We start from the raw sequence: 57,298 nt of genomic DNA, 5'->3' as shown, positions 1-57,298 counted from the left end.
AGTTAAATTGATATTAACTTAGTTTTAATTAATCGCACTCATTTTTTTGCATAATTCATTTATTCAAAAAAAGGGGAATGTGATGTTCAGTTATATGATGAGTGGTTTTGCTGTGGGAATGAGCCTGATTGTCAGTATCGGTGCACAGAATGCTTTTGTATTAAAGCAAGGTTTAAAACAGCAGCATGTGTTCTGGGTCTGTGTGATTTGTGCCTTGTCTGATTCCATTTTAATTCTGCTTGGCGTACTGGGCTTTGCGCGTGTCATTGAACATTATCCGGATATTATTATATTTTCTAAATATATTGGCGCAGGATTCCTGTTTTATTATGGTTTGCACCATGCGATCAGTGCCTTTAAATCAACAGAGGTTTTGGCACCAAGTGATCAGCTAACAGAGCATTTTCTACAAGTACTGATGATCTGCCTGGCTTTTACCTGGCTAAATCCGCATGTTTACTTAGACACAGTCATATTGATTGGATCAATTTCAACTCAATACGCCTTAGGAAAATGGTGGTTTGCTTTAGGCGCTGTCTGTGCTTCCTGGTTTTTCTTCTTTAGTTTGGGATATGGGGCAAAGATACTGACGCCTTGGTTCCAACATCCAAAAGCATGGAAAATACTGGATGCTATTATTGCCTGTACCATGTGGGGCGTCGCAGTGTCATTAATTCTCAGTATTTGATTCAGGCTACGAAAGCTGATAGATCGGTTAAGAGTTGTCTAAGCGTGTCATTTTAGATAGTGATCGTGAATAGGCAGCGTAGAAAACAACTCTTTTCAGTGCTGCAAGCACATGGATATTTCCAATATAAATTGAACTTAAAATAAAGGATCTGGTTTGTATAAAAAATTTATAAAATCAAAATTTTATAAGAGGAAACCAGTCTCCTGCTAGGCTAGCAGGGCCACTTATTAGAGAAAAATCAAAGCAAGTATTTTGTCCGTTAGTCATGAATGATTTTACAAAAACTTCAATAAACTGGTATAAAAATAACGAAAACCTGTTCGCTCAAAAACAAGAAAGTTTAGTTTCAGATTAAGCGGTGTACTTAAATCCGATCAATAAGAAATTAAACAAGGTGGATTTAAAATTGAAAACAATAATAAAAACTGGGCTCCTTAGCCTAGCGATCTGTTTAGCTTTGACCAGTCAGTCTTTTGCAAGATCATGGACCTTAACTCCCAAAAGTGATGTCGGTTTTGAGATTAAGTCGATGGGTCTTACTGTAGTTAAAGCCAAGTTCAATCAGGTTCAATCCACGATGCAGTTTGACGTTAAAGCACCGCACAATGCCTCAACTCATCTGGTCATGGATGTGGAAAGTTTAAGCTTTAGTAAGCCGCTATTTAAACATATGATTTTGGGCGAAGACCTGTTTTATGTAGAAAAATATAAGACTGTAATTTTTAAAAGTATCCAGTTTAAAGACTTGGGCAATGGCAAATACAATGTTTTAGGTCATTTAACCCTGCGTGGTGTGACCAAGCCTGTGATTTTCGAAACAACGTTTAAACCCAGTATGTCAAATGCCAACCTGCTTGATGTTCAGGCATCAGCCGTGATTAACCGTAGGGATTTTGGTATGAAAAAAGGAATTGCCGGGGTAGGGGATAAAGTTAATCTTCATCTATCAGGCCAGTGTGAAATGAACTAGGGTAGATATAAAATACTTGATGATATGAACGTTATTGTAAAAAAAGCTCGAATATTTCGAGCTTTTGTCTATACGGTAAGCATGCAATTAAGCAGCTTGCAAAGCTTTTAAATCTTCCAGAACTTGTTCTGCGTGACCTGCTGCTTTGACCTTACGGTATTCTTTGACCAGTTGGCTATTATGGAAAATAAAAGTTGAACGCTCAATGCCCATTACTTGTTTGCCATACATGTTCTTTTCTTTAATCACATCAAAGTGATTGCACAACACTTCTTCTTTATCGCTGATCAGATTGATACTCAAATTTTGCTTTTCAGTAAAGTTCTGATGCGCTTTTACCGAATCACGTGATACGCCAAGAATTGTGGTGTTTAAAGCATCAAACTGATCTTTTAAACAGGAAAAGCCAACTGCCTGAGTTGTGCAGCCCGGTGTAGAGTCTTTAGGATAAAAATAAATCACCAGCCATTCTGTATTCAACTGGGTTAAATTGATTTCGCCTGTCGTCGCAGGAAAATTCTGGTCAAGCAAACTCATTTCAGACATAAAAACTCCTGTTTTCTTTAAATTTTTTTAAAAAAATAAGCCACACTATAGTGGCTTATTTTATCAAAGAATAAGCAGATCTTATTTCTTTGGTGCCGCTTGAGCTGATTTCATTGCTTCTTCAGTCAAAGTTTTCAGTTTGCCTGTTAACTGTGGACCAAAGCATGCTTGAAGATCTTTATTCTGCTTCTGTACAAAAGCTAAAGTGCCTGGGCTTTTCTTCTGGTTAATAGTGCTTTGAATTTCCCATTTTTGTGCATTGGTTAATTTGCCATCTGCTTCAATAGCACAACCACAATATTTGCTGACTTCAGCAGATGTCAATTTTTTGCTTTTGCCAGTTTCATTTTTACAAACATTGATCAATGCAGATTTTACATTGGTGCTTTTATAAGCTTGTTGTAATTTGTCATCAGCCGCTTGAGCCGTAGTTGCGAACATAGCAGCAGCTGAAACAATTGCTGAAAGCACGATGTTTGATTTTAAATTCTTCATAAACTCTACCTTGTTATTACGGTATATAACGTGTCGGGTCTTCAACACCTGCGTCCGCAAAACCCTGTTTACGTAAACGACAACTGTCGCATTTGCCACAGGCACGTCCTTGGTCATCTGCTTGATAGCATGACACCGTTTGACTGTAGTCTACGCCATGTTCAATACCTAAGCGAATGATATTTGCTTTGGATAAATGTAACAAAGGTGTTTCAAATTTGAGCGCCTGACCCTCTACGCCAACCTTGGTCGCAAGGCGTGCCATGTTGGCAAATGCGTCAATAAATTCCGGACGGCAATCCGGATAACCGGAGTAATCAACCGCATTAATTCCGATCACAATCGCTTCAGCTTCGAATACTTCTGCCGCGGCCAGAGCGTAAGACAGGAAGATAGTATTACGTGCTGGAACATAGGTAATTGGAATGCCAGCCTGTTCATGGTCAGGTACCTCAATACTATGATCGGTAAGGGCTGAACCACCCAGATTACCCAGATCAATATTGATCACTCGATGTTCCACACCCGCACGTTGTGTTAAAGCTTTTGCTGCATCCAGCTCGGTCGTTGAACGCTGACCATATCGAAAACTGAGTGCGATACATTCATAGCGTGCCTGCGCCCAAGCCAGACATGTTGTTGAGTCTAATCCGCCAGATAACAGGACAATGGCACGAGGGCGCATAAGCTGATTCTCCAAAAAAATACTTTACAAAAAATTAACGACCAGTTTCATCATTCCATAACAACTTGTGTAGCTGTAACTGGAAACGAACAGGGAGATGGTCTTCTAAAATCCACTGAGCCAAATCACGTGCCAGTGGTGGTAAACGAACCGCACCTTTTTCAACCGCAAATGCAGGCGAAAACCAAACTGTACTCACTTTGTCTTGAAGTTGGTACAGCTCTAACTGCTGCTTTGACCATTCATAGTCTTCACGATTGCATATCACAAACTTGATTTGATCATGTGCAGTTAAATGAGCGAGATTAGAAAGCAAATTTCGTGCAACTTCACCTGAAGTTGGCGTTTTTAAATCTAAAACTTTGGAAACACGTGAATCCACTTTGGACACATCTAAAGCCCCACTGGTTTCAAGTGAAACCTGACATCCTAAATCTGCCAGTCGCTGCATCAGGGGTAGGGCATTGGGCTGCGCCAGTGGTTCACCGCCGGTCACACAGACATAAGGGGTTTTAAAATCAAGCGTGGTCTGGATAATATCGTCCAGAGACTGACGCTCACCGCCTTCAAAGGAATAGGTGGTATCACAATAGCTACAACGCAATGGGCAACCGGTTAAACGGATAAATACTGTTGGCAGTCCTGCAGCATTGGCTTCACCTTGCAATGAATAGAAAATCTCCGTAATGCGTAAACCCGCAGACGGATCAGAGACAGGAATTGCAGAAGATCGAAGCGTATTCATAACAAAACTAACCAATGAGAAATAAATAACCGGGTATAAAAATAAAAATCCCTACGATTATTACTAATCGTAGAGACGAGGAGCGGTTGAAGCTCCGAGGAACACGAATGTATCCTCTAAGTTAAGACATCTTAGTCTTCGCGTAATAGATCGTTCAGGCTTGTTTTAGAACGAGTTTGTGCATCAACTTTTTTCACGATGATGGCAGCATACAAGCTGTAAGTACCACACTTAGAAGGGAGGCTACCAGCAACAACGACTGAACCTGCTGGTACGCGACCATAATGAATTTCGCCAGTGGCACGGTCATAAATCTTGGTCGATTGACCAATGAATACACCCATTGAAATTACAGAACCTTCTTCAACGATTACGCCTTCAACGATTTCAGAACGTGCACCGATAAAGCAGTTATCTTCAATAATGGTTGGATTCGCTTGAAGCGGTTCAAGCACACCACCAATACCTACACCACCTGACAAGTGAACATTTTTACCGATTTGCGCACATGAACCTACAGTTGCCCAAGTATCAACCATCGTGCCTTCATCTACATAAGCACCGATGTTGACATAAGAAGGCATCAAGATTACGCCTTTGGCCTGAAAAGAACCTTTACGTGCGACAGCAGGTGGTACGACACGTACACCAGCAGCCTTGAATTGTTCTTCAGTCCAACCAGAGAATTTCGTCTCTACTTTGTCATAGAAACGAAGATCACAAGCTTCCATTGGTTTGTTGTCGTTTAATTTAAATGATAACAATACCGCTTTTTTAATCCATTGATGAACAACCCATTCACCATCGATTTTTTCAGCAACACGTAAAGTACCATTGTCTAGACCAGCAATTACTTCCTCAACTGCTTGACGGATTTCAGCAGAGCAATCTGCAGCTGTAAAATTCGCACGGTCTTCAAACGCTTGTTCAATGATTGTTGAAAGCTGCGACATGATCTTCCTTCCAGAAAAAAATTTTCTAGATTTTACACTATATTGCAGGAAAAATAGTTGAAAGCATTAAAAATAGATGAAAAATAACCAGAAGTGTAGAAAGCGTGAAATTATTAAAGTGATAAGTGTACTTTTTCATTATGTTGAAATGTAGGAGAAGTGTTAGAAAACGCTTGGTTCTGAACAAGAAAAATTAATTTGTATCAAAAAATAACAAAAGATGAGCAAAATGTGAATAAAAAATATTTTTTAAGTCCTTTATATTGAGCTCATCACGAATAACTAATGATGAAAAAAAAGTTCTTTTGAGGAGAGAAATAATGAAAGCTTTATATCAACTTTTAGCAGTATCCGTTCTAGCTGCCACAGCTGGATCTGTCATGGCTGCTGATGAAACAATCGTAACAGATGAAGGTGTGGCATCTTTTTCTTTCTTTAAACCCGCAGCTGTTCGTGCTGAAGTCGGTACTACCGGTTATGGTGGGGCAATTTCCTGGAGTGCTAACCCATATGTAGGCGTCACTTTAGGTTATAACGGCGGTGATATTTCCTGGTCGGATGATTTATCAATCAATGGTTCTGATTATGACCTGGATATGGACAATAACCTGACTTACCTAAATGCTGAAATCCGTCCTTGGGCAAACTGGTTCTATATGGCGGCTGGTGTAGCTTATGTAGATAATCAATATGATATCGATCGTCGAGTTCGTTCGGGTGAAACCTTCTCCGTAAATGATGTTGAATTCAAGGCAGTAGGAGATGCACGTATTAGTGGTGACCTATCTTATAAAAATAATATTGCACCCTACCTAGGTATTGGTTTCTCTCCAGCGATTACTAATCGTTGGGGTGTGTTTGGTGAAATTGGTGCTTACTACAATGGAAATCCAACAGTTAACTTAACTTCAAGTGGAGTTGCTACTCCTACAAATCCTGGAGTTATTGCTGACTTTAACCAACAAGTTCAGTTGGAAGAAGATGATATTCGTAACGACAATGAGTACGAATGGCTACCAGTCGCTAAACTTGGTGTAAGCTTCCGCTTCTAAGATTTAACCTCATAAAAAAACGGGCTTCGGCTCGTTTTTTTGTTTTTTTAGAACAATTTTAAAAGTGGTAACCCAGTTTCAAACCTGCGATCCAGGCACTATTGTCAGAAACAGCGGATAAACCCGCTATTTGAGGAGTAAGCGAATCAGATATTGCAACCTCAGGTTTCTGAAATTTTAAATAATAGAGTCCTGTAGCAATATCCCAGGTCTCTTGGATCTTATAAAGATGGCCTAGTCCGATGCCCCAATATCCATCACTCGGATTTAATGTTGAAGCCGGATTTCCTGTACCGGAATCCCATAAAAGTTCGATCGAATTTATGCCAAAAGATGGCCATTGATGGGCAAGTCCAATTTTGCCAGACCATTGATCCTCACGATAATCAATCATTCTAAAAGGTTTTACTTCAGGGAACTGTAAGGCCGCATAGTCAATTACAGCGCCAAATTTAGGTGGCTGGATCACGAAATTTTGCCAGTTTGACCAACGCAGCGTGCCGTAGAGCGCATTTTGATCAGTTAAAGCTGTCTGAAAATCCAAGTTCACAGACTGTGGAGTTTGAATTTCTGTATAAGGTGCTGGATTCGTACCGACAACAATCGATTCAGTGGTTTTATTGTGATGAGTGATTGCAGAACGATAGGTCAGTGCGGTTCTAAAAAAATATTCTGGAATCTGATAACTGATTCCAGCAAGCCAACCCCAAGCGGGATCTTGTTCAAATGTGGCCCGATAACCATTGAATATATAAAATGTCTGCCCGGCTAAATATAAATTTCCCTCTAAGCTTTGATAACTTAGCCCTGTATAAAAATTCCAGTCAGCGTCTGGTTGAAAGCCAATTAATGAGGTCAAATTATGGCTCTCAAACTGAATGGTAGCAGCCTCAATTGGAAGTGCTACACCTGCAAAAACAGGATCATAATGATAAGCGATATCTATAGAATAAGGCTGATCATAAATCAGTCCCCACGACACTTGAGGATTCAACTGGAATTTTAATGCGGCATTGGAAATCCATTGGCTATGGGCAAGATTTCCTGTTGAAAAATCGGTGATGCCTAATTGTTGCAGCTCTTCGGTATGTTGTACCTGACCGCTGATATCAGGGCGAACCCAAGCTAGAGAAACTTCAGCATAATGATTTTTTTCAAAAAAAGACTGAATGGACTGACCAGATTGTTCAAACGCTGCTGCATAACCTGACCCGGAGAAAAACAAGCCCACGGAGAAAAGAGCAAATTTATTATTGATCATCTTGGTATAATTCAATTTATTATGCACGTGATTATGCTTGATATTTGTATTCTTTATCTACTCAAAAAATAAAAAAGAGGCGGTGTAGCCTCTTTGATTAAAAACTTAAAATATTGCACTTTATTCGTCTGGATAAGCCACTTTTTTCAATGCCTTAATATCCGCATCTGGTGAGCAGAGTGAAATAAACTCGTAGCCATAACCTCGCAGTAAATGACCTTTACGCACTGCAATCCAAGTGGTATTTACGCCGAAAATATCGGTTTTAATCTGCTTTAAGCGGTAATCACGCTCCGGGTCATAGGCCACATCGTTGACAATGCCGACACCCATATTCATTTCTACATAGGTCTTGATTACATCGGCATCAAGCGCGGACATCACAATATCCACATCAAAACCAGCTTCTTCAAAAGCAGTATCAATCTTGGAGCGACCGGTAAAACCGCCGTGATAAGTGATAATCGGGTAATGCGCCAGATCTTCAATACGCACGTGCTCTTTGCTTGCCAATGGATGATTCTGTGGGGTAATAATACTATGCTGCCAGTTATAATAAGGTACGCTGGCCAGATTATCTTCAGTGGTGAGTGCTTCGGTCGCAATACCGATATCGGCTTGACCTTGCAGCAGCATTTCCGTGATTTCAACCGGGCTGGCCTGTTGCAAAATCAAATGTACTTTAGGGAATTCTTTTTTGAATTGGCTGACAATTGGTGGCAACACATAACGCGCCTGGGTATGCGTCGTGGCAATCGTCAATGTGCCTTCATCGACTTTATTGAAATCATCGGCCAGACGTTTGATATTGTCGGCATCGACCAGCATGCGTTCCACAATGCCTAAAAGTGCCTGACCTGGTTCGGTTAAGCCCAGTAGGCGTTTACCTTTACGGATAAATAGCTGTACTCCCAGTTCATCTTCCAGATCTTTAATATGCTTACTTACCCCGGACTGTGAAGTATAAAGCGCAGCCGAAGCTTCAGTTAAATTAAAGTTTTGTCTAACCGTTTCTCGTATAATTCTTAATTGTTGGAAATTCATAATTCTCTTACCCTAGAAGAGGATGGGGCATTTTAAAGCCCCATCTTTTGATCTTAAGCGACCTGGTTTTCAAATAAATGCAAGTTAACCGCACTTAACCAAACAGTTTGATTTGGGCGGAATTGATGCGCTCTCGCTTCATCAGGTGTGAGTAAAATTTCGATCAGATTGCCTTGACGGTCATTTAGCTCTGCAACGACTTTACCCGCGATCCATAATTCACGAATGAAAGTCGCTTGAATGGCATTGTCGTGTGGCTGTGCATGAATGCGGAGCTCATCTGGACGTGCGAATAAAATCACTTCACCTTGAGCGGCATTTTTTGCACCCTCAAATTGAATGCGGTCTTCGCCGAGCTGGATGATGCCTGCATTGTTGTGACCTTCAAAACGGTTCGCCTGACCCAAAAAGTCGAATACAAATGGAGTTTTTGGTGTTTCATAGACTTCACGTGGAGATCCGATCTGCTCTACATTACCTTTGTTCATTACTACGATCTGATCCGCAACTTCGAGTGCTTCTTCCTGATCATGAGTTACAAAGATCGAGGTGATATGCAATTCGTCATGCAGGGTACGTAACCAGCGACGCAGTTCCTTACGGACTTTGGCATCCAGTGCACCGAAAGGTTCATCCAGTAATAATACACGTGGTTCAACTGCCAAAGCACGTGCCAAGGCAATACGCTGGCGCTGACCACCAGAAAGTTGAGCTGGATATCGGTCAGCCAAGAAACCGAGCTGAACCAAGTCGAGTAAACGTGTCACACGTTTTTTAATTTCCGCTTCGGATGGACGAGTTTTACGTGGACGCACACGCAGGCCAAAGGCGATGTTGTCAAATACCGTCATATGACGGAACAGGGCATAGTGCTGGAATACGAAGCCAACTTCACGCTCACGCACATGTACATTGGTGGCATCCTGACCTTCTAAAATCACCTGACCGCCATCCGCAGATTCCAGACCGGCAATAATCCGTAGCAAAGTGGTTTTACCACAGCCGGATGGACCAAGAAGTGCGACCAGTTGACCATCTGGGAAATCCAGCGAAATGTTTTTCAGTGCATGGAATGCACCAAAGTGTTTTTCAATATTTTGTACTTGAATACTCATGTGGGCATTCCTTAAGAAACTGTTGAATCTTCATTACGTTTGTCTTGTTTTTCCTGGCGCAGTTCCACCCATGTTTTTAAAATCAGGGTCACAATTGCGAGGAGAGCCAGAAGCGAAGACACGGCAAACGCAGCACTAAAGGTATATTCGTTATAAAGAATTTCGACGTGTAGCGGTAAGGTGTTGGTTTCACCACGGATATGGCCGGAAACCACCGACACCGCACCAAATTCACCCATGGCCCGCGCATTACACAGAATCACGCCATAGATCAGACCCCATTTGATATTGGGCAGGGTCACTTTCCAGAAAGTCTGCCAGCCAGATGCACCGAGTACAATCGCAGCTTCTTCTTCTTCGGTTCCTTGTGCTTCCATTAACGGAATTAGCTCACGCGCAACAAAAGGTACCGTAATAAAGATAGTCGCTAGGACAATCGCAGGCACCGCATAAAGGATCTTGATATCGTGATCCATCAGCCAAGAACCCATCCAGCCTTGGGTACCGAAAATCAGCACCAGCATCATACCCGCGATCACAGGTGAAACCGAGAAAGGGAGATCAATAATGGTGGTCAGGAATGATTTCCCCGGAAAGTTGAACTTCGCTACAGACCAGGCTGCCGCAACACCAAATACGACGTTGAGCGGTACTGCGATTGCAGCCGTCAGCAAGGTAAGTTTTACTGCCGACAGAGTATCCGGATGCACCAGCGCTTGGGTATAAACGCCAACCCCTTGTTTAAAGGCTTCAACAAAAACCAGAATCAAGGGCAGAATCAGGCAGCTTAAAAAGAAGATTAAGGCAATAGTGAGCAGCGTATAACGTACCCAAGTTGGCTCACGGGTTGCATCACGGGATTGCAACTTTTCAGCCAGCGCATTGCTGTTGGTATTTAAACTCATCGCGCAGTTCTCCCGGTACGACGGCTGGCCCATGCTTGTAATAAGTTAATCAGGAATAGCATCACGAACGAAATCAGTAGCATGACGACAGCAATCGTTGTTGCACCAGCATAATCATATTCTTCTAAACGAGAAATAATCATTAACGGTGCAATTTCCGTTTCAAAAGGCTGGTTACCGGCAATAAAGATGACTGAACCATATTCACCGACACCACGGGCAAAGGCCAAAGCGAAGCCAGTGATCAGTGCAGGCAGCAGAATTGGAAAAATCACTTTGGTCACGATCTGAAAACGGTTGGCACCCAGTGCAGAAGCCGCTTCTTCCAGTTCAGTTTCCAGATCACTCAGTACCGGTTGGACGGTACGCACCACAAAAGGCAGGCCAATAAAGATCAATGCCAGTGTAATACCAATCGGGGTATAAGCGACTTGAATGCCAATCGGTTCTAAATATTGACCAATCCAGCCGGTCGGTGCATATAAAGAGGTCAGGGCAATACCCGCAACCGCAGTGGGCAAGGCAAAAGGCAAATCTACCAGGGCATCGACAATACGTTTGCCCGGAAAGCTGTAACGTACCAGACACCACGCCAGTAACAGGCCAAATACTACATTGACCAGTGCAGCGACAATGGCTGCGGTGAAGCTTAACTGCAATGATTTCAAGATACGTTCAGAGCTCAGGATTTCCCATAAGCCATCCCAGCCAATGCCCAGTGATTTAATAAAAACAGCTGACAGCGGGATCAAAACGATTAATGACAAATACGCTAGGGTAAAGCCTAGAGAAAGACCAAATCCTGGCAGCACTCGGGATCGCTGCGACATGATTACTCCTCAAAAGAGAGAATACTGATTAAAAATAACCAGCGAAATTAGAAAATAAATTTGGCACAAGCATAGTTTGCAGCGACTAAAATGCAAATTTAAAATAATACTTGCTCTCATCAACTTTGCTGATATGGCGCATAGTGTTTTCTGAAATCAGATATTGTTCAATTTCAGGAAAAGGGCCAAAACCAGAAGCGACATTGACATGACCGACTACACCTAGACTGATGGGTTTGATTTTCCAGGCTTGGGCCAGTATGTGCGCATCTTCAAAACTTAACCAGGGATCATTTTCACTGATCAATAACGTGGTGGGCACTTGAAGCTTGAGCTGTTGAAAATAGGCGCTGTAGTCTGTTTGACTATCACGCACAAAACCATTTTCCCCAAATCGTGCCGGATTAGCCGGTGCAACCAATAGCAGATTTTTTACTTTTGCATTGAGTTCCGGATGTCGGGCAAGGGCCGCAATACTGGTCAGACAGCCAAAGCTATGCGCAACAATCTGAACCTTTGCTGGAATAGCTTGCAGGGTTTTGACAAATTCTGCCACCCAGATATCCAGTACCGGATGATTCCAGTCCTTTTGCTGCACACGGGAGCATCGCATCAGTCGGTGCTGCAAGTAGGTTTGCCAGTGGTTATATTCACTGCCACCTACACCAGGGACGATAAGCGTATGAATCATGTCGATGCTCCTATATCAATCAGCTTAGAAAATTATTTCGCGCTGTTGGCTTTAACGATCTGGTCAAATACACCACCATTTTCAAAGTGAGCCTTTTGTACTTTGTTCCAGCCGCCAAATTCTTGATCAATCGTCACCAGTGTTAGTGGTCTGAACACATGCTTATATTTTTTTAAAGCGGCTTCATTACGTGGACGATAATAATGTTTACCTGCTAAGTCTTGACCCAATGGTGAATACAGGAAGTTCAAATAACCTTGAGCCAAGTACTGGTTGCCTTTTTTCTTGGCATTTTTTTCTACAATCGCCACCGGTGGTTCAGCCAGAATCGACAGAGAAGGAGTCACAATTTCAAACTTGCCTGGTTGTTCTCGAAGGGCTAAATGCGCTTCGTTTTCCCATGCGAGTAAAACATCCCCAATGCCACGTTCAGCAAAGGTCGTGGTTGAACCACGTGCCCCGGAATCCAGAACTTTGGTATTTTTATAAATTTTACGAACAAATTCTTGCGCAGTCTTATCGTTGCCGCCCGCCTGATGTTTGGCCCAAGCCCAAGCCGCCAGATAATTCCAGCGTGCACCGCCTGAAGTTTTCGGGTTTGGGGTAATGATTGCTACGCCCGGTTTGACCAGATCACCCCAGTCCTTAATCTCTTTCGGATTGCCTTTACGCACCAGGAACACGATGGTTGAAGTATAAGGCGTCGAGTTTTGCGGCAATTTCTTTTGCCAGTCCGCAGGTAACAGTTTAGCTTTTTCTGCCAGCACATCAATATCGGCAGCCAATGCTAACGTTACGATATCTGCATCCAGACCATCAATCACGGCACGTGCCTGTTTGCCTGAACCGCCATGCGATTGCTTGAAATTGATTTTTTGACCGGTACGGCTTTCCCAATATTTGCCAAAATTCTTATTTACATCTTCATACAGTTCACGGGTCGGATCATAGGATACATTGAGAAAATCACGTGCTGTTGCACCAAAAGAGGTTGCCGAGATAACAGCGGCTAAAACCCCAAATTTTAATGTGTTTGAAATGCTCATATGAACCCCAATCTCTGATATGTTCTGTAACATAAGCGCAGAATAAACCTATTCTTTATGCATAAAAAATAATTAAAAATGAATTTAATATGAAGAAAAGAGATAAATAAACTCTTAAGTGCTTGAAATAAGAATAGCCTTATGAATAAAGGCCATAATGAATTGCATTTAGAGCATTATTTTGCATGATTGGCTTTGACAATCTGGTCAAAGATACCGCCGTTATCAAAATGCTGTTTCTGAACCTTGGTCCAGCCACCGAACTCTTTATCGATGGTCACCAGTTTTAATGATTTGAACACACTGCTGTACTGTTTCAAGACATTCGCATTACGTGGACGATAAAAGTTTTTTGCAGCCACAGTCTGTCCAGCAGGTGAATACAGATAATTCAAATAGGCTTTGGCCAGATTTTCATTGCCATCTTTCTTGGCATTCTTTTCTACAATCGCGACCGGTGGTTCAGCCAGAATAGACAAAGAAGGGGTAATAATTTCAAATTTGCCTGGCTGTTCGCGGACAGCTAAATGCGCTTCATTTTCCCAAGCCAGTAATACATCCCCAATCCCGCGCTCAGCAAAAGTCGTCGTGGCACCACGTGCACCCGAATCCAGTACTTTGGTCTGTTTGTAGATTTGACGGACAAAGTCTTGTGCTTTGGCATCATTGCCCCCTTTCTGGTGTTTGGCCCAAGCCCAGGCGGCTAAATAATTCCAGCGCGCACCACCTGAGGTTTTCGGGTTCGGAGTAATAATGTCTACGCTGGGTTTAACCAGATCACCCCAGTCTTTAATTCCTTTCGGATTGCCTTTACGTACCAGAAAGACAATCGTCGAGGTATAAGGTGTCGAGTTTTGCGGGAATTTCTTTTGCCAGTCTTTCGGCAGCAAACCGCATTCTGCAATTTCGTCAATATCTGCTGCCAGTGCCAGTGTTACAACATCGGCATCCAGTCCGTCAATCACGGCACGTGCCTGTTTGCCTGAACCGCCATGTGACTGTTTATAGTTAATATCCTGACCGGTGGTTTTTTTCCAGTATGCGCTGAATTCCTTATTGAAATTGTCATATAATTCACGAGTCGGGTCATATGAAACGTTTAGGAAATCTTTTGCAGAGACACTAAAAGCGCTTGCTGATACCAGTGCTGCCAATACCCCAATTTTTAATTTACGAATGCTCATTTTTTCCTCAAGTTTTTTAGCTTTTGTTAGATGAGGCAAGAATAGCTTGAGTTTTTTTGCATAAAAAATAATTAAAAAAGAATTGGATGTGAGTAAAAGAGATATATAGGTGAAGCCTGGATATTACTGCTCAATTTATATTTTAGAGACCGTAAAAATATGCTGTATTTAAAAAATGCCCAACGTGTCAGTCATATAGAGGTGCTGGATCGTGGCTTTCATTATGGTGATGGTTGTTTTACTACGGCCCGGATTCGACATAACCGGATTGAATTGTATGATCGTCATTTGACACGTTTGCAAAACAGCAATCAGAGCTTAAGCCTGAATGCCAATCTCGATCTGATCACGGAAAGTTTACAGCTTCTCGGGGAATCAGAGGGTAAGCTGAACGGGACATTAAAGATTGTGCTCAGTCGTGGAGTGGGTCAGCGCGGTTATAGTTTGCCGGATCATCCCGCAGATCTCTGGCTGTTTTATTATCCTCAAAACATACAGGATTTTAAGTTTGAACAGATTCAAAGTGGCGTATTGCAGCAGGCAGTGGGATTGACTATGCCCAGTCTGGTTGGACTGAAAACCCTGAACCGCCTGGAGCAGGTTTTACTGAAACAGGAAGCAGATCAACGCGGCTGGCCTGAGGCAATAGTGACAGATATACAAGGTGGCATTGTCGAAGGGGTGAGCAGTAATTGTTTCATTCTTATAAAGAATACATGGATTACGCCAGAACTCCGTTATAATGGCGTCTTCGGTGTCATGCGTGCAGAAATTCTACAACGTATGCAAGATCAGGGAATTAACTGTCAGCAGCGCTGTATCGATATGGATGAAATCAACCATATTCAGAGCCTGTTTTTCTGCAATGCACTCAGCCCGATGAAAATTGTCACGCAATTTGAGCAGCGCGCCTTGGATGGCGATGCTTGTATTGAACTTTTTAACCGTCTTCGATTAAATCAGATGTCTTAATATGTCAGCTTCCAAACCTAAAGCCAAAAAGAAAAATAAAGCGAGATTCTCCTCATCTTTCAAAGGAATTGCCTTAGTCCTGATTGGTATTGCCTTGATCTTGGCGTTGACCCTGAAAAGCAGTTTGTGGAAGGATTATCCTGTAGAAGGAAAAAAACAGCTGCTCGCGATCGAATCTGGTCAAACCTATTCCGGTTTTATTGATCGCCTGGCTAAAGAAAATCAGGTGAGTTTCCCGATCATTCTCAAGCTGTATCAGCGCATCATGATTCATGACACCATGAAAGCGGGCGTGTATGAAGTACGCCAAGGCATGAGCATCCGTCAGGTTTTGGAGATGATTTCCGATGCAGACAATGCCCAGATGAGCCGGATTCTGGTAATTGAGGGAACGACCTTTAAGCAATTGATTGATGCTCTGAAGAAAAATGATCTGGTTACTAAAGAAGTGCTGCATCTGCCTACTGCGCAATTACTGAAAGAGCTCAATATTCCGTTTTCACATCCTGAAGGGCTGTTTGCACCGGATACTTATTTCTTTGCCAAAGGTGAAACTGACCGTAAAATTCTGACCAATCTGTATCAGCGCCAGATGAAAGCACTGGATGAGGCGTGGGCGAAACGTGCAACTGATCTGCCGTATCAGAATAAATATGACGCGCTGATCATGGCCTCAATCATTGAAAAAGAGACCAGTGTGGATCGTGAATTGGAACAGGTTTCTGGGGTATTTGTACGCCGTTTAAAAATTGGCATGCGTTTACAGACCGATCCAACAGTGATTTATGGCATGGGTGACAGCTATAACGGCAATATTACTCGCAAGGATTTACGCACACCGACGCCGTATAACACCTATACCATTTCAGGTTTGCCGCCAACACCGATTGCCTTGCCAAGCAAGAAAGCCATTGAAGCAGCCATGCATCCGGATAATTCTGACAACCTGTATTTTGTCGCTACCGGTAATGGTGGGCATAAATTCACGAGCAATCTGAATGACCACAATAAAGCCGTACAGGAATATCTGACGATTTTACGCTCGAAAAATAAGGAATGAGTATGTTTATTAGCTTTGAAGGCACAGAAGGTGTAGGTAAAACCACGCTCATTCGTTCGATTTATGAAGATTTCATCGCACAGGGTAAAGATGTCATTTTGACTCGTGAACCCGGTGGAACCCCGATGGCCGAGCAGATTCGTTCGCTATTGTTGACAGTGAATCATGAAGAAACCATGGCGCATGATACCGAGCTGTTATTAATGTATGCGGCGCGTGCCCAGCATCTGGCACAAGTGATTCTGCCCGCATTAGCAGCCGGGAAAATTGTCCTGTGTGACCGTTTTAGCGATGCCAGCTTTGCCTATCAATGTGCAGGTCGGGGTCTGAGCGAAACCAAGTTGCAATTACTCAATGACCACTTTGTCGCACGTATGCCGGACATTACTTTCTGGTTGGAAGCGCCTATTGAACTGGGGATGAACCGAGCACGTGAACGCGGTGCACTGGATCGCTTTGAACAGGAGAAAGTCACTTTCTTTGAGAAAGTGAGAGCGGGGTATGAAAGCTTGTGGCAACGTCATCCTGAACGGATCAAACGTCTGGATGCAACTCAAACGCCTGAGCAGGTATTTGAGCAGGCCTTAAGTTATTTAAAATAAGCTTGGAATTAAAATACTTTTTATTTAATTTTTCTCTAGGTTTATCTGTGAAGAATCTTCTATATTAAGACTGATATAGAAGATTTTTTTAATAAGATGAAAACGACCAAAACAGAGATAGAACAATTTTTACAACAAGAATTTCCACAAAGCCTGGAGAAGTGCCGGATTGAAGCCGTTTCTCCGCGTGGAGCCACTCTACTTTATCAGGTGAGATCAGAGGAGTTGCGTCCAGGCGGTACCGTTTCTGGTCCAACCATGATGACCTTGGCGGATTTTGCTCTTTATGTCGCCATTCTGGGTGAAATTGGATTGGTCGGTTTGGCCGTGACCACTAACTTGAATATCAATTTTTTACGTAAACCTTCTGGTGGAACGGATATACGGGGAGAATGTAAGCTGATCAAGGTCGGCAAGGCACTGATCGTGGGAGAAGTCTGGATTTATTCGATAGATAATGAAGAACCTGTGGCGCATGTGACTGGAACATATTCAATTCCACCACGACGTTAATTAGCTGAAAAATAGAAGACTGATTGTAAATAGCCTAAGCTAAATTTGAGCAGATAAAAATTTAAAAAGAAAAGGAGATATCACCCAAGAATGTTATCTCCATCCACTTTTAACAATTCACCAAAGGTGTTTCCACTTTAAAATTTGGTGGGACGAGGACCGTTTTGCGTAGTTCTGGTAGCAGCTCGGGATAATCCAAGGTGAAATGCAGACCGCGAGATTCTTTGCGGTGCATGGCACAGCACACGATCATCTCGGAGACTAGCACCAGATTACGTAGCTCGATCAGGTTTTTGCTGACCTGGTAATCCTGATAATACTCGGTAATTTCTTTTTTCAGCATTTCAATACGATGTAGCGCACGTTCCAGACGTTTGGTGGTGCGAACAATGCCAACATAGTTCCACATGGTCTGACGTAACTCATCCCAGTTTTGCAGAATCACCACATCCTCATCGGGGTTGGTCACCTGAGAATCATCCCAAGCTGGGACTGCAGGAGCTGGCTGATCGGCCTTGAAATTTTCCTGAATGTGCTTGGCTGCACTCATTCCATAGACAAAACATTCTAAAAGTGAGTTACTGGCCATACGGTTAGCACCATGCAGGCCAGTATAAGAGGTTTCCCCAATTGCATAGAGTCCAGCAATATCAGTCTGACTGTTTTCATCGACCACGACGCCACCGCAAGTGTAATGGGCTGCCGGAACGACTGGAATCATGTCTTTGGTAATATCGATCCCTAGTTCAAGCAAACGGGCATACAGAGTCGGGAAATGCTCTTTGACAAAGCTTTCATCTTTATGGGTAATGTCCAGCCAGACATGACGAATACCGAGACGCTTGATTTCATAGTCGATGGCACGTGCCACAATATCACGCGGTGCGAGTTCGGCGCGTTCGTCAAAACGCAGCATAAAGCGTTCACCATCAGGCAGGCGCAGATAAGCGCCTTCGCCACGCATTGCTTCAGTAATTAGGAAAGAACGTGCTTGTGGATGATAAAGGCAGGTCGGGTGAAACTGGTTAAATTCCATGTTGGCGACCCGGCAGCCGGCACGATAAGCCATGGCAATACCATCACCCGTGGCAATGTCGGGATTTGAGGTGTAAAGATAAGCTTTCATAGCACCGCCACAGGCAAGGGCGGTAAATGGGGCCAAGAAGGTATGCACTTTTTCAGTTTGTTCATCCAGGGCATATAAACCCAGAGCACGATTATTACCGTCTAAACCGAGCTTTTGTGAACAAATCAGGTCAATCGCAATATAATTTTCAAAAATTTTAATATTCTGTTTTTCTTGAGCGCGTTGTACCAGAGTAGTGGAAATGGCACGACCCGTGGCATCGGCCGCATGAATAATTCGGCGCTGTGAATGACCACCTTCACGGGTGAGATGTAACTGTTCCTGTTCATCCAGGGTAAATTGCACACCGTGTTTCAGCAGGAAATCAACCGAGGGTTTGCCACCTTCTACCGTTTGTTTAACCGCACCCATTTCACACAGTTGTGCGCCTGCAATCATGGTGTCATCAATATGCTGTTCAATCGAATCCATTTCATCCAGGACTGCGGCCACGCCGCCTTGAGCATAAAAAGTACTGGCATCTGTCAGGGTGGATTTCGCCAAGACTGCAATATTAAAATGATCTGGGAGCGATAAGGCTAAACTCAAACCAGCACCGCCACTGCCCACAATAATGACGTCAAATTGATGGGTAAGGGATAAATTAGACATGTCCATCAGCTAATTTTAAAAAAGTTTGGTAATAACAGCGCTTTTTTGTACAAAAGGCAAGCGTTGAAGTGCTCATTTATTGATGAAAAAAATTAATCAAAGCCTTAACTTAGGGTTTTGATAATGAGATATTGTCCAGAGCGACGTTTTGAAACATATTATTACTTAAACTTTAAAGTGTTTGTGATAAAACCTATTTACATAAATTTATCAACAATTTGAGTGAATAATTTATATGAAAATTCTAGACTTAAAAAAAGGATTATTTGCAGCGACCCTCACCATGAGTGCTGCACAGTTGCAGGCGGTCACGCCGGTTGATTTTTCAAATCTGGTCGAGCAGGTCAGTCCTGCGGTGGTCAGTGTCAATGTCGTTAAAAAAATGAGCGAAGAAGAGCTCTTACAACAACAAGTACCGGAAATTCTTCGTCGCTTTTTCGGCAATCAGGTGATTATTCCGCAGCAGCGTATGCCACAGGAAAAGACGGGTTATGGCAGTGCATTCTTTATCAGCAAAGATGGTTATCTGCTGACCAATCATCATGTGGTTGAGGATGCTTCCAAAGTTACAATTACCTTGAATGACCGCCGTGAAATTGATGCCACTGTCGTTGGTAGTGATGCACGTACCGACGTAGCTTTGCTGAAGGTAAATGGTTCAAATTTCCCAGAATTACGGACGGGTGATGTGGGGCGCTTACGTGTTGGTGAGCCTGTACTCGCCATTGGTTCGCCATTTGGTTTTGATTATTCCGCTTCTGCCGGAATCGTCAGTGCCAAAATGCGGAATATGATGGGTGAAACTGCAGTACCTTTCATCCAGACCGATGTGGCTCTAAACCCAGGTAATTCCGGTGGTCCTCTGTTTAACCAGCGTGGTGAAGTAGTCGGTGTCAATTCACGGATCTTTAGTGGAACCGGTGGGTATATGGGTTTGTCCTTCTCGATTCCGATTGATGTCGCGATGGAAGTTGCTGATCAGCTGAAGAAAAATGGTAAAGTGACTCGCTCTTATCTGGGCGTAAGTTTGCAAGATATCGACCGTAATCTGGCAGAGTCTTATAATCTGCCTAAACCTGAAGGTTCCCTGGTAACTCAAGTTGCACCAAACTCACCGGCTGCACGTGCAGGTCTGCGTGCCAGTGACGTCATCTTAAAATACAACGGTACCCCAATTTCACGTACCAGCGAGTTGTTGAACTATCTGAACCGTACTGCACCCCAGCAGCAGGTACAGCTTGAAATCTTGCGTGATGATAAACGTCGTAGTATTGCAGCGACTTTAAGTGCGGCACCAGATGATACGCCAGCAAAAGCAGGCACACAGGCACAGCCGAACAAAGGGCCGGTAATCGGGGTTTCAATTCGTGATCTTAGTCCGGCAGAGCTGGCGCGGTTAGAAATTAAAGGCGGTGTGGTGATTCAGGATGTACGTCCAGGTGGTATTGCTGCACAGGCACGAATCATGCCGAATGACGTGATCACCCAAATTAATAACCAGACAGTACTGAATTCAAATCAGTTTGTGCAAGAGGTGTCTGAACTGAAAAAGGGTAGCATCGCGCGCGTGACCTTGATTCGTCAGGGTCAACTTGCTGTGGTCGGAATGCGTATCTCATAAGATTGCTGGATTTTCGTGAAAGACCGCTTCTAGAAGCGGTTTTTTATTTTTTGCAATTTACCCCAGCGATAAATTCGGTAGACTCTATAACCTTAAAATCATGGGAAGGATAACAGCACAGTGAGCGGTATTTTTGATCTTGCTTTAAAGGTTCAAGCCAACCATATTGATGGATTAGGTCATGTGAACAATGTGATCTATGTGCAATGGATGCAGGATGTCGCATCAGCTCATATTGAAAAACTGGGCTTGGGACTCAAGCAATATGTAGAGCTGAAACATGCCATGGTTGCTGTTGAGCATCAGGTGCAATACCGTAAGGCAGCTTTTGAGGGAGACGAGATTATTCTGCGCACCTGGCTTAATGATATCAATGCCTTGTATTCATTTAGACAATACGCATTTTATCGACCACAGGATCAGATTCTGTTGTTTACTGGAAGTACCCAATGGGCCTGTATCGAAATGGCCACCGGACGTCCCAAACGCATGTCACCGACATTTACCCAAGCATATCAGCCACTTTCAGAACATATAAATCCTTTTGATTTTTCCACTTTATATCTGGATTGAAAAGATTATGCTCTCTAGCCTGATCAGGATATCGGTCTAGCATTGAGGAGTAAATGGAGATAACAGTTATCTTCTACGTGTGGTGTTGATTGAGATTTCGCTTGACTGTGGCGTACATAAGGTGAGGGATAAAGGAAAAAATATAATTCTTTTTCTAGATCACCATTCTGCTATAATCCTTCGCAATTTCTATTCGGCTTTTGTTATGTAATATTTTTAAATTACATAGCGCGTTTTTTCTCAAGGTAACCCATGGCGCAAGCTAAAAAATCTGTTGATATTAAAAACATTCGTAACTTCTCGATTATTGCGCACATTGACCACGGTAAATCGACCCTAGCGGATCGCTTTATTCAAACTTGTGGCGGCTTGCAAGATCGTGAAATGCAGGCTCAAGTCCTTGACTCAATGGAGCTTGAGCGCGAACGTGGGATTACCATTAAAGCCACTTCGGTAACCTTGTACTATACGCATCCCAACGGTCAAGAGTATCAGTTGAACTTTATTGATACACCGGGACACGTCGACTTCTCGTATGAAGTCTCACGCTCCCTTGCTGCCTGTGAAGGTGCCTTGCTGGTTGTAGATGCTGCGCAGGGCGTAGAAGCACAGTCTGTTGCTAACTGCTATACCGCAATTGAACAAGGTCTGGAAGTACTTCCGGTACTGAACAAGATCGACTTGCCGCAAGCTGAACCTGAACGTGTCATTCAGGAAATTGAAGACATTATCGGGATTGAAGCCACAGAAGCGCCGACCTGTTCTGCAAAAACAGGTTTAGGTATTGAAGGTGTGCTTGAAACACTGGTCAATGTAATTCCTGCACCTGAGGGTGATCGCGAAGCGCCATTACAAGCGCTGATTGTGGATTCATGGTTTGATAACTACCTTGGTGTAGTTTCTCTGGTTCGGGTCAAGCAGGGTCGAGTACGTAAAGGCGACAAGATGTTGATCAAATCAACTGGTCAAACGCATATTATTACTTCTGTAGGTATCTTTAACCCGAAACATACTGAAACCGGTATGCTGGAAGCGGGTGAAGTTGGTTTTGTCATTGCCGGTATCAAAGATATTTTCGGTGCGCCAGTCGGTGATACGATTACCTTGGCAACCACACCTGAAGTGGCAACATTGCCGGGCTTTAAAAAGGTGAAACCACAGGTTTATGCTGGTCTATTCCCGATTGATGCCAGCGATTTTGAACCTTTCCGTGAAGCATTGCACAAGCTGCAAATCAATGACTCGGCTTTGTTCTTTGAACCTGAAAGTTCAGATGCGCTCGGTTTTGGTTTCCGCTGTGGTTTCTTGGGCATGCTGCACATGGAAATCGTACAGGAGCGTCTGGAACGCGAGTATGATCTTGACCTGATTTCTTCTGCGCCAACCGTAATTTATGAAGCGGTGATGAAGAATGGTCAGACGATTTATATCGACAGTCCATCCAAAATGCCGGATGGTTCAACGGTTGAAGATTTACGTGAACCGATTGCTGAGTGTCATATTCTGGTACCGCAAGAATACTTGGGTAACGTCATGACGTTATGTGTTGAGCGCCGTGGTGTGCAAAAAGACATGAAGTTTATGGCGAATCAGGTTTCCATTACTTTCGAAATTCCAATGGCCGAAGTGGTCATGGACTTCTTTGATAAATTGAAGTCTTGTTCACGTGGTTTTGCCTCACTGGACTATAACTTTGTCCGTTTTGAAAGCTCATCTTTAGTCAAAGTAGATGTCTTGATCAATGGTGAAAAAGTCGATGCCTTGGCGATGATCTGTCACCGTAATGATGCACGTCATCGTGGTATTGCACTGGTTGAAAAAATGAAAGACCTGATTCCGCGTCAAATGTTTGATGTCGCGATTCAGGCAGCGATTGGTGCACAAATCATTGCCCGTTCGACTGTAAAAGCGATGCGTAAAAACGTATTGGCGAAGTGTTATGGTGGTGACGTTTCACGTAAGAAAAAACTTCTGTCTAAACAGAAAGAAGGTAAGAAACGCATGAAACAGGTGGGTAGCGTAGAAATCCCGCAAGAAGCGTTCTTAGCCGTATTAAAAGTCGAACGCTAAAATAATAAGGATATAAGCCCATGGATTTTGATTTTAATTTGATTCTTGTGCCTGCGACCCTGTTTTTTGTCACAGTGTGGTTGCTAGACAAGTTTGTTTTGAAGCAAAGACAAACCCGAGGCAAAGGCCATGAGAATTTCATTATCACTTGGGCTTATGACTTTTGGCCGGTACTGACCATTGTGCTGGTACTGCGTTCGTTTTTATATGAACCTTTTAATATTCCATCCGATTCGATGGTGCCGACGCTGGAAACCGGTGATTTTATTCTGGTGAATAAATTTGACTATGGCATCAAACTGCCTATGGTCAATACCAAAATTATTGATACTGGCAGTCCGGAACGTGGCGATGTGGCGGTATTCCGTTATCCACCGCAACCGACCATCAGTTATATCAAGCGTATTGTCGGCTTGCCAGGCGATCATATTGTTTATGATCATGGCCAGTTGAGCATTAATGGTGAAAAAGTAGCGAAAGTTCCAGTAGAATTTAGCCGCGAAAAAGACCGTTTAGATACTCCAAATGCCATTTATCATAAAGAAACCCTGGGTGAGCATACCTTTACCATGCGTGAGCTGGAAGGCGTAAATGTCGCTCGTCAGGCACCTTTTATTAACTATCTGGAAAATGGTAAATATTCAGGTGAAAATGGTTTATATTGGGAAGTGAAAGTGCCAGAAGGTCATTACTTTGCGATGGGGGATAATCGCGATCAGAGTGCTGACAGTCGTTTCTGGGGGCTTGTTCCGGAAGAAAACTTAACAGGTCGTGCCTTCTATATCTGGATGCATAAAGAGCCTGGCTTTAAATTGCCATCGTTTGGTCGAAACGGAACAATCGATTAATTGTTTCAAGCAGGAAAATAAAAAATGAGACATCAACAAGGTGCTTCTTATATTGGGGTTTTATTTGCAATCGTGGGCTTTGCATTTCTTGCAAAAGTGGCGATTGCGGTGTGGGGACCATACTTCGATGATCGTATGGTAGATGGTGAGATTGAGGCGCTGTTAAAAAGCGCTCCAGCCAATATAACGCCTGAAAAATTCCGTCAACAGATGAGTCAGCGTTTAGACATGAATAATATTCGTGATCTGAAGTTTGATGAAATTGCCAAAGTCACCAATACCGATGGTTTACAGGTGCACAAGAATTATGAAATTCGTAAAAATTTCATAATGAATATCGATTTAGTGATGAAGTTTGAGAAAGAGTTTGATCAAAGCACAGTCAAAGCTAAATGATGAACGTCTTGCCAAACGGATCGGCTATCAGTTTAAACAGGCTGATTTGCTGAAACTGGCATTGACTCATCGTTCAGTCAGTCATAAACACAACTACGAGCGCCTGGAATTTCTGGGCGATTCTCTTTTAGGGATGATCATTGCGAATTATCTTTTTAATGCCTATCCAAGCGAAAATGAAGGCCGGTTGACGCGTATGCGTGCGACCTTGGTTCGTCAGGAAGCATTAGGAAAAATCGCCAATGATTTAAAACTGAGCCAGAATTTAATTCTCAGTACCGGTGAATTGAAATCTGGCGGTCATCATCGTGAGTCTATACTGGCAGATACGGTAGAAGCTATTATTGGTGCAATCTATGTCGACTGCGGTGATCTCACTGTGCTAGAACCGATTGTGTTAAAATGGTACGAGCCATATTTAGATCATATTGAGCCGACAGATCAGCTTAAAGATCCTAAATCTCGCTTACAAGAGTATTTACAAGCACGTAAGAAACCTCTCCCAGTTTACGAGGTTGTAGATATTCAAGGTGATGCACCCAATCAGCATTTTAAAGTGGAATGCCAGATTGCGGGATTGCCGACCATGCAAGGCGAAGGCGCGAGCCGGCGTTTTGCTGAACAAGCCGTTGCGGCGGATATTTTGAAACTTTTGGAGCATAAGTCTTAATGACTACTCATTCCGATCACATTGATGCTGATCACGAGTCGCAAAGCGACAGTCACGACCTTATTAGTCAATTTTTTAGTGCACAAGGCACCGAGATCCCATCGGATTATCGTAGTGGTTTTGTTGCTATTGTAGGCCGCCCGAATGTGGGCAAATCTACCTTAATGAACCATATTCTGGGTCAGAAGCTTTCAATTACCTCACGTAAACCGCAAACCACACGTCATAAAATCGTGGGGATTGATTCACGTGAAAAATCTCAGGCTGTATTTGTTGATACACCAGGGATGCATAAAAAAGAAGTCCGTGCCATCAATAAAATGATGAACCGTGCGGCACATTCGGCTTTGCGTGATGTGAACCTGGTTTTATTCGTAGTGGATGCACAAAAGTGGACGCCAAACGATGACCTGGTTCTGGAAAAGCTGAAAAATGCTGAAATGCCAGTGATTCTGGTGATCAACAAGCTAGATACTTTTGAAAACAAGAACGAAGCTCTGCCGCTGATTCGTGAACGCGAAAAGCTGATGAACTTTGCAGAAATCGTGCCAGTATCTGCACTTCGTGGTGCCAATCTTGAGCATTTGCGTGACACGATTGCCAAGTATCTTCCGTTCCAGCCGCCACTGTACTCGCTAGATCAACTGACCGATCGTTCAGAGCGTTTCCTGGCGTCTGAAATTATCCGTGAAAAGATCATGCGTCAGCTGGGTGAAGAACTTCCATATGATTTGACCGTTCAGATCGAATCATTCAAAACTGAAGAGCCGGTTCTGAATGAAAAAACCGGTCGTATGAAAGCAGCCTGTACCTATGTTGATGCCACGATTTTTGTCGATCGCCCGAGCCAAAAAGCCATTGTGATTGGCGAAAAAGGTGTCAAACTGAAAAAAATTGGTATGGATGCGCGTCTCGACATGGAAAAAATGTTCGAGCAAAAAATCATGCTGACTCTTTGGGTGAAAGTCAAAGGTGGCTGGTCTGATGATGAACGTGCATTAAAAAGCTTAGGTTATAGTGATATCTAAGCGATAAGCTTGATAAGACCCTTCGAGGAATCTGTGATGATGAAAGTGTTGGCAGTGGTTGCATGTGTTTTATTTCTGCAAGGCTGTATTCATAAAGTGGTCACGGTTCCTGTCAAGGTGGCTTATAAAACCACAAAAGTCGCAGTGAAAGGTACAGCGGCTGTTGTGGGCGCAGTGATCCCGGATGGGGATGACGAAGAAGATGATAAAAAATCAAAAAAAGATAAGGATTAAAGTACCCGCTTATGCGTAACGAAGTACTGCATGGCTATCTGATTCATCATCGTAAGTACCGTGAACGCAGTCATATTGTGCATTTATTTACCCAAGAATATGGCAGGGTAGACGGCATTCTCAGGCAAATGCCACCACCGCAATATCAGCCCATTCGTTTGCAAGCTTCAGGTAAATCCGAACTCAAAAATTTTACTAAACTGGAAATTGTCAATCAGCCGATTTTCTTTTTTGGCGATGCCTTCTTTTCGGGTTTTTATCTGAATGAAATCCTGTTGCGCTTATGTCCTTTAGAAGTCGAAATGCCGCAAACTTTTGCCAAATATGCTGAGACCTTAACTGCATTACAGCAATTATCCGTACAATCTAATCCAAATTTATATTTAAAACAGATCTTGCGCCAGTTTGAGCATGTTTTGCTGGAAGAACTCGGTTATGGTCTGGATTTTTCGGTAGATGCCAATCAGGCGCAGATTGATCCACAACAGCACTATTATTTTCAGCTCAATGCCGGCTTTATGCCATCGGCCAAAGCCTTACGCTCCACCCTATCCGGTCAACAGATTTTAAGCATGTTGACGCATGAAAATGGTGGGGATTTTAATCCGGAACAGTTACAATTACTGACGAAACTGTATCGACAGGTGATCACGGCCTTGCTTGGTGATCGACCATTAAAAAGTCGACAACTCTGGATTCAAAACTCTCAATCTCAATCGTAGTTAGGAAAAGATTATGGCTGCATTACTTGGTGTCAATATTGACCATGTCGCAACATTAAGACAAGCACGTGGTACGACGTACCCAGACCCAGTCAATGCTGCATTGATCTGCGAACAGGCAGGGGCAGAAGGCATTACCTTGCACTTGCGTGAAGACCGTCGTCACATTCAGGATGACGATGTGCGTCGTATGCGTCCTGCGTTAAAAACCCGTATGAACCTTGAGTTGGCGGTAACAGATGAAATGATCGCCTTTGCCAAGGAAATCAAGCCACAGCATGTCTGCTTTGTTCCTGAAAAACGTCAGGAAGTGACCACTGAAGGTGGTCTGGATGTCGTGGGTAATTTTGATGCTGTAAAAGCCGCGACTCAAGAGCTGGAAGCCATTGGTTGTGATGTATCTTTATTTATTGATGCCGATTTTGCACAAATTGATGCAGCAGTTGCTTGTGGTGCACCGACGATTGAGATTCACACAGGCGCCTATGCCGATGCAGAAACTCCAGAAGCGCAACAAGCGGAACTGGAACGCATTGTGAAAGGTGCTGAATATGCTGCATCTAAAGGTTTGGTGGTAAATGCGGGCCATGGCTTAAATTTGGATAACGTGACGCCGATTGCTGCGATTCCACAGATTCATGAGCTCAATATCGGTCATTCTTTAATTGCGGATGCGGTATTTGTTGGTCTGGCACAAGCGGTTCAGCAAATGAAAGCCGTGATTAAGTCAGCGCGTTAAGATTAGAGTAATTATGTCGAATATTAATTATGATGAACTGATGCAGCCGGTGATTGCTTTCCTCGGTTGTGAAACACCGCAAGCATGGCTGGATATGGCGGTCGAAAATCTTGAAATCTTGATGCAAGATCATGCCAACTGTGAAAAAAAAGCAGCCAGCACGGCCATGAACCTGATGTTTCGCTATAGCTATTTTGTTGATCTACAGGTGAAGCTTGCACAGCTGGTGCGTGAAGAAATGCTGCATTATGAGCAAGTGCTTGAATTGATGAACAAGCGCGGTCAGGCTTGGCAAAACTTGAGTGCAGGGCGTTATGCTGGTGGTTTGCGTAAGGAAATCCGCACTTTTGAGCCTGAAGCCTTGATTGATGTCTTGGTGATTGGTGCCTTTGTGGAAGCGCGTTCCTGTGAGCGTTTTTACGCGCTTGCTTCGCGTGTTGATGATGAGTTGGCACGTTACTACCGTTACCTGCTCAAATCCGAATCTCGCCATTTTGAAGACTATTTGGCTTTGGCAATGGATGTGGCAACCACAGCAAAACTGAAAAATCCGAAAGAGGATATTCAGGAGCGAATCTTACATATTCGTGAAGTTGAAAAACAGCTAATTCTCGCGCCTGATGAAACTTTCCGTTTTCATAGCGGTGTTCCGGCTCAAGCGGCTTAATCTCGGTGACAGTTTAAAAATCCTCCATGCATGGGGGATTTTTTATATCCAGAGCAAATATATAAATGAGAATTATTTACATCTACAGACTTAATCCATAAAATACAGCAGATTTCTTAATAACGATGATGAAATAATGAATAAGCTGGTAAAAGTCATGCCTTTTTTGATCTTTGGAGTGATCAGCAGTACAGCCTTTGCACACTATCCTTATGTTGCCCCACTAAGTTATCAAACTTTTAACAATCACACTGCGATTGTATCTGGCTTTTATGACAATCCATTTGCCTCGGAAGTGGCGATTAAAAAATTTAAGTTTCATTATCATACGCCTACAGGCCAAAAGATTTATCTTGCAGATGATGCATGGACCAAAACACAAACCCTAAGTAGTTATAGTCTGGAAAATAAACAAGAGGGTACCTATCGGATTCGTGGCGAGAAACAGGGGAATAGCCTAAAGTATGCACAGGTTGCTCAAAAATGGAAAATGGTTCTAAGTGCTGTTCCAAAAGCCAATCAAGCCGCCAATCAAAATGTGATTTATCAGCAAGCGCTGAAGAAAAACATGCCACAGAAAACTGTGCAGACTATCGATATTATTGAAACCTTTGTCTCACGGCGTGTGACGTCGAATCAGGTCATTCAGCATATCCATGCTGGCTTTGATGTTCAATTTATCACGCATCCAAATGCATTTAAAAAATCTCAAGCGATTCAATTGAAAGTACTGGATGATAAAAAAGGAGTTGCGAATTTAAACGTTGAGATTTTGGCACAAACGACAGATTTTAGTCGTGATAAAAAAATCTATAAAGCGCTCACAACAGATGCGCAAGGGTTACTCAACTTTAATATGCAGGAAAAAGGCCAGTACTTAATGAAAATTGATTATCAGCAGCCTTTCGAAATAAAAAAGAATGATTTAAAGCGTTATAAATATACCTTGGCTTTTAATGTAATGGATTAAGCCAAAACGAGCCTGAAATCATTCAGGCTTGTTTTATAAAATATTAAACGAAAAAAAGCCCACTTCGTTATGAGTGGGCTTTTTAGTATTTGGCTCTCCAACCTGGGCTCGAACCAGGGACCTGCGGATTAACAGTCCGTCGCTCTACCGACTGAGCTATTGGAGAATCTGAAAGCGATTATAGAGAGATTTTGACGGGGGTCAAGCAAAAATTATCATATTTATTATAAATACAGCCTGTCTGTTTTTAATTTGGGCAATTGCATAAATTTTACGAAAAATACTTGTCAGAATAAATTTCACTTGCTAGATTAAAACCATAAAGTCGTTTGACCAAATGGTCAAACAGTGTGGATTTAAACCTACTTGCCAGCACAAAAATGGCTAAATCGGAGACAGCGAATGAATACGCTCAGCATCCCTCAAATTTTCTCTCAACTGGCTTATTATCAAGAAAACTATCTTCAGATTATTGCCGATCCTGCACAGTATTATATCCCGGTTAAAGACGCTCATATCACGCTATGGCCTTTGGCGCAAAAATCACTTTATTTAGGTGATTTGCTGCAATTATGGTTTGCAGAAAAATGGTTGGTAGAAACTGAACGTCAATTTAACTTTGAAGTTTTCCTGAATGCAGACTATCTGAAAGAGCAAGACAAAGATCTTTATATCTATGCCATTTCTGGGAATCTTTTGACGGGAACCAATCAGTCTAAAGCGTGGCAAGCCTCAATAACACAAACACAAGATGTGGAATTAGCCAATGTTTCCAAGCATTATTTTGAGTTTCAAGGCTTAACTCGACCACGCCTGTCATTTGTTGAAGCGGGGCAGGAGAAAAGCAGTATTATTTAAATGAATTACCTGATGAGTTGTGCAGGCTAGCAATTTCATTCAGTCCGAATAATCATACAGGTCGCAGTGGCATGAGCATACAGGCGACCTTCTTCATCCAGAATCTGACCTTCAGAAATACCTAAATTTCTACTGAGATTAATTGATTTTCCTACGGCTTTCAGTGGCTGATTTTGAGGGATGGGGTGGCACATCTTTACATTCAGATCAATTGTGCCATAACCGACACCTGCTTCAAGTAAAGTATGAATCGCGCAGCCTGTCACGGTATCCAAAACGGTTGCAGCAAAACCACCATGGACGCCGCCAAGCGGATTTAAATGTCGATGATCAGCTTTTACCTTAAATTCTACATGTCCGCTTTCAATCACTGCTGGTTGCATCGACATGGTTTCGCTAATACTTGGGGCCGGGATTTTTTCATCACGCATCGCTTCCAGTAATGCTAAACCGCTCATTTCTTTTGGGTTCATTGTAATTTTCCTGTCATTATTCTTGAGTTGTTGAGATTTAATTCAAAATTGTGACATCGATAATAGCAATCTGGTATAGGAATGGCGGATTATTTTGTAAGAAGTACATTGCCTGCACCTGAGTAAAGTCATTTTTATAAAAAATAAGAAATAGAATGAGTTATGGCAGGATACTGGTATACATTTCTAATGAAATATCTCAGATCTAAATAATCTGCCAAAAAAAACGAATCTTATAAAAGAATTAAAAATCGAGTGATAGGGTAATGAAAAAGTTTCTGCATCTTTGGGTGCCTATTTTTCTCAGTAATGCCATTATTATGCTCAGTAGTTTGTTCGACGTGATTTTTCTATCACATTTTTCACCTCAGCATGTGGCTGCATTGGCAGTCTGTTTGTCTGTTTATTCTTTGTGCTTTGTGACGGGTATTGGGGTGTTACAGGGCATGATGCAAGAGCTGGCAGAAGCCAATGGACGTCAGGATTATGCGGATATACAGCGTATCCTGAAGCAAAGTATTTTGATTGTACTGGTGATTTCTGCTGTTGCGATGTACCTGTTTAATCATGCAACTCCTTTACTTCATTTTTTAAAGGCAGGTGCGGCCTTACAGGCATTGATTGTGTCATGTCTGTGGCTGTTGGCTTGGACGATTCCAGCGCATTTATTGTTGCGCATTTTATATATTTTAACCCAAGCCTGTGGGCAGGCTAAGCGCGTGTTCTACGCCAATATGATCTATTTACTGCTCAAAGTGACTTTGGCTTATGTCTTGATTTATGGCATTGAAGGTTATGTTACAAGCTATGGGGTTGAAGGTGCATTCATGGCACATTTGATTGTGCAGTGGGTACTGTTGTTTGTTTACTATTTTTTCTTCCTTGAGCGGAAGTTAAAGATCCAGTGGTCTGGTGTTTTCTTTCACTGGCAGACTTTGTGGAAAATTTTAAAAATTGGATTGCCCAATGCGGTGGTGACTTTTGTGGATGTATTTGCCATCAGCGCGATTGCTTTGCTGATCTTGCCTTCGGGTGACATTGTAGTGAATGCACATCAGGTGATGCTTGGTTTATTGGGCTTAATGTTTATGTTGCCGATGTCGATGGCATCCGCTTTCGGTATTTTGGTGTCGACTAAAATCGGTGCGGAGCAGATTGATGCTGCATGGCAACTCAGTAAACGGGCACTGATGGCTGTGATGCTAATAGCTATCGTTGTCATGTTGACTATTTGGGGTTTAGATAGTTGGATTGTAGGGTTATTTAGCAATGATGCGCAGGTGATTACATTAGCCTTGGCATCGATCTTGTTAATGTGTTGGATGCATATCTTTGATGAGCTACTGGTGATTAGTTTGGCAATGCTACGTTGCTGGCGAGAATTGTCAGACCGATGTTTATTTTTATCAGTACGGTGCTGGTCGTGGGCTTGGGTGGTGGTTGGTATGTGGCGTATTATCCAATGATACTGTTCAATTGGCAAAGCAATGCATTGGGGATTCATGGTTTTTGGTGGATGTTGAGTATTGCGTACACGATTGCAGCAAGTCTATGTTTTGTTTGTTTGCTCATTAAATACTTGAGCTATAAGCGAATACGACTCACTGTTTAATACATGTTGAAGAACATAAAAAAACCCGCGAAATTCGCGGGTTTTTTTATCTAGGAAGCTAGATTATTTTGCAGCTTTTTCAGCTTCGATTGAAGCAATCGCAGCATCAACGCCTTCGATAGAATCAGCAGCTTTCTTGATACGAGCAAGGGCATCTACCAGTACTTCGTCAGCAGTAGCGTAAGAGATACGCATAAAACCGCCAAGACCGAATGCATCGCCAGGAACCACTGCAACGCCAGTCTCTTCCAGTAACCATGCAGAGAATTCTGTGCAAGATTTAAGACCTTTGGCACGAATCAACGGTTTGATGTTGGCATATGCATAGAATGCGCCATCAGCAGGCAAGCAAGAAATACCGTGAATATCATTCAAGCCTTTCACAACTAGGTCATGACGACGTTTGAATGCTTCAATCATTGGTTCAAGAACGTCTTGAGGACCATTCAATGCAGCTTCAGCAGCAACTTGCGAAATAGAAGTTGGGTTAGAAGTTGATTGAGACTGGATCTTTTTCATTGCACCAATCAGTTTAGCAGGGCCCGCTGCGTAGCCGATACGCCAGCCAGTCATTGCATAAGCTTTAGACACACCGTTTAACACAATCGTGCGGTCATAAAGGTCTGGTGCAACTGTTGCGATGTTGTAGAACTCGTCATCCCAACGGATTGGTTCGTACATGTCATCAGATGCGATATACACTTCTGGGTATTTACGAAGTACGTCAGCCAGCGCTTCAAGCTCAGCTTTAGTGTAGATCATACCTGTAGGGTTAGATGGGCTGTTCAATACCACTAGACGTGTTTTGTCCGTGATTGCAGCTTCTAATTGTTCAGGGGTGATTTTGAAACGTTGTTCTTCACCACATTTCACAATAACTGGTACGCCTTCAGCGATGATCACCATGTCCGGGTAGCTTACCCAGAAAGGTGCAGGAATAATCACTTCATCACCTTTGTTTAACAAAGCAAGTGCCAAGTTAAAGAATGATTGCTTACCACCACAAGAAACCAGAATCTGGTTTGCTGCATAGTCTAGGTTATTGTCGCGTTTGAATTTAGCAATAATGGCTTTTTTAAGACCTGGCGTACCGTCAACAGCGGTGTATTTGGTGAAACCGTTGTTAATCGCTGCAATTGCTGCATCTTTGATGTGTTGAGGGGTATCAAAATCTGGTTCACCTGCGCCCAAACCAATCACGTTATGACCTGCAGCTTTTAATTCAGCAGCTTTGTTGGTCACAGCAAGCGTAGGGGACGGTTTGATGGCATTCACACGATCAGAGAGACGTACGTCCACGGCAGTATTCCTTCTTATAGGGATTAAAAAATAAAAAGCACATTATCTTAGCCTAAAATGGTGCAGATAGGGCAAAAGAATTTGGAAAACTTTAAGGAAAAAATGGTGTATTGACCGAACTTTATCTTGAATTTCGATGCGCTGGGAGCAGGCGAGGAGAGACTTGTTACATCTCGGTCATGCATATTGATGCATGAAATATAAAATAAAAATGGCCACTTTAAAGTGACCATTTTGTGTTGTTGATGTTGTGGTTACGCACTAAAGCGTGACAAATCTTCGTCCGGGCGTGCTGTTAAAATTTCCGCGCCGGTTTTAGTCACCAGAATTGTATGTTCATATTGTGCCGACAATGAGTGATCTTTGGTGACCACTGTCCATTTATCACCGAGTAATTTGGTTTTCCAGTCGCCGCCATTGACCATTGGCTCAATGGTAAAGGTCATGCCTTCTTCAAGCACCATGCCAGTATCTGGTTGACCATAATGCAGCACTTGCGGTTCGTCATGGAAAGTCGTACCAATACCGTGACCACAATATTCACGTACCACGCCAAAACGCTCAGATTCAACATACTGCTGAATGGCATGACCAATATCGCCAATAGTTGAACCCGGTTTTACAGTTTCAATACCCCGGTACATGGCTTCTTGCGCTACCTTACATAGACGGTTGGCAAGAATTGAAGTTTCACCACCCACGATATACATCATGTTGGTGTCACCATGGTAGCCATCTTTAATCACGGTCACATCAATGTTCAGGATGTCGCCTTTTTTCAATTTTTTACTGTCTGATGGAATGCCGTGACACACCACATGGTTTACAGAAGTACAAATAGTATGTTGGAAGGCAGGTCGACCCGGTGCAGCGCCATAGCCTAAGCATGCAGGAATTGCCTGTTGTTGATTGACAATATAGTCATGACAAATCGTATCAAGTTCCAGAGTGGTGACACCTGGAACAATATGCGGTTTGATCATATCCAAAACTTCTGCCGCCAGTCGCCCTGCCACACGCATTTTTTCAATTTCGTCAGGGGTTTTGATGAGTCGACGTGGAGCTTGATAAGTGTTGTTCATGATCTCTAAAAACTTTTGGAAATTTGTGTGTGACTATGGTATAAATAGCCGCCCATTTTATCAAATGCTTTTTCGTGAATAAATTTCACGGGCTTTGTGCGATGAGGCAAAAAAATCCGCACATATATCGACACATTACTCTGGGTGCCCTTTAGGGTGGAGAATGCGGGTATATGGAGGCCTAACCCAAACTTTAAGGTAAAGAAAATGGCAGATTACAACGTAAGCATGCGCGACCTTCTTCAAGCTGGCGCGCACTTTGGTCACCAAACTCGTTTCTGGAATCCAAAGATGCGTGATTACATCTTTGGTGCGCGTAACAAAATTCACATCATCAACCTTGAGCACACTGTTCCTGCGTTAAATGATGCTTTGAACTTTGCTAACAACTTGGCTAGCAAAAAGAACAAAGTTTTGTTCGTTGGTACTAAACGTGCAGCTTCTGCGATCATCCGTGAACAAGCTCAACGCGCTGGTCAACCATATGTAGATCACCGCTGGTTAGGTGGTATGTTGACGAACTGGAAAACACTTCGCCAATCTATCAACCGTTTAAAAGACCTTCAAACTCAATCTCAAGACGGTACTTTCGCTAAGCTGACTAAACGTGAAGCTCTAGAGCGTACTCGTGAGATGGAAAAACTTGAGCGTGGCTTAGGCGGCGTTAAAAACATGGGTGGTTTACCTGACGCATTATTCGTAATCGACGTTGATCACGAAGCGATTGCTATCAAAGAAGCGAAGAACCTTGGTATTCCTGTAATCGGTATCGTTGATACAAACTCTAACCCAGACAACGTAGACTACGTTATCCCGGGTAACGATGATGCGATCCGTGCAGTAACTCTTTATGCTTCTGCTATGGCTGATGCGATTCTTGCTGGTAAAGAATATGCTCAATCACAAGCAAATGCACAAGCTAAAGCAGAAGAAGCTCCAGCTTCTGAGGCTTAATGCGTTTGACGCTAGCTTGTCATTTTTGCGACATGTGATGGTGGCAAAGTAAGCGTTATGTATGCAGGCGGCCCATGAGAACTCCTCTGGGCCGTTTCTGTTCTAAAAAGAATTCATTTTCTACCGAATTTAGGAGATAAACATGACTGCAGTTACAGCAAGCATGGTTAAAGAATTGCGCGATCGTACTGGTCTTGCAATGATGGAATGTAAAAAAGCTTTGACAGAAGCGGGCGGCGACGTTGAACTAGCGATCGACAACCTACGTAAATCTGGTCAAGCGAAAGCTGCTAAAAAAGCAGGTAACATTGCTGCTGACGGCGCGATCACAATTGCTCAAGACGGCAACAAAGCACTTCTTCTAGAAGTTAACTGTCAAACTGACTTCGTTGCAAAAGACGAAAACTTTGCTGGTTTCTCTGCGAAAGTTGCTGCTGCTGCACTTGCTGCAAACGTAACTGATCCTGCTCAAATCGCTGAATTGAAACTAGAAGATGGTACGACTGTTGAAGAAGCGCGTATCGCTCTTGTTCAAAAAATCGGTGAAAACATCCAAGTACGTCGTGCGAAAATTGTTGAAGGCGAAAACCTTGCAGTTTACAAACACGGTCTTAAAATCGGTGTTGTTGTTTCTTACACTGGTGATGAAGCTACAGGTAAAGGCTTGGCAATGCACGTTGCTGCGTTCAATCCAGTTGCTGTAAATGCTGAAGGCGTTTCTGCTGAGCTTATCGCGAAAGAGAAAGAAATTGCTGAAGCGAAAGCACTTGAATCAGGCAAGCCAGCAAACATCGTTGAGAAGATGGTTGTAGGTTCTGTTGAGAAATACTTGAATGAAGTTGTGCTTGAGCGTCAAATGTACGTAATCGACAACGACAAGAAAGTTGCAGACGTTCTTAAAGCAACTGGTACTACAGTTGCAAACTTCGTTCGTTTCGAAGTTGGTGAAGGTATTGAGAAAAAAGCAGAAATGAGCTTCGCTGAAGAAGTTGCTGCTGCTCAAGCTGCTGCAAAATAATTCCTGAAGAATTAGAAAAAGCCCTATCTGATTGATGGGGCTTTTTTATGCTGATCTATTCTTCATCAGCAATTCAAGAGCAGGATTTGGGTCTAGTGATAGAGCTCAGATCATGTATTTATCATTTAATAAAAAAGTCATAAAAAATGCCAAATAAAACCAATCTGGGCATCGGTGCAGTCATTGCATTGTTGATTGCTGCTTATCTGGGCCTGGATCTACAGCAGTCTCAGCCACTTGTTCCATCCGTATCTAATCCCACAACTGAAACGCTTTATTCAGAGCCTAACTCAGTATCTTCTCAAGCCACTGATGATCTGGATCGAATTGCACAGGCGTTTCAACAGCGCCAGAGTGATCTGCAGGTCCGTTCAAGCGGGCAGGTGATTGCCGTTTTGCCAGATGATCATGAAGGATCGCGCCATCAAAAATTCATCCTCGAATTACAAAATGGCCAAACTGTACTGGTTGCGCATAATATCGATCTGGCGCCGCGTATTCAGAATATTCAAAAACAGGATCGGATCGAGTTTTATGGAGAATATGAATACAGTGACAAGGGCGGGGTGATTCACTGGACGCATCATGACCCTGCGCGAAAACATGTCGATGGCTGGTTAAAACATCAAGGAAGAACCTATCAATAAGGTTCTTCCAATTGGATAAATCGAATATGGCGTTTAAACGCTCATAATTGCGCTGTTATGGCGTGATTTCCAGTTCGGTAGGATTTTACCTAAATAGGCATCCATGCACCAAATTGGGCCAATGAGGAGGAATTGGAGGTCTTTGAAGAATGAAGGCTTTTTACCTTCCACTTTGTGCCCATAAAATTGGCCAATCCAGGCCAAGACAAACAGGGCAATAAAGAAACCGGTACCGACTGGCAGAATCCAGATGAGCCAGGCCATGACCAAAGTCAACGTAGCCATCGCTACTGCCAAAACAAGATCTAGGCGTGCATAGAAGATAAAAGCCAAAACCAGTAGCAGGGTAGTCAGCAAAGCGCTGAAATGCGCCAGAATGCCAATAATCGAAAAATAGATAGTCGGTACACAGACCCAGTGAATCAGCTTATTGGTTTTATTTTGATGGCTGTCACTATATTCATCAAACCATTCAGATATTGTTTTCATTCTTCGCTCCATTCCATGAACATGTTTTGCTTATCTGGAAATATAAAGCAGAATCCGGATATGGTCAAAAGTTAATCATGCAGGCGAAGGGATTTTATTAGGCAGGATGAGCATGCCAAAATTTTCTTGAAAGAACTTTGAGATAGGGCTGAGCAGGGACGTTTATATTCTTCTAGAAAATGAGCACAATAAAAAAGCCACATTACTGTGGCCTTTGTTAAATGCGTTGCAGGTCAAATCTTAAGAATTTGGACCAGCGACACGTTCAATACTGACTTTTGCAGTACCTGCACTGGTAATACCCAACTGTTTCGCAGCACCGTAAGATAAATCAACAACACGGTTACCATGGAAAGGACCGCGGTCATTTACTTTAACCACGACGCTCTTGCCGTTATTGCGGTTAGTTACGCGAATATAGCAGTTCAATGGCAGGCTACGATGGGCAGCTGTCATTGCGTTCATGTCAAAGGTTTCACCGCTTGCAGTTTTACGGCCGTGGAATTGACGACCATACCAAGACGCTGTACCTGTCTGACTGAATTTACGTACAGTATTAGAAGCCACTGTATTCAGTTTTTCAATCACTGAAGGCTCTTCTGCAGGAAGTTCAATTTTCGCTGCAATGGTTTCACGGCGAACTTTATCGCCAGAACGCTCAGTGATTGAAAGGCTGTTCAAATTTGTGAAATTTGAATTGAAGCTTTGAGCTTCTTTATTGAGTACTCGCGTGGCAAGACGCGAATTGTCATTTTCATTGGTGAATGAAGATGACGGAACCATATCTGCCTGCGATTGCGTCAGCGTGACGATCGTGGCAATGGCCATAAAAGACTTCAAAATTGAAGAATGCATCGAATCAACTCCTAACAGCATATCTATTGGTTGTTCATAAATGGCTGAAAAACCATGTAAACATGCCTGATATTTAACTTATGCAACTACATTTAACGAAATGGATAATATTCATGCCGGCAATACCCTGTCTAGTGTTTAATTAAAATAGTTAAAAAAAGAACGCAAAATAAACAATGATTGATCAAAAAATAATCAATATTGTAACATAATATTAAAGTTGCTTAAAGTACGCACAAATTAACCCATAAAAATGTTGACTTTCATAATTTGTATTAATTTTTAGTGTTAACGGCTGGTAATTTCGGTACCTAATAACCACAAAGCAGTAGCATACATACGGCTGCGATTATAAGTGGTAATCACTTGAAAATTTGGATAAGTGATATAGTAAATCGAGCCATAATTCTCTTGTAATTGAATTACATTGACCAGATCCAGATCGTCAATTTTTACGATTGGATTCATTGGGCTGATGCCTTGAGTTTTGAGTTCACCATAAGGGATAGGCTGGGTGAGATCTTTGGCAATTACTGCATCTGGATTTGAACCGGTATAACGTGCCGGAAAGGCAATCGGCTGATTACGCTGCCAGCCATGCTGTGCCAGATAGTTGGCAATCGAACCTATTGCATCCACTGCTGAATTACGCAGGTCAATATGACCATTGCCATCGTAGTCCACGCCGAATTTGGGAATGTTGCTCGGCATAAACTGCGGATAGCCAACAGCGCCGGCATACGAACCCACCACAGAAGAGGTGGCAACACCATCTCTATATGACCAGGCAATTAAAGCAGCCAGTTCATCCTGAAAATACTGGGCACGACGTTCATAGCCAAACCCTAAGGTTGCTAGGGCATCACGAGTGACAAAAGAACCCTTGTTGCTGCCAAAACCGGTTTCTACACCTAAAATGCCCAGAATGATCGATTGCGGCACACCAAACTGCTGTTCAGCACGGTTAAGCGTTTCTGCATATTGCTGTTTAAAGCGTACGCCGCGCTGAATGGTAGATTCAGCCAGGAAGTTAGTCTTATACGAATACCAAGGCTTACTTTCACCTGGGCGATTCATGATATTGATGATATTAGGCAAATTACGCGTACCGTTCATGGCGGAATCTACTTGTTGGGCGCTCAGCCCATAGCGCTGCATGGCGTTTTGCTTAAAAACGGCATAAGAGGGGTGATATTGGAAATCGTTGGCCAGACTCAAACTGCTGAGACCGAATGCGGTAAGTGCGATTGAAAGCTGCTTAAACTTTTTATAAAAATCCGATTTCAACATCTTGCTACGATTTCCAGTTTTTTTGATGAGTTGCTGACGATGTCATTTGAATCATGCCATGAAAAAGATTGATAAAATTTTTTCAATCGTGAGACTTAAAGTGCCAGATTAAAGATAACATTCGGATGAATAAGAGACCTAGCCGCTTATACAAAAATAGCGATGGATTGGCTATTTTTACGGCAGTCTGTCTTATAGAGCTGCTTATCTGTAACAAGCTATTTCACTGATCATAAAAAAGCCTGACTGAAGTCAGGCTAATTCCTCAAGATTTACAGAGAATCTTGAAATCATGCTATCTAAAACTATTCTGTATAGAACAAAGTGTCGTGATATTCGGCCATGGCGCGCAGCTCATCTTTATTCAAATTCAGAATAATTTTATCTGCTGCCATATTGATAGCCTTGATCACTGCAGATGCGCCAATATCTGCTGCCTTACGTTTGATCATGCCAAGATCCAGGGTTTTATTAAAGTCGACCATAAAATGTCGTACTGTCGCTTCACCAAATTGCTTGTACAAGTTACTGAACGCTTGTTTATCGATACTCTGACCGGCTTTAAGTTCCGCATAATGATGCTTTAAATTCGTCACCAGACTGGCATCCAGTGACTCACCAATGCGGAAATGTCCTTCAGGATCTTTAAACAGACTGCGCTCAGAGAATGCAATCGACTCTCTGACCACATCATTCGGCGCTTTACTCAAAAGCTGCTTCAGCAAAACCGCAACAGTCGACTTAATATAGCCAGCCAGTTTTTCCGCAGTATCGCGTTTATCACTGGTAGGGAAGCGACGCACTAGCTCGGTGAGAATCGCATCAATAATTTCATCATTAATCATCAATGCGGTTTTATCACGCAATGGGTAAAGCGGCTCACTTGAATTTTTGTTTTTTTGTGCAGTCTGAATTGTATTTAAAAGCTCTGCAGAAGGAATAAACCCAAAAAATGGCATTGTTCAACCTCAATGTTTTTTATTGTCGCGCTAAACGAATAGGGCGAGGCATCCATGTTAAATCCGATACACGGCAAGGGTTGATATCCAATCCACCACGGCGTGTATAGGTTGCGTAGACCATCAGCTTTTCTGGTTTCAGTTGTTGCCAGATATCGGCAAACATCTGCTCCACACATTGTTCGTGGAACCCATTATGCTGACGGTAGGAAATAATATAAGCTAAAATACTCTTATAACAAGGTTTTTTACCCTGATAACGTATAAAAACTGTTCCCCAGTCCGGCTGGCCAGTGACTGGACAGTTACTTCTGAGTAAATGTGAATACAGCTGGATTTCGCCTTCTGCTGCATCATCCGCATCCAAAGCCAATAAGCTGGCATCTGGATGATTTTCTAGGCGCTCAGGTGTCAGCTCATCAATACAGATACCTTCCGGCTTGCTGATCTCTAATTCATCGACCTGAAACAATTGCAGTTTAACTTCAGCTTCAGCCGCAGCAGATAAATCTTTTTCGACCGTCGTGATAAAGGCATCTTGAGATTCAAACTTGGCAAAATTCAGGCTATTGAAATACAGTTTTAAGGATTTGGATTCAATCAGATTCGGCGAAGACGCTGGCAAGCTAATGCGGCCAATAGCCACTTGCGGCACACCGGTTGAATTTAACCAGGAAATTTCAAATACATGCCACCAGTCTGCACCTTGCTGAATCGCTTCGACATGTGCGTATTGTTCACGGGCAGGCGCGCGCGAAATCGGAAACAGAACATCAGGCTGATATTCTGTCGGGTAATTGGTGTCTTTACCAAGGAGAGATTGTTCTACACTCATTATTCACGCATTCCTGAACCACGGGAGAGTAAATGATAGGCCACTGCATACAGCACGGCGCAACATAAGGTAATCACTGTCAGTGAAATGGCAACATTGACATCGCTATGTCCTAAAATGCCATAGCGGAACGCATTGACCATATACACGACAGGATTAATTAAAGATAAATTTTGCCAGAATGGGCTTAAGCTCGAAATAGCATAAAACACACCACCTAAATAGGTCAGTGGCGTTAACACAAAAGTCGGGATGATCGAGATATCATCGAAAGATTTGGCATAGACGGCATTAATAAAACCACCCAAGGAAAACAGCAGGGAAGTAATCAAGACGGTATATATAGTCACAAACCAGTTGGTGATATATAAGTCAGCAAAAAATAAGCTCACTGCACTGACAATGATCGCAACCAATATCCCACGAATCACACCGCCCAGCACATGACCCCATAAAATGGCATGCATCGGTACCGGACTCATGATCAGTTCTTCAATGCTTTTCTGGAATTTTGAGCTGAAGAAACTAGATGAGACGTTGGCATAGCTGTTGGTGATCACGGCCATCATAATCAGACCGGGCACAATGAACTCCATATAACTATAGCCGCCCATTTCTCCAATGCGTGAGCCGACCAGATTACCAAAGATCACGAAGTACAAGCTCATGGTGATTGCAGGTGGCAACAGGGTTTGTGGCCAGATGCGCATAAAGCGACGCACTTCTTTATAGATAATGGTATATAAAGCTACGCTGAGTTGATTAATGTTCATTGCGCAGCTCCATCCAGATTTTTCTCGACCATTTTCACAAAAAGTTCTTCCAGACGATTGGATTTATTGCGCATACTGCGCACCTGAATATTCTGTGATTCCAGCAACTGGAACAGATCATTCATGCTATGCGCCTTGTCCATGGTGATTTCTAAAGTCATCGGATCGATCAGGTTAAATCGCACGCCGATGATATCCAGATGCAAAGGTTCAATCGGTTCGGCCAGATCAAAAATAAACGATTCTTCATTGAGCTGACTCAGGAAGCTTTTCATGGTGGTGTCTTCTTTAATCACACCGCGATCGATAATCGCAATACGGCGACACAGCATTTCCGCTTCTTCTAGATAATGCGTGGTCAGAATGATGGAGGTGCCTTTTTCATTCATCTCGTTCAAAAATTCCCACATCGAACGACGCAACTCAATATCAACGCCAGCTGTCGGTTCATCCAGAATCAGCAGTTTCGGTTCGTGCATCATGGCACGCGCAATCATCAGGCGACGTTTCATCCCGCCGGATAACATGCGGGCCTGAGTGGAACGCTTTTCCCATAAACCCAGTTTGGTCAGATAAAGCTCCGCCCGTTCCTGTGCAATTTTTTTAGGAATGCCGTAATAGCCTGCCTGAGTCACCAAAATATCGAAGGTTTTTTCAAACTGGGCAAAGTTGAATTCCTGAGGCACCACACCTAGACACTGTTTGGCCTGAGAAGGATGGGTATCCAGATTATGACCAAAAATTTCGACTGTACCGGAGGTTTTTTTTGTTAATGAACTGATAATACCGATGGTGGTCGATTTTCCTGCGCCATTGGGTCCCAGTAGCGCATAAAATTCACCTTCTGGTACATTTAAGTTAATTCCTTTCAATGCCTGAAAGCCATTGCGATAGGTCTTAGACAAATCCCTTAAGATCAGTGCATCAGTCATGAATATCTCAAATGGTGAAAAGTTGAGATATTGTGAGTGATCTCGGCAAATAATCCAAGTGATTGACACGGAATTCTGTGTTGCGGTTTTGGAACATTGTATAAAGTCTAAGCATAAAAATGATGAAGTTAGAGATAGTTGCTTTACCTTATGCTTTTTTTTGTTATGATGTGCGCGATCCAAAAAAGATGCGCTCATAGCTCAACTGGATAGAGTACAGGTCTCCGAAGCCTGTGGCGTGGGTTCGAGTCCCGCTGAGCGCACCATTTATTTAAGCTATAAAACTGAAAAATAAATCAAATTAGTATCGCACACAGTTACGGCCATCATCTTTCGCCCGATAAAGATTGTTATCGGCAATTTTCAAAACGTCTAGAATATTTTTAGAACTGTCTGGCCAAGAAGCAATACCAATCGAAATACTAATGTGACCTATGTCCTGAATCTCTTTACCTGCAATTTCTTTTCTGAACCTTTCTGCGCTTTCATAAACTTCAGTGAGATTGCTGTTCGGTATAATAATGATAAATTCTTCACCACCGTAGCGGCAGCAAATATCATCTTTACGAAATTTTTGCTGCATCGTCTTGGCAATATGCTTTAAGACAACATCACCTTGATCATGACCGTAATTGTCATTAATGTTTTTAAAATGATCAACATCCATCAGAAGCACTGAAAAAGGGATGTTCATTTTCATGTTTTGAGTCATGACATAATTCAAACCACGACGATTCATCAAGCCGGTTAAAGGATCTGTATTAATATGATGATCCATCTTGCTCATTTGTTGTGAAAATTTTCGAACACTCAGCAGTAGGGCTAACTTGAATTTTGTGACCTCATAGTACCAGGGCTGGATATCCTTAATTTTTGAGCCGATTTCTGCCTGATTCAGTAAACTCGCCATATCTGCCAGTTGGTTCAATGGGGCCGAGATAGAATCAGACAGTCGCCATACAATATAAAAAACAAGCAGATAAAATAAAAAGAATCCTGCGGCTAATTTATAGAGGATAGAATTTGTCTGTTTAAGTAAGTCATGGGTAGGTTGCTGGGAAACCACGATCCAGTTTGAAGTCGGAATATGAGAAAAACCTGCCAGATTATCAACGCCCTGGCTGTTGATTAAACGAATTTGACCATTTTTATGTGCATGCATATATTCCAGACCAGTATTATTGCTGGCCGATTGACCGATTCTTTTACGATCCGGATGAAAAATAATTTTATTTTCATTGTTAATCACATACATATAACTATTCTTATAATTTTTATAAGTGGTTAGAAGCTGATTAATCACATTTTTTTCTTTTAAATAAATCGCTGAACCTATGAAGCCCTGATAGTGATTTGACTTGTCAAAAATAGGTTGAGATATAAACACGATCATGTTTTTTTGCACAGAAAAATAGGGTGAAGATATATAAGTGGATTTGTTATAAAGAGAGTCAGTAATCCCTTGAGTATGTTGTATTTTACTTCTATCAATATGCAGAATATTCGGCGAAAAATTGATTAGTCTGCCTTGGGTATCACTGATCACGACACTGTTATAGTGTTCAGACTGATATTTTAATTTATTGACCTCGGCTTCTCTCAGCTCATTGTTATTAAAGTCTTGCCCTAATATCTTGGCGCTATAGTCCAGTTCAAGAAGCATATTTCTAAAATGGTTGTCTGTGCTTAATGCAATTTTATGGGCATGGTCAGAGTTTAAGGCAAGAGAATTATCGATTAACTGATTTTTTACGATCTGATAGCTAATAATGAGAGAAATAATAAAAAGGCTAGACACACTAAAAATAGCCAATAAAAGTATTAACTGCCTTAAATTGAGATCAAGATGTTTCCTAAAATTATTAGCTGACATAAAAAATTAGATATATCTCGATGTATTTATGAGCATTGTATTGCATTTATATTCAATGTTTAAGGTTGATATAAAATTAATTTTCCCCTTAGGTGGGAGTTTTTATTTTAATCAAATTGAGAATTTATAGATCGCTTGGCTGTAAATAGGGTGGATTTGAAAAGCTGGCTAGGATTCTGAATATTTGACTATGCTGCAAATAAAAATATGATATTTAATGTTCAGAAAATCTATTCAATAATTTTGATCCGTCCATCTAAATGATGAAGTACTCAGACAAAAATACGGTTAATTTTACCTTAATAAAGAGATTGATTTATCGCCAATTTTTAAAGATAACCTTTTAAAATTAGTCGTATAGATTCTATGACAGTAGTTTTTTTGAATATTGCGTCCTTTTCCGGAAGTATTTTTATAAAAAAAATCATATTCCAGTTTATATTTTGAAGCGCTTATCAAGGTTATGAAAGAAAGTGTTGAGCCCGCTATGCAACAGAAATTTGTATGCTTAATAGGGTATTTTTCTAGAAATCAATGAATTAAATAAAGACGATATAAATATAGAATTCTTCGTACGACAAGCCAGAAACATTTTAATCTACTTGTAAAAAATGACAATTGAAATCTTGTATAAGTCTTCTTTTAGAAGTGTAAAAGGGTATTGTCGGTTAAAAAAATACTGCTATATTGAACTCATGGTAGGTCGTAAAACCAATAAGACGCTACCGATAAGTTGGACGGATCAATGACAGTTAGTTGAGTTTGATGTTTATCACCAGACAATAAATCTAGCACTAGCCATCCAACACAGAGCTCGCAGAAATGCGAGCTTTTTTAATGTCTGCGCAATTCATTCAGTTTAATATTCTTTTTCTTATAATCCATCCAGATAAAAAAGTTTACATTGCCAAATTCGCTAACATCTTGAAGATTAATCGCTTGGCTAATTATGGTATAAAAAACTGCAAATTGGATAATGAGAGAGGAAGGAAAAATGTCAAAGATGATTGATATCAAGGTGAAAGATCAATTTAGCAAAGTGATTGAGGCGAAAGCTATGCTGCGTTCCTTTGCAGAGCACAACACTCATCATGCAGCTGAGTTGGTCAAAAAAATTGAACATATCGTGGTGGATGGTGAAACAATTCTGCCGAGTATTGAGCTATTATTTGAAAGCCAACAATCTTCAAATATTTATCGCGTTGTCGAATAATTTAATCAGTGAACTTCAGATAGGTAGAAAAAAATTGAACTTATTTATCCGAAATCACCGATTCAGCAGTTAAAAAACTCACCATTTAGGTGAGTTTTTTATACTTTGGTATTTGCTAGCTTGGATGCTAATGTGTGCAGCTAAAATCATAAGTTGACTCAATCTCTAAGAGAAGACAACGTGGTAGTGGGCCTTGATTGGCCGAAGAAATATCCAATTTTGATAAAAAATCAATAGAATGGGCAGGTGGTTAAATCTGTTTAAGCTGTACATTCACATCATATTTTTCAAATTCTTGCAAAATCTGCGCTAAAGTTTGCTGTGCGGTTGTATGCTCAGGGCTTAAAGAAATTTCCTGACGAGTCGTGCTGTCAAAACATTCAATGGCCTGAATCAGCCAATGATGCTCAATGGGACTTTTTTGAATCAACACACGGCGCGGTTGCAAGCTGTCACTGATCTGGCGGGGAAGTACGTAGGTAATCGCCAGTTGCACAAATTGCAGTTCTTCAACCGGACTTAAAAAGGTGATCACCCAATTGCCAATTTTAATCAGTTGCATGGGATTATCGAACGCATCGAATTCTAAATAATGTGACATATACATGATCCAATGGGATGTCTATGCTCACTATATGGCGGGATTGTAATTCTTTTTCTATCACGCTTAAGTCGGATATTTCGAGCTTTAAATTTCGCTTAAATATAAATATATCAAATAACCAATTAGTTATCTTAAATAATTAACAATGCTTCATTGTTAAACTCGCTTATTTAAGAGTTTAAAAGACTAAGATATTCTTATTCAGGCACTTCATTTTACTGCAATTGATCTAAAGCAAAATTAATCTGCTTCAGAATGTGATTCAATTCTTGGGGAGCAATACGGCTTTCCTGAAGGGACGTGATCCATTGCATTTGGCACAGTTTTAAACTGCGCGTATCCGGCGCCTGTAAAATCTGATGAATTTGCTGCTTGGCCATCAAGCCACAATATTTTTGTAAGCTTTCCATCATCATATATTTAAGGTCTTCAAAAGACATAGGTTGCAGTTCAGGCAGCTTTTTTGCATGGCTTGAATCCGTTTCAGCAGATGGAATGTCCTGCGCTACTTTAATGGATTCCATCTCAGGATGGAGTTCTTTTGTCGCAGAAGCTGCTGCTATCGATGAGTCCAACGATCGGTGAATCTCGGAGTGTGCCAGGTCAACTTTTGTATCTGTTCTTGCATCAGCCTGCTTTTGACTGATGGCTACCTCGCCCGTTTCAGCTGGAATAATTAAATCCATGGCATAAAGCTGATCTAAGAGTTCGGTAGGAGCAAGCTGTTGTTTTAAGCCATCATTTAATAAGTTGAAATCCTGGCTGCCGATCAGAACCAGTAAGCGGCGTTGGCGTGCGGTCAGTGGGATGGAGCGATCCTGTAGCACCTCGATCCCACGTTGAGTTTTATAAAAATGCATCATAGCTGAATAGATTGTTGCTTAAATTCAGCTAGAGCATAATCTGTGAAAATTACATTAATATGAAGTATTTATTAAAATACAGAGGTTTATTTTAATAAAACCTATAATGTCGTGATCGCCGTATTTTCAAGTGCCTTGCGTAAATAAGGATCGAGTTCATCCTGACGCAGTAACCATTGCACATAGTCAGCAGGTAGTTCTGCAATAGCGGTGCCGCGATGTTTACCAAAATTAATCGTACGTGGAATTCGCGCATCTTCAGAAGCATCGAATAATTCCTGCATACTGTTGATTTTTAAATGATGCACAATATGCATCAAAATATTGGCAGTTAAAATAATATCCATATCGGCACGATGCGCTTTACGAATCATTTCACGCGCTCTTTCGCTGCCTTTGGTGATCATATAAATCAGTGCAGAAATATTGTGTGCTTCTGCATCTGGCCAGACCCGACGTGCTAAAGCCAGTGTACAAATCGCCTTGATTTTTGAAGTATCTACACCACATTTTTCGATGGCACGGACGTCATAATCAATATTATGGCCGATCATGTAGACGGTTTCATCAGGCAGGCGAAAGGTACTGTAATGCGGCTGACCTTCCAGATCCGATTCCAGAATATGATGCACGGCCATGGCAGCAAAAGAAATGGCTTCGTCACATGAATAAAGCTGATCAAACAGGCGGCTTTTATCCAGACTGATTTTATGCTCTACAATTTCTACAGGCGCATAAGCAATTTCGATGGGTTGACCATTTAAAGTATGCGTTTCGGTATCAAGAATAATGGCCTGCATGTCGGAAATGTGCCTGAAAAAGAGAGGAGAGTAAAATCTAACATTATTATTTTGCAACTGACAATTGAATTGCTTTATTTCTGTATTAATTGCAGGCTTTTTAACGTATGACGACTATTTGTATAGTTCTGGAGAGGAGAAATTCTCTATTTTAAAGTTTGTTGATTTCATAATAAATCTAAACCGGTGCGAATTTAATAGAAAAAATAACGCATTCTTTTCTTGATATTGTTTAGATAAATTGGGAAATTACATGTGGTTTTATCGTTTGTTAAAGATAAAACCAGAAAAACTCATTAGAGATGATAATAAATAAGATAAGGATAAGATCGATGAAACGTCAAGTATTGACCTGTACTCTTCTCACATTAAGTGTGGCCTTAACTGCTTGTAACGATGATAGTGATAATGATCGTTTTTACGAGTCCAAACCTGCTCTTCCTGTAAATGATATAGACAATCCGGTGGTGGCAACCCCGGTGGCCTATACTGAAACGGATTTCGCCGGGATCGCTGACGAAAGTGTGATCATGACTTATAAGATGTTAGGGATTAATGGTAAAGAAACACAAGCGACTGCATTGGTGTTCACCCCTGAGGGAACACCACCAGCAAAGGGATGGCCGATCGTCGCATGGGCTCATGGCACGACTGGCGTTGCTGACCAATGTGCACCAAGTCGAAATGCACTGAATCCTTTTATCAGGAATATGATTGCTGGATTTCTTCAAGCGGGATATGTGGTCGTTGCACCCGATTATGAAGGTTTAGGTGAGCCTGGTGGAAAAGAGCTCCATCCTTTCCTGAATCTCAAGAGTGAAGCCTATTCGATTACCGATGCCGTTGTCGCTGCAAAAGATTATTTAGGGACAGATGCATCTAGTCAATGGATGGCTGTTGGGCATTCTCAAGGGGGACAGGCAGCTTTAGGTGCTGCGCAATATGCAGCACGTGCTTCTAAGATGACCTATAAAGGTACGGTAGCTTTAGCACCGGCTTCAAATTTCAATCTGATTTTGACAGGAGGTGAACAACAGGCGGGACAAGAAACAAATCTGGATAAAAAAATTGGAACTTTGGCGTCTTTAGATACGTTCACGGCATTGATTACTGCCGGTTTACGTAATCCAAACCCAAATCTGCAATATAGCCAGATTTTTAAAACACCGACTGACCAGATCGCCAAGAATGCGGAAACTGATTGCTATGATGTACTGGGTAATAAATTTGGTGCTGCAATGGGACAGTATGCTCAAAATAACGGAACTTTAGAAGGATATCCGCGTACTCAAACTAACTTTATGAATATTCCAGTCGTAAAGAGCTTCTTGGAAAAAGATTCTCAGCCTTTACTTGTTAAAGTTTCTACGCCAGTGATTATTTATCAGGGTTCAGCAGATAGTACCGTTCCCAAAGCAGCAACAGATGTTTTAGTTGCACTCGCCAATCAGAAACAAACTTCAGTACGTTATATTACGGATGAGTCAAATGCGACTAAATGGGATCATGGTAGCGTCTATGCACTGAATATTCCTAATATTATTTCAGATGTAAAATCTCTAATGCCAATTCAATAACTTATTTTTATCTGAATGGCTCATGTTTTTTTAGACATGAGCCATTTTTATTGCAAACTGAATAAAGTTCATGATCGAAAATTTAAAACTTCATGCTACAATACGCGCCAATCTTAGCACGGCTTAAAAGCCCTAAATCAATAGGACCTCGCTAATGTTTGCCAATATCTCTATCGCTGAATTTGATCCAGAATTAGCTCAAGCAATCTCGAATGAAGATGCTCGCCAAGAAGCTCATATTGAGCTAATCGCTTCTGAAAACTACTGCTCACCAGCAGTTATGGAAGCTCAAGGTTCAAAACTTACTAACAAATATGCGGAAGGCTACCCAGGTAAACGCTACTATGGCGGTTGCGAGTATGTAGACGTTATCGAACAATTGGCGATTGACCGTGCTAAAGAACTCTTTGGTGCTGATTATGCTAACGTTCAGCCACATGCTGGTTCACAAGCAAACTCAGCAGTTTACTTAGCGCTTCTGAACCCGGGCGATACAGTTCTGGGTATGAGCCTTGCTCACGGTGGTCACTTGACTCACGGTGCAAAAGTAAGCTTCTCTGGTAAAACATATAATGCGATTCAGTACGGTTTAAACCCTGAAACTGGCGAGATCGATTACGAAGAAGTTGAGCGTTTAGCGCTTGAGCATAAGCCACGCATGATCGTTGCTGGTTTCTCTGCATACAGCCAGATCGTTGACTGGCAGCGTTTCCGTGAAATCGCGGACAAAGTTGGCGCTTATCTGTTTGTTGATATGGCTCACGTTGCAGGTTTAGTTGCTGCTGGCGTTTACCCAAGCCCGGTGCAAATTGCTGACGTTACGACGACGACGACTCACAAAACACTTCGTGGTCCACGTTCTGGTCTTATTCTTGCGAAAGCAAACGAAGAAATCGAGAAGAAACTTCAATCGGCTGTATTCCCAGGCAACCAGGGTGGTCCTTTGGTTCACGCAATTGCTGCAAAAGCAATCTGCTTTAAAGAAGCAATGGCACCTGAATACAAAGCTTATCAGCAACAAGTAGTTGTGAATGCGAAAGCAATGGCTGAAGTATTAATCGCTCGTGGTTATGACGTAGTTTCTGGTGGTACTGAAAACCACTTGTTCTTGTTGTCTTTAATCAAACAAGACATCACAGGTAAAGAAGCTGACGCTTGGTTAGGTGCTGCTCACATTACTGTGAACAAAAACTCTGTACCAAACGATCCACGCTCTCCGTTCGTCACTTCAGGTATCCGTATCGGTACACCTGCAGTAACAACTCGCGGTTTTGGCGAAGCTGAAGTGCGTGAACTTGCAGGCTGGATCGCTGACATCCTAGATGCTAAAGGCGATGAAGCTGTTATCAACGCGGTGAAAGAGAAAGTTGCAGCGGTATGTGCTAAATTCCCAGTTTATGCATAATCGCTTATAAACGGAAAGGAGCTCCCAACCGGGAGCTTTTTTTATAGCTGTAAAAATAACGATGTAAAAGATGTTTAGACTTGATCGGGCTTATATAGATCAATTTCCATGCCGTAAGAGATTGAGTCATCAATAAAATCATATTGAGTTTTTCTCAATCTGGCTTAAAGTCTTTTATCAACTATTTGTATTTTTAAATGCTTTAAAAGAATGAATGCATTCGTTGCATGCTTTGCTTGAAATTATTTACAGCAATTATTCTCAAAAACCTGATGCTTTAAAAACGACAGGGATATCCAAGATGAATATCATAGTAGATGACGAGCTTGAGTGAATCTCATGTTACTGTAAGGTGATACTGATATAAGCGCTGTGAATGACATCATTCTTTTTATTTAGACGTTATATGGATCGGTATCATTTGAAGATGGGTAAATCCTGTATTTAAAAATGCTGCTGGCGGTTGATTGATTAATTTTTCATTTATGCATTAAACAAGGTAATAAGGATGACTAAACCCAACATTATTTTATCTGAGCAGGATTTACAGCGTCTGGAAACGATGCTGGAGAACCAGAGTAAGCTGAGTGAAACCATGATTCGCTTAGAGGATGAACTGGCACGTGCCGAAGTAGTTGAGCCAAAAGAAATCGCAAGCAATATCGTGACCATGCATTCACGTGTACTGTTGACGATTGCACCTTCAACAGAAACGGTCGAAGTGACCTTGGTTTACCCGCATGAGTTTAAGGGTGAAAAGGGACAGGTCAATGTGATCGCGCCGATAGGCGCCGCCATTTTGGGCTTAGCGGAAGGTCAAACCATTGAATGGCCACAACCAGATGGTCATACGATGAAAGTGACCATCGAAAAAGTGCTGTTTCAGCCGGAGAGCGAAGGGGATTATCTTTAAGCCAGCGTTGGATCATCCTTGAAAGCCATAGCAATATGGCTTTTTTTGTATATGGATTTTAAGTAAAACCTGATGTTTTAAGCGTTTAGATCAGATTAAATAAATTCTAAAGTTCTAAATGCTTAAAGTTAAATAATTCTCAAAATGCTATGTAGCCATTTATCTCTGCAATTGGATTCTATTGCCAAAATCATCATTAAAATAAAGATAAAACATGGATTTAGTTAAAGTGATGTAACGAATTCCTGGATAAATATACACAACGCGGTCTGTTTTTTTGCTACATTCGAAGATGTTCAAAATTTCTTTGTTTCACTTTTTTAAAGGATATCGCCTCAACCATGTCGCGCTTTGAAGCTCTACCTGCCTTGACTGACATGATGCTTGATCGAGAGGAAATTCTGGCGATTAAGCGTAATGAGCTTGTGCCTGTACTGGATAATCAATATGGGCTGAATCATTATGCAGACGCTTTGATTCAGGCACAGTCCGTTTTATTGAATGGTGTAGATCCGCACTTGACCCAACAGTTAAGCCAGACCATTGAGCAATTGATTCATGCCTTGGCGGAATCTAAAAAATATCTGAAAAAACGTAAATTTAATGCCCTACAAAAATGGCTGGGCATCGATCTGGATTATGGCTCAAGTCAGGTGGAATATTATCAACGGCTGGACCGTCTGCTAGACCAGGCCGATCATTTAAGCCGTAAATTACAGATTGAAATCCAGAAATCGCAGTCGCGTTTTCAGCAGCTTTTGGGTTTGCGCGAACAGATGGCCAAGCACATTGTCGCAGCAGATGAGTTTTTATCTGAATATCCGCTATTCGTCAAAAACCAGCATCCACTGGATAATTTTTCAGAACGCCTCTCTAAAAAAATCAATACCCTACGTACTTTGCAAAGCAGTAATGACATTGCCATTACCCAGATGCAGCTTTCGCAGCAGCTTTCCTTTAGTTTGCTAGATCGCTTTAAGGAAGCACAGCAGGTCTTGATTCCGGCTTGGCAATATCATGTCAAACAAAGCCAGACGAAACACTCGACAAGTGATCTGGAAAAACTTGATAATAGCCGTGAGAGTCTGATTAAAACGTTAAAAAAATCCCTCGAAAACATAACAATATAAGGTGAACTATGACCAAGTCTGATTTAGTAAATTTACCTGTTGAAAGCTCGAATGAACTGGTCGAACAAAAATTCCAGCAAATGGACCTGAAAGAACTGGGCTTGCAGCCTGCTGACTTTCAGGAGGTGCTGGCTGCACGTAAAGAGTTGCAGAACATGAGTCATAACAGCGTGGCTGAATATGGTAAAAATATTGCGACCAAAACTTCGACCTATACCGATGAATTACTGAATCTGGTGCAAAATAGAGATCTGGATGCGACAGGACAAAAGCTGAATCAGGTGGTACAGGTGGCTCAGCAGCTGAATACCAGCAGTATTCTCAATAAAAAGAAAAGCTCGGGTTTTTTTGGCAATATCATCAGCAAATTCAAAGGTGCGAAAGATAACTTTGATGCACATTTCAATACCACTAAAGAGCAGCTAGATGTGCTGGTGAAAGAGATTGAAACCTCGCAATCCGGTTTGAAAGCACGTGTTGATACCCTGGATAAAATGTTTGACGGGGTACAGGATGAATATAAACAGCTCGGGGTGCATATCGCTGCAGGCCGTTTACGCGAACAGGAGCTGCAGCAGGAAATTTCCGCTTTAACTGCCTTGCCGCAAGATCAGAGCACCACCCAGAAAATTTATGACCTGAACCATCTGGCCAATAATCTGGAAAAACGGGTCAGTGATTTACAGGTCCTGCAGCAATCTGCGATGCAGACCTTGCCAATGATCCGGATTATCCAATCGAATAACCTGATGCTAGTCGACAAGTTCTATGCGATCAAAAACATTACTTTACCGGCGTGGAAAAACCAGATCAGTCTGGCGATTTCGTTAAGCGAACAGAAGAACAGTGTACAGCTGGCCAATACCATTGATGATGCCACTAATGAGCTGCTGCGCCGTAATGCAGACCTGTTACATCAGAACTCGGTCGATACGGCTAAAGCCAACCAGCGCTCGGTGATTGACATCGAAACGCTTGAACATGTGCAAAATACCCTCATTAAAACTGTAAATGATGTGATTCAGATCCAGAAAGAAGGTGTACAAAAACGTACAGAAGCGACCGTGCGTTTAAAAGCTTTACAGGATAATCTGAATCATTTGGTAATTGAATCAAGTACCAGTGGATCCAAGCCCAACTAAATCAGGTAGGGCTAAAATCTATAAGAAGGAGTAGAGATTGCCGCCCTTAGATGAATACGCCGTTAAGCCTCAGGACATCAAGCAGGGGGTAGTTGCACTCAAGAAACGTCAACGCAATTTGATGCTATTGGGTTTGACCACCTCCACCGTATTTATAGCCTCAATGATGAGCCTGTTTTTCCAGCAGGAACTGGTCTATGGTTTTTTTGGCCTGAGTACTCAAGTACAGCAGTTGCATTTACCGGTCAGTGTAGATGCCACACTGGCCAGCATTGGTGATAGTCCAGATTATTTTTTTAGTTTGCTGAGCTGGTTTGGCTGGCTGATTATTAAAATTTTCGCCTCTTTTATCGGCGCATTTTTTGTGATTGGCTTACTGAAAAAGTTGCGTTTCTTTTATGTGCGCTTTCAGTCTTTTGTGCTGAAATTTGTTGGCTGGCTGATTGCTTTTATCGTGATCTGGTCAGGATTGACTTACTGGCAGCATGATCTACGTAATGATCGTGATGATGCTTATCAGCAAGTGGTGTATTACGACAGCAATATCAATGACAGTGAAATTGCCCGTTATCTGGCCGATTCAGAGATTGCAGCACCGGTGAAATCTTATTTATTGGCGCAAACGGCATTGCTGCATAAGCCGCAGGATTTATCTGCCGCAAAACCCTATGTTTTAAACTTGGTTGAAGCAGAAAAACAGGATCCTAAATTTGAACAATATGGTTTCAAGCCTGAACAAATCTGGACCATGCAGCAACAGGTCTATGGTCAAGCCATGACACCAGTCGCCAAAAGTGTAAATACGCAGGTGCAACAAGCGGATCAGTTAAGTCAGATCACGAATCTGGTCATTATTGGTGTCGCTATTTTATCGGCGCTACTCAGCCTAATCTTGTTTTTCTTGGCCAACTCAATCAAGGGTCGATCACTTCGTATCGAACAGCGGATTCATTAATTTCCCAAAATGCTCCTGAATAGGGAGCATTTTTTTTAATGGAATTTCAGTGCTATTTTTAAGTCAAACTATTCAACTTGCTCAACACAGCCCAAAAATAAAAACAAGGCAGCATAAAATCTATGATTGGATTTATAATCTAAAATATCGATCAATAAAATAAAAACAAACTGTTTTACCTATTTATTCAATTCATTTAATATCCTGTTATCAAATAAACATTTACTCCTTTGGAGACGTTAGCAATGTTAGATCAAAATACTTCAGCTCAACTTAAAACCCTATTAGAACGCCTAGAAGGCCCGATTGAACTGGTCGCGACTTTAGATGGCTCTGACAAGTCAGCCAAAATCCAGGAACTGGTTTCCGAAGTAGCTGCACTGTCTGATCTGGTGACTGCACGCTTTGACGGGACCAATGCACGTGCGCCAAGTTTCGGGATTGCAAAAGCTGGTGAAGAACCGCGTGTGTTCTTTGCAGGCTTGCCAATGGGCCATGAGTTCACCTCGCTGATCCTGGCATTGCTGCAAACCTCAGGTTATGCACCGAAAGTTTCAGATGAAGTACTGGCGAATATCAAGAGTCTGGGGGTTCAATCTAACTTTGACGTGTTCGTATCGTTAAGCTGCCATAACTGTCCGGATGTGGTTCAGGCACTCAACCTGATCGCCATCTATAACCCGGGCACTACAGCGACCATGATTGATGGTGCTTTCTTCCAGGAAGAAGTGGAAGAACGCAAGATCATGGCAGTACCAATGGTGTTCCAGGACAACCAGCATATCGGTCAAGGTCGTATGACACTGGAAGAAATCATTGCCAAGCTGGATAGCAATGCAGCCGCGAAAGATGCGGAAAAGCTGAATGCCAAAGATGCCTTTGATGTCCTGGTGATCGGTGGTGGACCTGCGGGGAATACCTCTGCCATCTATGCAGCACGTAAAGGCATCAAAACCGGGATCGTGGCGGAGCGCATGGGCGGTCAGGTCATGGATACCATGGACATTGAAAACTTTACGTCTGTACAGAAGACCCAAGGTCCTAAATTTGCAGCCGAGATGGAAGCCCACGTGCGTGAATATGGTGTCGACATCATGAACCTGCAACGGGT

General features: G+C 42.2%; 60 protein-coding genes and 2 tRNA genes. 33 read left to right on the top strand and 29 right to left on the bottom strand.

Annotated elements, in window-relative coordinates; genetic code table 11:
* The first annotated feature begins 82 nt into the window (after window positions 1-82).
* Window positions 83-688: a LysE/ArgO family amino acid transporter gene (locus tag PV763_RS08850; RefSeq protein WP_005265788.1), complete on the top strand. Its 606-nt coding sequence runs from the start codon at window positions 83-85 to the stop codon at window positions 686-688.
* Between the two features lie 409 nt (window positions 689-1,097).
* Window positions 1,098-1,661 carry a YceI family protein gene (locus PV763_RS08845; protein ID WP_420937693.1) on the top strand — a complete coding sequence of 188 codons (564 nt, stop codon included), beginning with the start codon at window positions 1,098-1,100 and terminating at the stop codon, window positions 1,659-1,661.
* Window positions 1,662-1,748: 87 nt separating this feature from the next.
* Here PV763_RS08845 and PV763_RS08840 read toward each other — a convergent pair whose 3' ends face one another.
* The 5 genes from PV763_RS08840 to dapD all read right to left on the bottom strand — a co-directional run bounded on the left by PV763_RS08840 (window position 1,749) and on the right by dapD (window position 5,085).
* Entirely contained in the window at window positions 1,749-2,207 is a 459-nt protein-coding gene (locus PV763_RS08840) for a peroxiredoxin (RefSeq protein ID WP_138742572.1), read from the bottom strand.
* A gap of 81 nt (window positions 2,208-2,288) precedes the next feature.
* On the bottom strand, window positions 2,289-2,702 hold the full coding sequence (locus tag PV763_RS08835; RefSeq protein WP_420937692.1) for a hypothetical protein: 414 nt from the start codon (window positions 2,700-2,702) through the stop codon (window positions 2,289-2,291).
* Window positions 2,703-2,718: 16 nt separating this feature from the next.
* Window positions 2,719-3,387 carry a 7-cyano-7-deazaguanine synthase QueC gene (gene queC, locus PV763_RS08830; protein ID WP_005097579.1) on the bottom strand — a complete coding sequence of 223 codons (669 nt, stop codon included), beginning with the start codon at window positions 3,385-3,387 and terminating at the stop codon, window positions 2,719-2,721.
* 34 nt (window positions 3,388-3,421) lie between these two features.
* Window positions 3,422-4,132, bottom strand: coding sequence for a 7-carboxy-7-deazaguanine synthase QueE (gene queE, locus PV763_RS08825; protein ID WP_420937691.1), 711 nt, complete (start codon window positions 4,130-4,132; stop codon window positions 3,422-3,424).
* A 131-nt stretch (window positions 4,133-4,263) separates the two neighbouring features.
* On the bottom strand, window positions 4,264-5,085 hold the full coding sequence (dapD, locus tag PV763_RS08820; RefSeq protein ID WP_004645637.1) for a 2,3,4,5-tetrahydropyridine-2,6-dicarboxylate N-succinyltransferase: 822 nt from the start codon (window positions 5,083-5,085) through the stop codon (window positions 4,264-4,266).
* A gap of 320 nt (window positions 5,086-5,405) precedes the next feature.
* Here dapD and carO point away from each other — a divergent pair, with 320 nt between their 5' ends.
* Complete coding sequence (gene carO, locus PV763_RS08815; RefSeq protein ID WP_071850384.1) at window positions 5,406-6,137, top strand: ornithine uptake porin CarO; 732 nt, start codon at window positions 5,406-5,408, stop codon at window positions 6,135-6,137.
* Window positions 6,138-6,195: 58 nt separating this feature from the next.
* Here carO and PV763_RS08810 read toward each other — a convergent pair whose 3' ends face one another.
* From PV763_RS08810 to PV763_RS08775, 8 genes are all read right to left on the bottom strand, one after another.
* Window positions 6,196-7,425 carry an OmpP1/FadL family transporter gene (locus PV763_RS08810; protein WP_318270333.1) on the bottom strand — a complete coding sequence of 410 codons (1,230 nt, stop codon included), beginning with the start codon at window positions 7,423-7,425 and terminating at the stop codon, window positions 6,196-6,198.
* A 93-nt stretch (window positions 7,426-7,518) separates the two neighbouring features.
* Window positions 7,519-8,442, bottom strand: a complete 924-nt coding sequence (locus PV763_RS08805) for a CysB family HTH-type transcriptional regulator (RefSeq protein WP_121979644.1) — start codon at window positions 8,440-8,442, stop codon at window positions 7,519-7,521.
* Window positions 8,443-8,495: 53 nt separating this feature from the next.
* Window positions 8,496-9,557, bottom strand: coding sequence for a sulfate/molybdate ABC transporter ATP-binding protein (locus PV763_RS08800; protein WP_005247532.1), 1,062 nt, complete (start codon window positions 9,555-9,557; stop codon window positions 8,496-8,498).
* An 11-nt stretch (window positions 9,558-9,568) separates the two neighbouring features.
* The gene (cysW, locus tag PV763_RS08795) at window positions 9,569-10,462 is read right to left on the bottom strand and encodes a sulfate ABC transporter permease subunit CysW (RefSeq protein WP_004279077.1); all 894 of its coding nucleotides are present in this window, start codon (window positions 10,460-10,462) and stop codon (window positions 9,569-9,571) included.
* A complete protein-coding gene (gene cysT, locus PV763_RS08790) occupies window positions 10,459-11,292 on the bottom strand; it encodes a sulfate ABC transporter permease subunit CysT (RefSeq protein ID WP_004279076.1) in 834 nt (277 codons plus the stop codon). The genes cysW and cysT overlap by 4 nt, the downstream gene beginning before the upstream one ends.
* An 85-nt stretch (window positions 11,293-11,377) precedes the next feature.
* Entirely contained in the window at window positions 11,378-11,983 is a 606-nt protein-coding gene (locus PV763_RS08785; protein ID WP_420937690.1) for an alpha/beta hydrolase, read from the bottom strand.
* Between the two features lie 32 nt (window positions 11,984-12,015).
* Window positions 12,016-13,029, bottom strand: coding sequence for a sulfate ABC transporter substrate-binding protein (locus tag PV763_RS08780; protein ID WP_420937689.1), 1,014 nt, complete (start codon window positions 13,027-13,029; stop codon window positions 12,016-12,018).
* Window positions 13,030-13,205: 176 nt separating this feature from the next.
* The gene (locus tag PV763_RS08775; protein WP_420937688.1) at window positions 13,206-14,213 is read right to left on the bottom strand and encodes a sulfate ABC transporter substrate-binding protein; all 1,008 of its coding nucleotides are present in this window, start codon (window positions 14,211-14,213) and stop codon (window positions 13,206-13,208) included.
* Window positions 14,214-14,372: 159 nt separating this feature from the next.
* Here PV763_RS08775 and pabC point away from each other — a divergent pair, with 159 nt between their 5' ends.
* The 4 genes from pabC to PV763_RS08755 all read left to right on the top strand — a co-directional run bounded on the left by pabC (window position 14,373) and on the right by PV763_RS08755 (window position 17,360).
* On the top strand, window positions 14,373-15,185 hold the full coding sequence (gene pabC, locus PV763_RS08770) for an aminodeoxychorismate lyase (RefSeq protein WP_396470102.1): 813 nt from the start codon (window positions 14,373-14,375) through the stop codon (window positions 15,183-15,185).
* A gap of 1 nt (window position 15,186) precedes the next feature.
* On the top strand, window positions 15,187-16,245 hold the full coding sequence (mltG, locus tag PV763_RS08765) for an endolytic transglycosylase MltG (RefSeq protein ID WP_420937687.1): 1,059 nt from the start codon (window positions 15,187-15,189) through the stop codon (window positions 16,243-16,245).
* Window positions 16,246-16,247: 2 nt separating this feature from the next.
* Window positions 16,248-16,847 (top strand): dTMP kinase, encoded by a 600-nt coding sequence (gene tmk, locus PV763_RS08760; protein WP_247143436.1) that lies wholly within the window; start codon window positions 16,248-16,250, stop codon window positions 16,845-16,847.
* A gap of 96 nt (window positions 16,848-16,943) precedes the next feature.
* Window positions 16,944-17,360, top strand: a complete 417-nt coding sequence (locus PV763_RS08755) for a PaaI family thioesterase (RefSeq protein ID WP_420937686.1) — start codon at window positions 16,944-16,946, stop codon at window positions 17,358-17,360.
* Window positions 17,361-17,469: 109 nt separating this feature from the next.
* Here PV763_RS08755 and nadB read toward each other — a convergent pair whose 3' ends face one another.
* Window positions 17,470-19,104, bottom strand: coding sequence for an L-aspartate oxidase (gene nadB, locus PV763_RS08750; protein WP_420937685.1), 1,635 nt, complete (start codon window positions 19,102-19,104; stop codon window positions 17,470-17,472).
* Between the two features lie 229 nt (window positions 19,105-19,333).
* Here nadB and PV763_RS08745 point away from each other — a divergent pair, with 229 nt between their 5' ends.
* The 12 genes from PV763_RS08745 to PV763_RS08690 all read left to right on the top strand — a co-directional run bounded on the left by PV763_RS08745 (window position 19,334) and on the right by PV763_RS08690 (window position 29,636).
* On the top strand, window positions 19,334-20,719 hold the full coding sequence (locus tag PV763_RS08745) for a Do family serine endopeptidase (RefSeq protein WP_129717233.1): 1,386 nt from the start codon (window positions 19,334-19,336) through the stop codon (window positions 20,717-20,719).
* 120 nt (window positions 20,720-20,839) lie between these two features.
* Window positions 20,840-21,292, top strand: a complete 453-nt coding sequence (locus PV763_RS08740) for an acyl-CoA thioesterase (RefSeq protein ID WP_071852274.1) — start codon at window positions 20,840-20,842, stop codon at window positions 21,290-21,292.
* 252 nt (window positions 21,293-21,544) lie between these two features.
* Window positions 21,545-23,362, top strand: a complete 1,818-nt coding sequence (lepA, locus tag PV763_RS08735; protein WP_004279065.1) for a translation elongation factor 4 — start codon at window positions 21,545-21,547, stop codon at window positions 23,360-23,362.
* Between the two features lie 20 nt (window positions 23,363-23,382).
* Window positions 23,383-24,210, top strand: coding sequence for a signal peptidase I (gene lepB, locus PV763_RS08730; RefSeq protein WP_044112168.1), 828 nt, complete (start codon window positions 23,383-23,385; stop codon window positions 24,208-24,210).
* Between the two features lie 24 nt (window positions 24,211-24,234).
* Complete coding sequence (locus PV763_RS08725) at window positions 24,235-24,606, top strand: DUF4845 domain-containing protein (protein WP_005265766.1); 372 nt, start codon at window positions 24,235-24,237, stop codon at window positions 24,604-24,606.
* Window positions 24,578-25,276, top strand: a complete 699-nt coding sequence (rnc, locus tag PV763_RS08720; protein WP_004279062.1) for a ribonuclease III — start codon at window positions 24,578-24,580, stop codon at window positions 25,274-25,276. The genes PV763_RS08725 and rnc overlap by 29 nt, the downstream gene beginning before the upstream one ends.
* A complete protein-coding gene (gene era / locus PV763_RS08715) occupies window positions 25,276-26,304 on the top strand; it encodes a GTPase Era (protein ID WP_420937684.1) in 1,029 nt (342 codons plus the stop codon). Before rnc ends, era begins: the two co-directional genes overlap by 1 nt.
* Window positions 26,305-26,340: 36 nt before the next feature.
* Window positions 26,341-26,538 carry an NF038104 family lipoprotein gene (locus PV763_RS08710; protein WP_004645619.1) on the top strand — a complete coding sequence of 66 codons (198 nt, stop codon included), beginning with the start codon at window positions 26,341-26,343 and terminating at the stop codon, window positions 26,536-26,538.
* Window positions 26,539-26,549: 11 nt separating this feature from the next.
* Window positions 26,550-27,260 carry a DNA repair protein RecO gene (recO, locus tag PV763_RS08705; RefSeq protein WP_004731661.1) on the top strand — a complete coding sequence of 237 codons (711 nt, stop codon included), beginning with the start codon at window positions 26,550-26,552 and terminating at the stop codon, window positions 27,258-27,260.
* Window positions 27,261-27,273: 13 nt separating this feature from the next.
* Window positions 27,274-27,999: a pyridoxine 5'-phosphate synthase gene (gene pdxJ / locus PV763_RS08700; protein WP_004645617.1), complete on the top strand. Its 726-nt coding sequence runs from the start codon at window positions 27,274-27,276 to the stop codon at window positions 27,997-27,999.
* A gap of 13 nt (window positions 28,000-28,012) precedes the next feature.
* Window positions 28,013-28,666, top strand: coding sequence for a tRNA-(ms[2]io[6]A)-hydroxylase (locus PV763_RS08695; RefSeq protein ID WP_004279057.1), 654 nt, complete (start codon window positions 28,013-28,015; stop codon window positions 28,664-28,666).
* A 136-nt stretch (window positions 28,667-28,802) separates the two neighbouring features.
* Window positions 28,803-29,636, top strand: a complete 834-nt coding sequence (locus tag PV763_RS08690; protein WP_420937683.1) for a DUF4198 domain-containing protein — start codon at window positions 28,803-28,805, stop codon at window positions 29,634-29,636.
* Window positions 29,637-29,726: 90 nt separating this feature from the next.
* Here PV763_RS08690 and PV763_RS08685 read toward each other — a convergent pair.
* Window positions 29,727-29,802 (bottom strand) — tRNA-Asn (locus PV763_RS08685).
* 236 nt (window positions 29,803-30,038) lie between these two features.
* On the opposite strand from PV763_RS08685, the gene PV763_RS08680 reads away from it, so the two are divergent.
* Window positions 30,039-30,494, top strand: a complete 456-nt coding sequence (locus tag PV763_RS08680) for a hypothetical protein (protein ID WP_420937682.1) — start codon at window positions 30,039-30,041, stop codon at window positions 30,492-30,494.
* A gap of 35 nt (window positions 30,495-30,529) precedes the next feature.
* On the opposite strand, the gene PV763_RS08675 is transcribed toward PV763_RS08680, so the two are convergent.
* Entirely contained in the window at window positions 30,530-30,967 is a 438-nt protein-coding gene (locus tag PV763_RS08675; protein ID WP_420937681.1) for a PaaI family thioesterase, read from the bottom strand.
* Window positions 30,968-31,233: 266 nt separating this feature from the next.
* Here PV763_RS08675 and PV763_RS08670 point away from each other — a divergent pair, with 266 nt between their 5' ends.
* Window positions 31,234-32,433, top strand: a complete 1,200-nt coding sequence (locus tag PV763_RS08670; RefSeq protein WP_420937680.1) for an MATE family efflux transporter — start codon at window positions 31,234-31,236, stop codon at window positions 32,431-32,433.
* Window positions 32,434-32,642: 209 nt separating this feature from the next.
* On the opposite strand, the gene PV763_RS08665 is transcribed toward PV763_RS08670, so the two are convergent.
* Window positions 32,643-33,878 (bottom strand): pyridoxal phosphate-dependent aminotransferase, encoded by a 1,236-nt coding sequence (locus tag PV763_RS08665; RefSeq protein WP_005106458.1) that lies wholly within the window; start codon window positions 33,876-33,878, stop codon window positions 32,643-32,645.
* A gap of 254 nt (window positions 33,879-34,132) precedes the next feature.
* Entirely contained in the window at window positions 34,133-34,960 is an 828-nt protein-coding gene (gene map / locus PV763_RS08660) for a type I methionyl aminopeptidase (RefSeq protein WP_004279051.1), read from the bottom strand.
* A 207-nt stretch (window positions 34,961-35,167) separates the two neighbouring features.
* Between map and rpsB the strand changes: the two genes are divergently transcribed.
* The 3 genes from rpsB to PV763_RS08645 all read left to right on the top strand — a co-directional run bounded on the left by rpsB (window position 35,168) and on the right by PV763_RS08645 (window position 37,579).
* Window positions 35,168-35,914 carry a 30S ribosomal protein S2 gene (rpsB, locus tag PV763_RS08655; protein WP_004279050.1) on the top strand — a complete coding sequence of 249 codons (747 nt, stop codon included), beginning with the start codon at window positions 35,168-35,170 and terminating at the stop codon, window positions 35,912-35,914.
* Window positions 35,915-36,056: 142 nt separating this feature from the next.
* On the top strand, window positions 36,057-36,932 hold the full coding sequence (gene tsf, locus PV763_RS08650) for a translation elongation factor Ts (protein ID WP_004645608.1): 876 nt from the start codon (window positions 36,057-36,059) through the stop codon (window positions 36,930-36,932).
* Window positions 36,933-37,078: 146 nt separating this feature from the next.
* A complete protein-coding gene (locus PV763_RS08645) occupies window positions 37,079-37,579 on the top strand; it encodes a DUF3465 domain-containing protein (protein WP_420937679.1) in 501 nt (166 codons plus the stop codon).
* Between the two features lie 33 nt (window positions 37,580-37,612).
* Here the strand turns inward: PV763_RS08645 and PV763_RS08640 are convergent, their stop codons facing one another.
* The 7 genes from PV763_RS08640 to PV763_RS08610 all read right to left on the bottom strand — a co-directional run bounded on the left by PV763_RS08640 (window position 37,613) and on the right by PV763_RS08610 (window position 43,712).
* Window positions 37,613-38,068, bottom strand: coding sequence for a DUF962 domain-containing protein (locus PV763_RS08640; RefSeq protein ID WP_253111893.1), 456 nt, complete (start codon window positions 38,066-38,068; stop codon window positions 37,613-37,615).
* Window positions 38,069-38,308: 240 nt separating this feature from the next.
* Entirely contained in the window at window positions 38,309-38,923 is a 615-nt protein-coding gene (locus PV763_RS08635) for a septal ring lytic transglycosylase RlpA family protein (RefSeq protein WP_004279046.1), read from the bottom strand.
* A gap of 288 nt (window positions 38,924-39,211) precedes the next feature.
* Entirely contained in the window at window positions 39,212-40,213 is a 1,002-nt protein-coding gene (gene mltB / locus PV763_RS08630; RefSeq protein ID WP_420937678.1) for a lytic murein transglycosylase B, read from the bottom strand.
* A 305-nt stretch (window positions 40,214-40,518) separates the two neighbouring features.
* A complete protein-coding gene (locus PV763_RS08625; RefSeq protein ID WP_420937677.1) occupies window positions 40,519-41,172 on the bottom strand; it encodes a hypothetical protein in 654 nt (217 codons plus the stop codon).
* A 19-nt stretch (window positions 41,173-41,191) separates the two neighbouring features.
* On the bottom strand, window positions 41,192-42,007 hold the full coding sequence (gene queF / locus PV763_RS08620) for an NADPH-dependent 7-cyano-7-deazaguanine reductase QueF (protein WP_420937676.1): 816 nt from the start codon (window positions 42,005-42,007) through the stop codon (window positions 41,192-41,194).
* A complete protein-coding gene (locus PV763_RS08615; protein ID WP_004279041.1) occupies window positions 42,007-42,780 on the bottom strand; it encodes an ABC transporter permease in 774 nt (257 codons plus the stop codon). Before PV763_RS08615 ends, queF begins: the two co-directional genes overlap by 1 nt.
* Complete coding sequence (locus PV763_RS08610; protein ID WP_420937675.1) at window positions 42,777-43,712, bottom strand: ABC transporter ATP-binding protein; 936 nt, start codon at window positions 43,710-43,712, stop codon at window positions 42,777-42,779. Before PV763_RS08610 ends, PV763_RS08615 begins: the two co-directional genes overlap by 4 nt.
* A 190-nt stretch (window positions 43,713-43,902) precedes the next feature.
* On the opposite strand from PV763_RS08610, the gene PV763_RS08605 reads away from it, so the two are divergent.
* A tRNA-Arg gene (locus tag PV763_RS08605) sits at window positions 43,903-43,978 on the top strand.
* Between the two features lie 35 nt (window positions 43,979-44,013).
* On the opposite strand, the gene PV763_RS08600 is transcribed toward PV763_RS08605, so the two are convergent.
* Window positions 44,014-45,585 carry a sensor domain-containing diguanylate cyclase gene (locus PV763_RS08600; protein ID WP_420937674.1) on the bottom strand — a complete coding sequence of 524 codons (1,572 nt, stop codon included), beginning with the start codon at window positions 45,583-45,585 and terminating at the stop codon, window positions 44,014-44,016.
* Between the two features lie 994 nt (window positions 45,586-46,579).
* On the opposite strand from PV763_RS08600, the gene PV763_RS08595 reads away from it, so the two are divergent.
* Window positions 46,580-46,798: a hypothetical protein gene (locus tag PV763_RS08595; protein ID WP_129716459.1), complete on the top strand. Its 219-nt coding sequence runs from the start codon at window positions 46,580-46,582 to the stop codon at window positions 46,796-46,798.
* 250 nt (window positions 46,799-47,048) lie between these two features.
* Here PV763_RS08595 and PV763_RS08590 read toward each other — a convergent pair whose 3' ends face one another.
* From PV763_RS08590 to PV763_RS08580, 3 genes are all read right to left on the bottom strand, one after another.
* On the bottom strand, window positions 47,049-47,399 hold the full coding sequence (locus tag PV763_RS08590; RefSeq protein ID WP_129716461.1) for a hypothetical protein: 351 nt from the start codon (window positions 47,397-47,399) through the stop codon (window positions 47,049-47,051).
* 218 nt (window positions 47,400-47,617) lie between these two features.
* Window positions 47,618-48,265 (bottom strand): hypothetical protein, encoded by a 648-nt coding sequence (locus PV763_RS08585; protein ID WP_129716463.1) that lies wholly within the window; start codon window positions 48,263-48,265, stop codon window positions 47,618-47,620.
* Between the two features lie 101 nt (window positions 48,266-48,366).
* Window positions 48,367-49,065 carry a DUF3820 family protein gene (locus PV763_RS08580; RefSeq protein WP_004645595.1) on the bottom strand — a complete coding sequence of 233 codons (699 nt, stop codon included), beginning with the start codon at window positions 49,063-49,065 and terminating at the stop codon, window positions 48,367-48,369.
* A 332-nt stretch (window positions 49,066-49,397) separates the two neighbouring features.
* Here PV763_RS08580 and PV763_RS08575 point away from each other — a divergent pair, with 332 nt between their 5' ends.
* The 7 genes from PV763_RS08575 to PV763_RS08545 all read left to right on the top strand — a co-directional run.
* Complete coding sequence (locus tag PV763_RS08575) at window positions 49,398-50,642, top strand: alpha/beta hydrolase family protein (protein WP_420937673.1); 1,245 nt, start codon at window positions 49,398-49,400, stop codon at window positions 50,640-50,642.
* 154 nt (window positions 50,643-50,796) lie between these two features.
* Window positions 50,797-52,047: a serine hydroxymethyltransferase gene (gene glyA, locus PV763_RS08570; RefSeq protein WP_004645593.1), complete on the top strand. Its 1,251-nt coding sequence runs from the start codon at window positions 50,797-50,799 to the stop codon at window positions 52,045-52,047.
* Window positions 52,048-52,555: 508 nt separating this feature from the next.
* Window positions 52,556-52,960: a nucleoside diphosphate kinase regulator gene (gene rnk, locus PV763_RS08565; RefSeq protein WP_420937672.1), complete on the top strand. Its 405-nt coding sequence runs from the start codon at window positions 52,556-52,558 to the stop codon at window positions 52,958-52,960.
* Between the two features lie 341 nt (window positions 52,961-53,301).
* On the top strand, window positions 53,302-54,090 hold the full coding sequence (locus tag PV763_RS08560) for a tellurium resistance protein (RefSeq protein WP_420937671.1): 789 nt from the start codon (window positions 53,302-53,304) through the stop codon (window positions 54,088-54,090).
* Window positions 54,091-54,098: 8 nt separating this feature from the next.
* Window positions 54,099-55,232, top strand: a complete 1,134-nt coding sequence (locus PV763_RS08555) for a toxic anion resistance protein (protein WP_129716469.1) — start codon at window positions 54,099-54,101, stop codon at window positions 55,230-55,232.
* Between the two features lie 37 nt (window positions 55,233-55,269).
* Entirely contained in the window at window positions 55,270-56,187 is a 918-nt protein-coding gene (locus PV763_RS08550; RefSeq protein ID WP_420937670.1) for a hypothetical protein, read from the top strand.
* A 245-nt stretch (window positions 56,188-56,432) separates the two neighbouring features.
* On the top strand, window positions 56,433-57,298 hold an 866-nt coding region (locus PV763_RS08545; protein WP_420937669.1), incomplete at its 3' end, for a thioredoxin family protein.

Source organism: Acinetobacter sp. AS5 (genome assembly GCF_048957595.1).
Classification (GTDB): Bacteria; Pseudomonadota; Gammaproteobacteria; order Pseudomonadales; family Moraxellaceae; genus Acinetobacter.
This window is presented reverse-complemented; position numbering and strand designations above follow the sequence as displayed.

What these genes read in the sequence shown, in the direction of transcription:
- PV763_RS08850 (WP_005265788.1), top strand. Translation starts at nt 83, where the DNA reads ATGTTCAGTTATATGATGAGTGGTTTTGCTGTGGGAATGAGCCTGATT.
- PV763_RS08840 (WP_138742572.1), bottom strand. Translation starts at nt 2,207, where the DNA reads ATGTCTGAAATGAGTTTGCTTGACCAGAATTTTCCTGCGACGACAGGC.
- PV763_RS08835 (WP_420937692.1), bottom strand. Translation starts at nt 2,702, where the DNA reads ATGAAGAATTTAAAATCAAACATCGTGCTTTCAGCAATTGTTTCAGCT.
- queC (WP_005097579.1), bottom strand. Translation starts at nt 3,387, where the DNA reads ATGCGCCCTCGTGCCATTGTCCTGTTATCTGGCGGATTAGACTCAACA.
- queE (WP_420937691.1), bottom strand. Translation starts at nt 4,132, where the DNA reads ATGAATACGCTTCGATCTTCTGCAATTCCTGTCTCTGATCCGTCTGCG.
- dapD (WP_004645637.1), bottom strand. Translation starts at nt 5,085, where the DNA reads ATGTCGCAGCTTTCAACAATCATTGAACAAGCGTTTGAAGACCGTGCG.
- carO (WP_071850384.1), top strand. Translation starts at nt 5,406, where the DNA reads ATGAAAGCTTTATATCAACTTTTAGCAGTATCCGTTCTAGCTGCCACA.
- PV763_RS08805 (WP_121979644.1), bottom strand. Translation starts at nt 8,442, where the DNA reads ATGAATTTCCAACAATTAAGAATTATACGAGAAACGGTTAGACAAAAC.
- PV763_RS08800 (WP_005247532.1), bottom strand. Translation starts at nt 9,557, where the DNA reads ATGAGTATTCAAGTACAAAATATTGAAAAACACTTTGGTGCATTCCAT.
- cysW (WP_004279077.1), bottom strand. Translation starts at nt 10,462, where the DNA reads ATGAGTTTAAATACCAACAGCAATGCGCTGGCTGAAAAGTTGCAATCC.
- cysT (WP_004279076.1), bottom strand. Translation starts at nt 11,292, where the DNA reads ATGTCGCAGCGATCCCGAGTGCTGCCAGGATTTGGTCTTTCTCTAGGC.
- PV763_RS08785 (WP_420937690.1), bottom strand. Translation starts at nt 11,983, where the DNA reads ATGATTCATACGCTTATCGTCCCTGGTGTAGGTGGCAGTGAATATAAC.
- PV763_RS08780 (WP_420937689.1), bottom strand. Translation starts at nt 13,029, where the DNA reads ATGAGCATTTCAAACACATTAAAATTTGGGGTTTTAGCCGCTGTTATC.
- PV763_RS08775 (WP_420937688.1), bottom strand. Translation starts at nt 14,213, where the DNA reads ATGAGCATTCGTAAATTAAAAATTGGGGTATTGGCAGCACTGGTATCA.
- pabC (WP_396470102.1), top strand. Translation starts at nt 14,373, where the DNA reads ATGCTGTATTTAAAAAATGCCCAACGTGTCAGTCATATAGAGGTGCTG.
- mltG (WP_420937687.1), top strand. Translation starts at nt 15,187, where the DNA reads ATGTCAGCTTCCAAACCTAAAGCCAAAAAGAAAAATAAAGCGAGATTC.
- tmk (WP_247143436.1), top strand. Translation starts at nt 16,248, where the DNA reads ATGTTTATTAGCTTTGAAGGCACAGAAGGTGTAGGTAAAACCACGCTC.
- PV763_RS08755 (WP_420937686.1), top strand. Translation starts at nt 16,944, where the DNA reads ATGAAAACGACCAAAACAGAGATAGAACAATTTTTACAACAAGAATTT.
- nadB (WP_420937685.1), bottom strand. Translation starts at nt 19,104, where the DNA reads ATGGACATGTCTAATTTATCCCTTACCCATCAATTTGACGTCATTATT.
- PV763_RS08745 (WP_129717233.1), top strand. Translation starts at nt 19,334, where the DNA reads ATGAAAATTCTAGACTTAAAAAAAGGATTATTTGCAGCGACCCTCACC.
- lepA (WP_004279065.1), top strand. Translation starts at nt 21,545, where the DNA reads ATGGCGCAAGCTAAAAAATCTGTTGATATTAAAAACATTCGTAACTTC.
- lepB (WP_044112168.1), top strand. Translation starts at nt 23,383, where the DNA reads ATGGATTTTGATTTTAATTTGATTCTTGTGCCTGCGACCCTGTTTTTT.
- PV763_RS08725 (WP_005265766.1), top strand. Translation starts at nt 24,235, where the DNA reads ATGAGACATCAACAAGGTGCTTCTTATATTGGGGTTTTATTTGCAATC.
- era (WP_420937684.1), top strand. Translation starts at nt 25,276, where the DNA reads ATGACTACTCATTCCGATCACATTGATGCTGATCACGAGTCGCAAAGC.
- PV763_RS08710 (WP_004645619.1), top strand. Translation starts at nt 26,341, where the DNA reads ATGATGAAAGTGTTGGCAGTGGTTGCATGTGTTTTATTTCTGCAAGGC.
- recO (WP_004731661.1), top strand. Translation starts at nt 26,550, where the DNA reads ATGCGTAACGAAGTACTGCATGGCTATCTGATTCATCATCGTAAGTAC.
- pdxJ (WP_004645617.1), top strand. Translation starts at nt 27,274, where the DNA reads ATGGCTGCATTACTTGGTGTCAATATTGACCATGTCGCAACATTAAGA.
- PV763_RS08695 (WP_004279057.1), top strand. Translation starts at nt 28,013, where the DNA reads ATGTCGAATATTAATTATGATGAACTGATGCAGCCGGTGATTGCTTTC.
- PV763_RS08690 (WP_420937683.1), top strand. Translation starts at nt 28,803, where the DNA reads ATGAATAAGCTGGTAAAAGTCATGCCTTTTTTGATCTTTGGAGTGATC.
- PV763_RS08680 (WP_420937682.1), top strand. Translation starts at nt 30,039, where the DNA reads ATGAATACGCTCAGCATCCCTCAAATTTTCTCTCAACTGGCTTATTAT.
- PV763_RS08675 (WP_420937681.1), bottom strand. Translation starts at nt 30,967, where the DNA reads ATGAACCCAAAAGAAATGAGCGGTTTAGCATTACTGGAAGCGATGCGT.
- PV763_RS08670 (WP_420937680.1), top strand. Translation starts at nt 31,234, where the DNA reads ATGAAAAAGTTTCTGCATCTTTGGGTGCCTATTTTTCTCAGTAATGCC.
- map (WP_004279051.1), bottom strand. Translation starts at nt 34,960, where the DNA reads ATGAACAACACTTATCAAGCTCCACGTCGACTCATCAAAACCCCTGAC.
- rpsB (WP_004279050.1), top strand. Translation starts at nt 35,168, where the DNA reads ATGGCAGATTACAACGTAAGCATGCGCGACCTTCTTCAAGCTGGCGCG.
- tsf (WP_004645608.1), top strand. Translation starts at nt 36,057, where the DNA reads ATGACTGCAGTTACAGCAAGCATGGTTAAAGAATTGCGCGATCGTACT.
- PV763_RS08645 (WP_420937679.1), top strand. Translation starts at nt 37,079, where the DNA reads ATGCCAAATAAAACCAATCTGGGCATCGGTGCAGTCATTGCATTGTTG.
- PV763_RS08640 (WP_253111893.1), bottom strand. Translation starts at nt 38,068, where the DNA reads ATGAAAACAATATCTGAATGGTTTGATGAATATAGTGACAGCCATCAA.
- PV763_RS08635 (WP_004279046.1), bottom strand. Translation starts at nt 38,923, where the DNA reads ATGCATTCTTCAATTTTGAAGTCTTTTATGGCCATTGCCACGATCGTC.
- mltB (WP_420937678.1), bottom strand. Translation starts at nt 40,213, where the DNA reads ATGTTGAAATCGGATTTTTATAAAAAGTTTAAGCAGCTTTCAATCGCA.
- PV763_RS08625 (WP_420937677.1), bottom strand. Translation starts at nt 41,172, where the DNA reads ATGCCATTTTTTGGGTTTATTCCTTCTGCAGAGCTTTTAAATACAATT.
- queF (WP_420937676.1), bottom strand. Translation starts at nt 42,007, where the DNA reads ATGAGTGTAGAACAATCTCTCCTTGGTAAAGACACCAATTACCCGACA.
- PV763_RS08615 (WP_004279041.1), bottom strand. Translation starts at nt 42,780, where the DNA reads ATGAACATTAATCAACTCAGCGTAGCTTTATATACCATTATCTATAAA.
- PV763_RS08610 (WP_420937675.1), bottom strand. Translation starts at nt 43,712, where the DNA reads ATGACTGATGCACTGATCTTAAGGGATTTGTCTAAGACCTATCGCAAT.
- PV763_RS08600 (WP_420937674.1), bottom strand. Translation starts at nt 45,585, where the DNA reads ATGTCAGCTAATAATTTTAGGAAACATCTTGATCTCAATTTAAGGCAG.
- PV763_RS08595 (WP_129716459.1), top strand. Translation starts at nt 46,580, where the DNA reads ATGTCAAAGATGATTGATATCAAGGTGAAAGATCAATTTAGCAAAGTG.
- PV763_RS08590 (WP_129716461.1), bottom strand. Translation starts at nt 47,399, where the DNA reads ATGTCACATTATTTAGAATTCGATGCGTTCGATAATCCCATGCAACTG.
- PV763_RS08585 (WP_129716463.1), bottom strand. Translation starts at nt 48,265, where the DNA reads ATGATGCATTTTTATAAAACTCAACGTGGGATCGAGGTGCTACAGGAT.
- PV763_RS08580 (WP_004645595.1), bottom strand. Translation starts at nt 49,065, where the DNA reads ATGCAGGCCATTATTCTTGATACCGAAACGCATACTTTAAATGGTCAA.
- PV763_RS08575 (WP_420937673.1), top strand. Translation starts at nt 49,398, where the DNA reads ATGAAACGTCAAGTATTGACCTGTACTCTTCTCACATTAAGTGTGGCC.
- glyA (WP_004645593.1), top strand. Translation starts at nt 50,797, where the DNA reads ATGTTTGCCAATATCTCTATCGCTGAATTTGATCCAGAATTAGCTCAA.
- rnk (WP_420937672.1), top strand. Translation starts at nt 52,556, where the DNA reads ATGACTAAACCCAACATTATTTTATCTGAGCAGGATTTACAGCGTCTG.
- PV763_RS08560 (WP_420937671.1), top strand. Translation starts at nt 53,302, where the DNA reads ATGTCGCGCTTTGAAGCTCTACCTGCCTTGACTGACATGATGCTTGAT.
- PV763_RS08555 (WP_129716469.1), top strand. Translation starts at nt 54,099, where the DNA reads ATGACCAAGTCTGATTTAGTAAATTTACCTGTTGAAAGCTCGAATGAA.